The sequence below is a fragment of the Oceanisphaera avium genome, from assembly GCF_002157875.1.
Lineage (GTDB): Bacteria > Pseudomonadota > Gammaproteobacteria > Enterobacterales > Aeromonadaceae > Oceanimonas > Oceanimonas avium.
Genome location: NZ_CP021376.1, coordinates 1590172 through 1647560 on the forward strand (window position 1 = coordinate 1590172; position 57389 = coordinate 1647560).

Annotated in this window: 56 protein-coding genes, 1 tRNA gene and 1 pseudogene (1 of these 58 running past the window's edge); 28 read left to right on the plus strand and 30 right to left on the minus strand. The window is 46.6% G+C overall.

Translation table 11 applies throughout. The features are described from left to right. The 3 genes from CBP12_RS07335 to CBP12_RS07345 all read left to right on the plus strand — a co-directional run. A protein-coding gene (locus CBP12_RS07335; protein ID WP_086963849.1) for a 23S rRNA (adenine(2030)-N(6))-methyltransferase RlmJ crosses the window boundary here: on the plus strand, positions 1-815 show its 3' portion. The gene continues 91 nt to the left of window position 1, outside the view; only the last 815 of its 906 coding nucleotides appear in the window; the start codon falls outside the window, past its left edge; the stop codon is at positions 813-815. A 105-nt stretch (positions 816-920) separates the two neighbouring features. Beyond that, complete coding sequence (locus CBP12_RS07340; protein ID WP_198341767.1) at positions 921-1796, plus strand: class I SAM-dependent methyltransferase; 876 nt, start codon at positions 921-923, stop codon at positions 1794-1796. Between the two features lie 121 nt (positions 1797-1917). After that, a complete protein-coding gene (locus tag CBP12_RS07345) occupies positions 1918-3366 on the plus strand; it encodes a diguanylate cyclase (RefSeq protein WP_086963850.1) in 1449 nt (482 codons plus the stop codon). Between the two features lie 79 nt (positions 3367-3445). On the opposite strand, the gene CBP12_RS07350 is transcribed toward CBP12_RS07345, so the two are convergent. Beyond that, on the minus strand, positions 3446-4633 hold the full coding sequence (locus tag CBP12_RS07350; RefSeq protein ID WP_086963851.1) for a 1-acyl-sn-glycerol-3-phosphate acyltransferase: 1188 nt from the start codon (positions 4631-4633) through the stop codon (positions 3446-3448). A 258-nt stretch (positions 4634-4891) separates the two neighbouring features. Next, positions 4892-5302, minus strand: coding sequence for a LysE family translocator (locus CBP12_RS07355; RefSeq protein ID WP_232455034.1), 411 nt, complete (start codon positions 5300-5302; stop codon positions 4892-4894). A gap of 160 nt (positions 5303-5462) precedes the next feature. Between CBP12_RS07355 and CBP12_RS07360 the strand changes: the two are divergent. The 3 genes and pseudogenes from CBP12_RS07360 to CBP12_RS07370 all read left to right on the plus strand — a co-directional run bounded on the left by CBP12_RS07360 (position 5463) and on the right by CBP12_RS07370 (position 7589). After that, positions 5463-6442, plus strand: a pseudogene (locus tag CBP12_RS07360) (hydrolase). Continuing rightward, positions 6439-6663 (plus strand): YheU family protein, encoded by a 225-nt coding sequence (locus CBP12_RS07365; RefSeq protein WP_086963852.1) that lies wholly within the window; start codon positions 6439-6441, stop codon positions 6661-6663. Before CBP12_RS07360 ends, CBP12_RS07365 begins: the two are co-directional and overlap by 4 nt. 56 nt (positions 6664-6719) lie before the next feature. After that, a complete protein-coding gene (locus tag CBP12_RS07370; protein WP_086963853.1) occupies positions 6720-7589 on the plus strand; it encodes a phosphoribulokinase in 870 nt (289 codons plus the stop codon). A 79-nt stretch (positions 7590-7668) separates the two neighbouring features. On the opposite strand, the gene CBP12_RS07375 is transcribed toward CBP12_RS07370, so the two are convergent. Both CBP12_RS07375 and CBP12_RS07380 read right to left on the minus strand, forming a co-directional pair. Next, positions 7669-8640 carry a cytochrome-c peroxidase gene (locus tag CBP12_RS07375; protein ID WP_086965459.1) on the minus strand — a complete coding sequence of 324 codons (972 nt, stop codon included), beginning with the start codon at positions 8638-8640 and terminating at the stop codon, positions 7669-7671. Positions 8641-8796: 156 nt separating this feature from the next. Beyond that, positions 8797-9201, minus strand: a complete 405-nt coding sequence (locus CBP12_RS07380) for an OsmC family protein (protein WP_086963854.1) — start codon at positions 9199-9201, stop codon at positions 8797-8799. A 180-nt stretch (positions 9202-9381) separates the two neighbouring features. On the opposite strand from CBP12_RS07380, the gene crp reads away from it, so the two are divergent. After that, entirely contained in the window at positions 9382-10020 is a 639-nt protein-coding gene (crp, locus tag CBP12_RS07385; protein WP_086963855.1) for a cAMP-activated global transcriptional regulator CRP, read from the plus strand. A 66-nt stretch (positions 10021-10086) separates the two neighbouring features. On the opposite strand, the gene CBP12_RS07390 is transcribed toward crp, so the two are convergent. Together CBP12_RS07390 and CBP12_RS07395 are read right to left on the minus strand one after the other, a co-directional pair. Continuing rightward, the gene (locus CBP12_RS07390; RefSeq protein WP_086963856.1) at positions 10087-11190 is read right to left on the minus strand and encodes a phosphoribosylaminoimidazolesuccinocarboxamide synthase; all 1104 of its coding nucleotides are present in this window, start codon (positions 11188-11190) and stop codon (positions 10087-10089) included. Between the two features lie 109 nt (positions 11191-11299). Next, a complete protein-coding gene (locus CBP12_RS07395; protein ID WP_086963857.1) occupies positions 11300-11962 on the minus strand; it encodes a metal-dependent hydrolase in 663 nt (220 codons plus the stop codon). A gap of 187 nt (positions 11963-12149) precedes the next feature. On the opposite strand from CBP12_RS07395, the gene CBP12_RS07400 reads away from it, so the two are divergent. Together CBP12_RS07400 and CBP12_RS07405 are read left to right on the plus strand one after the other, a co-directional pair. Continuing rightward, positions 12150-12686, plus strand: coding sequence for a YaeQ family protein (locus CBP12_RS07400; RefSeq protein WP_086963858.1), 537 nt, complete (start codon positions 12150-12152; stop codon positions 12684-12686). Between the two features lie 102 nt (positions 12687-12788). Beyond that, a complete protein-coding gene (locus CBP12_RS07405) occupies positions 12789-13262 on the plus strand; it encodes a MarR family winged helix-turn-helix transcriptional regulator (RefSeq protein WP_086963859.1) in 474 nt (157 codons plus the stop codon). A 71-nt stretch (positions 13263-13333) separates the two neighbouring features. Here the strand turns inward: CBP12_RS07405 and CBP12_RS07410 are convergent, their stop codons facing one another. Continuing rightward, entirely contained in the window at positions 13334-13912 is a 579-nt protein-coding gene (locus CBP12_RS07410) for a YjaG family protein (RefSeq protein ID WP_086963860.1), read from the minus strand. A 154-nt stretch (positions 13913-14066) separates the two neighbouring features. Between CBP12_RS07410 and CBP12_RS07415 the strand changes: the two genes are divergently transcribed. Together CBP12_RS07415 and CBP12_RS07420 are read left to right on the plus strand one after the other, a co-directional pair. Beyond that, the gene (locus CBP12_RS07415; RefSeq protein ID WP_086963861.1) at positions 14067-15011 is read left to right on the plus strand and encodes a D-2-hydroxyacid dehydrogenase; all 945 of its coding nucleotides are present in this window, start codon (positions 14067-14069) and stop codon (positions 15009-15011) included. Positions 15012-15067: 56 nt separating this feature from the next. Further along, complete coding sequence (locus tag CBP12_RS07420) at positions 15068-15676, plus strand: uracil-DNA glycosylase family protein (protein ID WP_086963862.1); 609 nt, start codon at positions 15068-15070, stop codon at positions 15674-15676. A 153-nt stretch (positions 15677-15829) separates the two neighbouring features. Here the strand turns inward: CBP12_RS07420 and znuB are convergent, their stop codons facing one another. Continuing rightward, entirely contained in the window at positions 15830-16618 is a 789-nt protein-coding gene (znuB, locus tag CBP12_RS07425) for a zinc ABC transporter permease subunit ZnuB (protein ID WP_086963863.1), read from the minus strand. Further along, a complete protein-coding gene (gene znuC, locus CBP12_RS07430) occupies positions 16608-17345 on the minus strand; it encodes a zinc ABC transporter ATP-binding protein ZnuC (RefSeq protein WP_086963864.1) in 738 nt (245 codons plus the stop codon). The genes znuB and znuC overlap by 11 nt, the downstream gene beginning before the upstream one ends. Before the next feature lie 85 nt (positions 17346-17430). Here znuC and znuA point away from each other — a divergent pair, with 85 nt between their 5' ends. Both znuA and mepM read left to right on the plus strand, forming a co-directional pair. Further along, positions 17431-18333, plus strand: coding sequence for a zinc ABC transporter substrate-binding protein ZnuA (gene znuA / locus CBP12_RS07435; RefSeq protein ID WP_086963865.1), 903 nt, complete (start codon positions 17431-17433; stop codon positions 18331-18333). A 251-nt stretch (positions 18334-18584) separates the two neighbouring features. Further along, the gene (gene mepM, locus CBP12_RS07440; RefSeq protein ID WP_086963866.1) at positions 18585-19931 is read left to right on the plus strand and encodes a murein DD-endopeptidase MepM; all 1347 of its coding nucleotides are present in this window, start codon (positions 18585-18587) and stop codon (positions 19929-19931) included. A 189-nt stretch (positions 19932-20120) separates the two neighbouring features. Here mepM and hemE read toward each other — a convergent pair whose 3' ends face one another. Next, the gene (gene hemE / locus CBP12_RS07445; protein WP_086963867.1) at positions 20121-21188 is read right to left on the minus strand and encodes a uroporphyrinogen decarboxylase; all 1068 of its coding nucleotides are present in this window, start codon (positions 21186-21188) and stop codon (positions 20121-20123) included. 390 nt (positions 21189-21578) lie between these two features. Between hemE and rsd the strand changes: the two genes are divergently transcribed. Further along, the gene (gene rsd / locus CBP12_RS07450; protein WP_086963868.1) at positions 21579-22052 is read left to right on the plus strand and encodes a sigma D regulator; all 474 of its coding nucleotides are present in this window, start codon (positions 21579-21581) and stop codon (positions 22050-22052) included. A gap of 12 nt (positions 22053-22064) precedes the next feature. Continuing rightward, entirely contained in the window at positions 22065-22442 is a 378-nt protein-coding gene (locus tag CBP12_RS07455; protein ID WP_086963869.1) for a PilZ domain-containing protein, read from the plus strand. Between the two features lie 12 nt (positions 22443-22454). Here CBP12_RS07455 and radA read toward each other — a convergent pair whose 3' ends face one another. Beyond that, entirely contained in the window at positions 22455-23825 is a 1371-nt protein-coding gene (radA, locus tag CBP12_RS07460; protein WP_086963870.1) for a DNA repair protein RadA, read from the minus strand. A gap of 75 nt (positions 23826-23900) precedes the next feature. Here radA and CBP12_RS07465 point away from each other — a divergent pair, with 75 nt between their 5' ends. Then, complete coding sequence (locus tag CBP12_RS07465) at positions 23901-26126, plus strand: PilZ domain-containing protein (protein WP_086963871.1); 2226 nt, start codon at positions 23901-23903, stop codon at positions 26124-26126. Here CBP12_RS07465 and serB read toward each other — a convergent pair. Further along, complete coding sequence (serB, locus tag CBP12_RS07470; protein ID WP_086963872.1) at positions 26123-27106, minus strand: phosphoserine phosphatase SerB; 984 nt, start codon at positions 27104-27106, stop codon at positions 26123-26125. The two genes, CBP12_RS07465 and serB, sit on opposite strands and share 4 nt — an antisense overlap. 80 nt (positions 27107-27186) lie before the next feature. On the opposite strand from serB, the gene CBP12_RS07475 reads away from it, so the two are divergent. The 3 genes from CBP12_RS07475 to CBP12_RS07485 all read left to right on the plus strand — a co-directional run bounded on the left by CBP12_RS07475 (position 27187) and on the right by CBP12_RS07485 (position 29491). Then, on the plus strand, positions 27187-27843 hold the full coding sequence (locus CBP12_RS07475; RefSeq protein WP_157420073.1) for a hypothetical protein: 657 nt from the start codon (positions 27187-27189) through the stop codon (positions 27841-27843). 187 nt (positions 27844-28030) lie between these two features. Next, the gene (locus CBP12_RS07480; RefSeq protein WP_086963874.1) at positions 28031-28972 is read left to right on the plus strand and encodes a COG2958 family protein; all 942 of its coding nucleotides are present in this window, start codon (positions 28031-28033) and stop codon (positions 28970-28972) included. 120 nt (positions 28973-29092) lie between these two features. Further along, the gene (locus CBP12_RS07485; protein WP_086963875.1) at positions 29093-29491 is read left to right on the plus strand and encodes an ACT domain-containing protein; all 399 of its coding nucleotides are present in this window, start codon (positions 29093-29095) and stop codon (positions 29489-29491) included. 1 nt (position 29492) lies between these two features. Here the strand turns inward: CBP12_RS07485 and deoD are convergent, their stop codons facing one another. The 3 genes from deoD to deoC all read right to left on the minus strand — a co-directional run bounded on the left by deoD (position 29493) and on the right by deoC (position 32412). Next, positions 29493-30209, minus strand: a complete 717-nt coding sequence (gene deoD, locus CBP12_RS07490) for a purine-nucleoside phosphorylase (RefSeq protein WP_086963876.1) — start codon at positions 30207-30209, stop codon at positions 29493-29495. 111 nt (positions 30210-30320) lie between these two features. After that, the gene (locus CBP12_RS07495) at positions 30321-31550 is read right to left on the minus strand and encodes a phosphopentomutase (protein WP_086963877.1); all 1230 of its coding nucleotides are present in this window, start codon (positions 31548-31550) and stop codon (positions 30321-30323) included. Between the two features lie 82 nt (positions 31551-31632). Next, positions 31633-32412 carry a deoxyribose-phosphate aldolase gene (deoC, locus tag CBP12_RS07500; RefSeq protein ID WP_086963878.1) on the minus strand — a complete coding sequence of 260 codons (780 nt, stop codon included), beginning with the start codon at positions 32410-32412 and terminating at the stop codon, positions 31633-31635. Between the two features lie 151 nt (positions 32413-32563). Here deoC and CBP12_RS07505 point away from each other — a divergent pair, with 151 nt between their 5' ends. Then, complete coding sequence (locus CBP12_RS07505; RefSeq protein ID WP_086963879.1) at positions 32564-33016, plus strand: hypothetical protein; 453 nt, start codon at positions 32564-32566, stop codon at positions 33014-33016. Positions 33017-33127: 111 nt separating this feature from the next. Next, the gene (locus CBP12_RS07510; protein ID WP_086963880.1) at positions 33128-34174 is read left to right on the plus strand and encodes a methyl-accepting chemotaxis protein; all 1047 of its coding nucleotides are present in this window, start codon (positions 33128-33130) and stop codon (positions 34172-34174) included. 26 nt (positions 34175-34200) lie between these two features. Here CBP12_RS07510 and CBP12_RS07515 read toward each other — a convergent pair whose 3' ends face one another. Together CBP12_RS07515 and prfC are read right to left on the minus strand one after the other, a co-directional pair. Continuing rightward, entirely contained in the window at positions 34201-34986 is a 786-nt protein-coding gene (locus CBP12_RS07515) for a TatD family hydrolase (RefSeq protein WP_086963881.1), read from the minus strand. A 294-nt stretch (positions 34987-35280) separates the two neighbouring features. Further along, complete coding sequence (gene prfC, locus CBP12_RS07520; RefSeq protein WP_086963882.1) at positions 35281-36870, minus strand: peptide chain release factor 3; 1590 nt, start codon at positions 36868-36870, stop codon at positions 35281-35283. A 183-nt stretch (positions 36871-37053) separates the two neighbouring features. Here prfC and CBP12_RS07525 point away from each other — a divergent pair, with 183 nt between their 5' ends. The 4 genes from CBP12_RS07525 to CBP12_RS07540 all read left to right on the plus strand — a co-directional run bounded on the left by CBP12_RS07525 (position 37054) and on the right by CBP12_RS07540 (position 42923). Further along, positions 37054-37701: a tRNA-uridine aminocarboxypropyltransferase gene (locus CBP12_RS07525; RefSeq protein ID WP_232455035.1), complete on the plus strand. Its 648-nt coding sequence runs from the start codon at positions 37054-37056 to the stop codon at positions 37699-37701. A gap of 466 nt (positions 37702-38167) precedes the next feature. Next, positions 38168-39448 carry a urate hydroxylase PuuD gene (locus CBP12_RS07530; RefSeq protein WP_086963883.1) on the plus strand — a complete coding sequence of 427 codons (1281 nt, stop codon included), beginning with the start codon at positions 38168-38170 and terminating at the stop codon, positions 39446-39448. A 301-nt stretch (positions 39449-39749) separates the two neighbouring features. Continuing rightward, on the plus strand, positions 39750-40502 hold the full coding sequence (gene fabG / locus CBP12_RS07535; RefSeq protein WP_198341768.1) for a 3-oxoacyl-ACP reductase FabG: 753 nt from the start codon (positions 39750-39752) through the stop codon (positions 40500-40502). Positions 40503-40835: 333 nt separating this feature from the next. Further along, complete coding sequence (locus tag CBP12_RS07540; RefSeq protein WP_086963884.1) at positions 40836-42923, plus strand: catalase; 2088 nt, start codon at positions 40836-40838, stop codon at positions 42921-42923. 93 nt (positions 42924-43016) lie between these two features. Here CBP12_RS07540 and CBP12_RS07545 read toward each other — a convergent pair whose 3' ends face one another. The 4 genes from CBP12_RS07545 to CBP12_RS07560 all read right to left on the minus strand — a co-directional run bounded on the left by CBP12_RS07545 (position 43017) and on the right by CBP12_RS07560 (position 46219). Continuing rightward, the gene (locus CBP12_RS07545; protein WP_086963885.1) at positions 43017-43343 is read right to left on the minus strand and encodes a branched-chain amino acid transporter permease; all 327 of its coding nucleotides are present in this window, start codon (positions 43341-43343) and stop codon (positions 43017-43019) included. Then, the gene (locus CBP12_RS07550; protein ID WP_086963886.1) at positions 43340-44002 is read right to left on the minus strand and encodes an AzlC family ABC transporter permease; all 663 of its coding nucleotides are present in this window, start codon (positions 44000-44002) and stop codon (positions 43340-43342) included. Before CBP12_RS07550 ends, CBP12_RS07545 begins: the two co-directional genes overlap by 4 nt. 121 nt (positions 44003-44123) lie before the next feature. Next, the gene (locus tag CBP12_RS07555; RefSeq protein ID WP_232455036.1) at positions 44124-45509 is read right to left on the minus strand and encodes a heavy metal sensor histidine kinase; all 1386 of its coding nucleotides are present in this window, start codon (positions 45507-45509) and stop codon (positions 44124-44126) included. Between the two features lie 38 nt (positions 45510-45547). Next, positions 45548-46219 carry a heavy metal response regulator transcription factor gene (locus CBP12_RS07560; RefSeq protein WP_086963888.1) on the minus strand — a complete coding sequence of 224 codons (672 nt, stop codon included), beginning with the start codon at positions 46217-46219 and terminating at the stop codon, positions 45548-45550. A gap of 222 nt (positions 46220-46441) precedes the next feature. Here CBP12_RS07560 and uraH point away from each other — a divergent pair, with 222 nt between their 5' ends. Further along, entirely contained in the window at positions 46442-46852 is a 411-nt protein-coding gene (uraH, locus tag CBP12_RS07565; protein ID WP_086963889.1) for a hydroxyisourate hydrolase, read from the plus strand. Between the two features lie 123 nt (positions 46853-46975). Here uraH and htpX read toward each other — a convergent pair whose 3' ends face one another. The 9 genes from htpX to CBP12_RS07610 form a co-directional block, all read right to left on the minus strand. Continuing rightward, a complete protein-coding gene (htpX, locus tag CBP12_RS07570) occupies positions 46976-47926 on the minus strand; it encodes a zinc metalloprotease HtpX (RefSeq protein WP_086963890.1) in 951 nt (316 codons plus the stop codon). Positions 47927-47976: 50 nt separating this feature from the next. Beyond that, positions 47977-48546: a LemA family protein gene (locus tag CBP12_RS07575; RefSeq protein WP_198341769.1), complete on the minus strand. Its 570-nt coding sequence runs from the start codon at positions 48544-48546 to the stop codon at positions 47977-47979. 130 nt (positions 48547-48676) lie between these two features. Beyond that, positions 48677-50056 carry a Re/Si-specific NAD(P)(+) transhydrogenase subunit beta gene (pntB, locus tag CBP12_RS07580; RefSeq protein ID WP_086963892.1) on the minus strand — a complete coding sequence of 460 codons (1380 nt, stop codon included), beginning with the start codon at positions 50054-50056 and terminating at the stop codon, positions 48677-48679. Between the two features lie 4 nt (positions 50057-50060). Further along, a complete protein-coding gene (locus CBP12_RS07585; RefSeq protein WP_086963893.1) occupies positions 50061-51587 on the minus strand; it encodes a Re/Si-specific NAD(P)(+) transhydrogenase subunit alpha in 1527 nt (508 codons plus the stop codon). 296 nt (positions 51588-51883) lie between these two features. Beyond that, complete coding sequence (locus CBP12_RS07590; RefSeq protein ID WP_086963894.1) at positions 51884-53176, minus strand: Nramp family divalent metal transporter; 1293 nt, start codon at positions 53174-53176, stop codon at positions 51884-51886. Positions 53177-53313: 137 nt separating this feature from the next. Continuing rightward, positions 53314-54522 carry a M23 family metallopeptidase gene (locus tag CBP12_RS07595; RefSeq protein ID WP_232455037.1) on the minus strand — a complete coding sequence of 403 codons (1209 nt, stop codon included), beginning with the start codon at positions 54520-54522 and terminating at the stop codon, positions 53314-53316. 49 nt (positions 54523-54571) lie between these two features. Continuing rightward, positions 54572-55042 (minus strand): ribosomal protein S18-alanine N-acetyltransferase, encoded by a 471-nt coding sequence (gene rimI, locus CBP12_RS07600; protein ID WP_086963895.1) that lies wholly within the window; start codon positions 55040-55042, stop codon positions 54572-54574. Continuing rightward, positions 55003-55350 (minus strand): hypothetical protein, encoded by a 348-nt coding sequence (locus CBP12_RS07605; protein WP_157420075.1) that lies wholly within the window; start codon positions 55348-55350, stop codon positions 55003-55005. The genes rimI and CBP12_RS07605 overlap by 40 nt, the downstream gene beginning before the upstream one ends. A 98-nt stretch (positions 55351-55448) precedes the next feature. Then, positions 55449-55525 (minus strand) — tRNA-Trp (locus CBP12_RS07610). A gap of 316 nt (positions 55526-55841) precedes the next feature. On the opposite strand from CBP12_RS07610, the gene pyrB reads away from it, so the two are divergent. Both pyrB and pyrI read left to right on the plus strand, forming a co-directional pair. Next, positions 55842-56765 (plus strand): aspartate carbamoyltransferase, encoded by a 924-nt coding sequence (gene pyrB / locus CBP12_RS07615; protein WP_086963897.1) that lies wholly within the window; start codon positions 55842-55844, stop codon positions 56763-56765. Positions 56766-56770: 5 nt separating this feature from the next. Further along, positions 56771-57229, plus strand: a complete 459-nt coding sequence (pyrI, locus tag CBP12_RS07620) for an aspartate carbamoyltransferase regulatory subunit (RefSeq protein WP_086963898.1) — start codon at positions 56771-56773, stop codon at positions 57227-57229. Positions 57230-57389: the final 160 nt, after the last annotated feature.

Genomic DNA, 57389 nt, shown 5'->3' on the forward strand with positions numbered 1-57389 from the left:
TCAAAGATAAAGGCTTTAGTTATATCGATACCCATGCCGGTGCCGGTGGCTACGCATTGGCTCATGAATGGACACAAAAAAAATCTGAATATTTAACGGGCATCGCGCTCTTATGGCAACACCGCGAGCAATGGCCCGAGCTGGCCGGCTACTTTGGCGCTATCACCGCCATCAACGAGACCATGCAAGCGCCCGCCGATACTTTGGACTTTTATCCCGGTTCGCCCAAAGTCGCCGAGTATTTTAAGCGCCCTCAAGATAGCCTGACACTAATGGAGCTGCACAATAACGAAGTAGCACAATTACGCGAGAATATGGCTCCTCAAGGACGCCGCTTGGCCCAACACTACAGCAATCGCAGCAAAGGCCCCACTATTCACCATACCGACGGTTTTACCGGCTTAATTGGTCTTTTGCCACCCACGCCCAAGCGCGGCTTAGTATTAATAGACCCGCCCTATGAGCTAAAAGAAGATTACCAGACCCTAGCCGAGACTATGGCTCAAGCCTATAAGCGCTGGCCGATTGGCATTTATGCTATCTGGTATCCTTTATTAGCCAAAGACGTAGATCGCAGTGCCAGCCTTAAAGCGGCGCTGGCACAAACCGGCTTTGATAATATCTTGTGTGCCGAGTTAAGCGTCAGACAACAAGCTCAAGATTTTGGCATGCATGGCTCAGGCATGATGATTTTAAACCCGCCGTGGAAGCTAGATGAGCAACTTAAGTCATTGCTACCCCGCTTAGCCGAGACTCTAGGCCAAGACCCAAGTGCAACAGGACATCTCGCATGGCTTAAACAAAGTGATAAGTGAGGGTATTCATATCCAACTAACAATACGCTCGTCCTCTTATTCTATAAAGCCGCTGCTTTATAGAAATGACATATTTTTAGCTGATTAAATTATTAGGTGGTGCCTGTGTATAACCCTTCAGATTTTAATCTTGATGATGAAATGATCGATGAGCTTAGGGATTTGGGCTATGAGCTTAATGACTACTCATTATCTGACGCTGACTTTAGTGATCTCGACTTTGAAGGTTATGCCAGTGAAGACTCAGATATCATTTTAGATGTGCCCTATATTCCCTCGGATGAAAAAATAGTACAGGCACTGCTCGACTTTGCCGAGATTAATAACCAAGACACTTTATATGACTTAGGTTGTGGCGATGGCCGAATTTTAGTGGCCGCAGCTCTTGAGCGTAATGCCCGCGGCGTGGGTATAGACATGGATCCAAGGCGCATTATAGAAGCCATGGAATATGCTCAACACAGTGGTGTAGAACAACAAGTGCACTTTTTAAATGAAGACTTATTAGAAGCCGATTTTAGCGATGCCACGGTAGTGACCTTGTATTTACTGGATATTGTTAATATTAAACTGCGGCCGCGTTTATTAGATGAATTGCGCCCCGGTACTCGGGTGGTGTCTCATGCGTTTAATATGGGCGACTGGAAGCCAGATCATCAACGCCAATGTGGCAATGTTAAACTTTATAAATGGCTAATTCCGGCAAAAATTGCCGGCACCTGGCAATGGCAAAGTGAAAGTGGGGATCAGTATAAAATTACCCTTAAGCAAAAATACCAAGAGGTGACTGGCCACGCTTGGTTAAACGAGCAGGTCATCGCTATTAACAGTCTGTTATTAAGAGGCGACTTGTTAGAGGTCGTATTGCAAGTGCCTACGGCGCGTCCGTTACGACTATTAATGCGCTGCCAGCCTAAACAATGGATACTAGAAGAGGGAAGTCTAGTAATAAGCCCAGCGATAAAAATCGCGCATACTTAATAATCTCTGCTCATTAACGTGTGGTTTTGTTAACTAGCTTGCAAAACCAAACGTTAACATTTGAAATATAATCTCTTAACATCAAAATAGATTTATCCCCAGCAACTTGGCTTATATCGACATGTCATTCTTATTGCACTTTGGCGTCTTGCAGCGCTGGGTGATATCTCATCGCTTTTTGCCATTGTGGGTTGGGCTTGGCCTATTATTATTTTTAGGTGGCTCCATTAAATCACTGGCAAGCCCCGCCCAATTAACCGTCACTGAACGCGCTTATTTAAGCGTGCATCCTCAAGTATCGTTTTGCGTTAATCCCGACTGGCTACCGTTTGAAGGGTTAAATGCTAATCAAGAACATATCGGCATAGTGGCTGACTTAATGACGCTACTAGCCAACAAAACCGGCCTAAATATTGTGCTCTACCCCACCCATACCTGGGAAGAAAGTATTCAAGCGTCTAAAGACGGCCGCTGCCTTGCCATTAGCTCCCTTAATGCCACGCCTGAGCGCGAGAAATGGCTTATTTTTACTGAGCCCTTACTAGAAGATCCCAATGTATTAATTACTCGAGACGAGCACCCCTTTATCTCAGATGTTAGCTCTCTCAATAACACTTCGATTGCCTTATTAAATGGCAGCAATATGGCAGAGATGTTTGCCCAAGACTTCCCAAATCTTAAAATTGTTTATACCGAAAATGAAGATGAAGGCACGCAGTTAGTATCAGAAGGCAAAGTAGACTTAACGGTACGCTCCCTAATTGTGGCAGCCCGTACTTTAAAAAGTGCCGGCTGGTACAACCTTAAAGTCTCTGGCCAATTACCAGGTTATGAAAACCATCTGCGTATAGGTGTTATCAAGTCTGAAGAAACGCTACGTAATATTCTAAACCGAGGTATTGCCAGTATTAGCCCTCAAGAAACGCAAGCCATACTAGACCGCCATCTTAATTTGCAAGTGACTCAAGAGGTAATAACCGATTATAGCTTTGCTTATCTATTAGGCGCCTTGCTGCTGGCGGTAATTATTACGAGTAGCTATTGGATGCGTCGTTTAAATGCCCTCAATGAGCGGCTCAATCACATGGCGCATACCGATGCGCTTACTCAGCTGACTAATCGCAACGGACTAAATTTAAAAAATGAGGTAGAGCGTGCCCAGCGTTACCAGCATCCTTTATCCATTATTCTATTTGATATCGACCATTTTAAAAAAGTAAATGATAACTATGGGCATCTGGTGGGTGATCAGGTGTTAGTGGAGCTAAGTCAGCTGTTAAAAAATAACCTGCGCCAAGTGGATATTATTTGCCGCTGGGGCGGTGAAGAGTTTTTAGTTATCTGTTTTGAAACCAATTTAGAGCAAACCGTGCATTTGGCCGAGCTATTAATAGATAAAGTTCGTCATCATTACTTTAAGGAAGTGGGCGAAATCACCATCAGTGGCGGCGTGGCCCAAGTACAAAGTACAGATAGTGCAGAAAGCTTAACCAAGCGCGCCGACGACTGTTTATATGAAGCTAAGCGTGCTGGCAGAGACAGAGTGCATTTTACGCCCCCTACTGCCTAAAGCCCCAGTCATCTTGCTTATAAAAAAGCCCACTCAGTATGATGAGTGGGCGAGATTATGAGTGGGCGAGCCGCCAGCATTATTCAACTAACGGCAGCGACTCCACAGAGGAAAGCAGTGGCTCGGGTTCGCTTGGCGCATTGAGCGCACCGGCTTGATTAAGCACCGGCTTAGCATACATGGCTAAAACCCGCGCTTTTAGCTCGGGAGGAATATCTTGCATGTAGCGCTCAAACTCTTTTGCCGCATTAGCATCATTAGCAGTGAGCTCGCGGGCTAAAGGTTGGCCGGCGGCTAATATATTGCTGGGGAATAAATGATAGTTGGCATAAATTTGCTTATCAATTTCTTCAGCCAGTTGATCGGCTGTTTCAAAGTCCCCGACTAATGGCTGGCCAAAAGCCACATGCACGCGACCTTTTTGACCCACTATGCCCTGTACTATGCTTTCTACGTCTTCAAATTCGCGCTTTTCATAAGCGCCTAGCTCTTCTTTAGCCGCGAGCTCACGCGCCTTAGCTTGATCGCCGGGATCGTATTCATAAGAAATGGCTACCGGCACTAAATTAAGGGTTTTAATATAGTCGGCAAAGGGGATCTTTTGTCGCTTACCTTCCATATAAAACATCTTTAAAATAGCGGGATCGGTTTTATCATTGCCATCTTTAGCTCGCCCTTCCTTTTGCGCAATCCAAATAGACTGTTGCTCATCAATGGAATGGCGCAAATAAGCCGATAGCTCGCTAAAGGCCTTCATCATCTCGCGAGGCCCTTTGGCTGAGCGTTTAACGACAAAGCTTTTATTTAGCTTCATTAACTCGGCCGCACAGGGTTTGCGTAGTAAATTATCGCCAATAGCAATGCGCACCGTATCTAAGCCATGACTGTGTAAGCCCCAGTTTACAAACGCCGGATCCATGGCAATATCTCTGTGGTTAGAGATAAAGACGTAGCCTTGACTGGGATCGAGTTGATCTAAGCCAGAATAGGTGACGCCTTGCGTGGTGCTGGTGATCATTTTTTCCATGTAGCTGGCCACTTCCAGCTGAATTTGGCGCACACTTTTAAGCTTGCGCCAGCGCCAGCTTAAATAAAGACGAATTAAGGCTCTAATAATAGGGCCACCAATACCGGACAAAGTAGAAAAACGGTATTTAGCAATGGCGCCTACAAACTCATCGTCGTGGATCAAGCGCTGAATAGCGCCGGCGACTTCTTCGTCCCGATACGGGCGAATGTCTTTAAATAAATCAGTGTCTAAAACCATGACAACCTTTATGGTGTGAACGAAAACTTCGTGACTTTACCTGTTATTGAGTACAACTGTCACAAAAGAAGCTTAAAAATCTATTAAAACCAGATCATTAACACACTGGCGGCGGTTAATAATGCCATGCCTTGATTAAAACGTCGCCAATCATTAGCTTGGCACAAACCGCCACGCAGCTTTAATCCTAAAAAAGTCCATAAATGACCCGTAACGGCCTAGTATTAAAAAGACCGCCAGTATAAGCCAAGCTGAGGGTCAATACTGCTCGTCCGCTAAGGTAAAGCCACTCATTGCAAAGAGCGCCATTACCCAGGCCTTAGGGTTAATAAATTGAAATACCATCCCTTGGTGCCAATTCATACTCCCAACGTCATTACTAGCAGGACGCGTACGAGCAATTTGCCATGCTAACCACAGCAAATAGCCACTGCCAAGTATTTTTAAGCCCCTTGTATAAACGGCCAACGAAAAAAAAAGCTGGCTGAGCCCCAACGCCGACAGTAAGAGCAACAATTGCAAACCCAGCATGATCCCCAGTAATAATTTTAAGCTAGCTCCATAACCAGCGCGCGCAGCACTGTGGGTTAATAGCATATTATTAGGGCCGGGCGTGGCGCAGGAGGCAAAGGCAAAGCCCGCCACCGAGATCAAGAGTGCAAAATCCATAGGCAACTCGAAAAAAGAGCAGTAGAAAGGCGCTGTTTTACTCGATTTTGCCCGCCTCGCCCAGTACTTTATGGCTAAATAATGCTAATTTAATCGACAGTCAACGTCACACTTTCTTATTAATGCCATCGCCGCTCGGTTAGGAGTTATCACCCGCAATATGATACATACCAGTAAATTTCATGCTCCTTGGTGGGCGCGCAGTGCTCATCTGCAAACCATATTGGCTAAAGTGTTACACCCTAATGGTATTGGCTTTCGTAAAGAACGCCTTGAGCTGCCAGATGGCGACTTTGTCGATCTGGCATGGGGATTACCTGAACAAGGGGACCATAAGCCGCTGGTGGTGTTATTTCATGGCTTAGAGGGCAATATCGACTCTCATTATATTCAAGGCATGATGGCTGCTATCCAGCAACAGGGCTGGCAGTGTGTGTTGATGCACTTTAGAGGCTGTAGCGGCGAGCCCAATCGCTATTTACAAGCTTATCATTGCGGTGCAATTGAAGACCCGCATTATTTACTAACGCTATTGCGCCAACGCTACCCCGAGCGCGCCATTGCCGCCATTGGTTATTCGCTTGGGGGAATATGCTCGTTAACTACTTAGCTAAGCACCCTAATAATACGCTGTGTGCGGCGGTCATTATCTCGGCGCCATTGGCGCTTTCTGCCAGCGCCACCCGTATTAATAAAGGCTTATCTCGCGCCTATCAGCATTATTTATTAAAGCGCATGCTCTTTAATTGGCAGCAACGCCTTCGCCGCCACCCCCAACATCAGTCGGAAGTGAAACCGTATCAGATAAAAAGTTTACGCCAATTTGATGATCGCATTACCGCGCCCATTCATGGCTTTAAAGATGCTGAAGATTATTATCACCAATGCTCGGGCTTATCTTTATTAGATAAAATCAGCACGCCCACCTTAATGTTGCATGCCGCCGACGATCCTTTTATGAATGATGCAGCGATCCCCGATGCGAGCGATCTTTCTCCTGCTATTACTTATGAGCTAAGCCAACACGGTGGCCATGTGGGCTTTATTTACGGCACGCCCTGGGCCCCCCTTTATTGGCTAGAGCAAAAGGTTCCTCACTGGCTTGCCCAGCAATGGCCCCCTTATTTGGAGAACGCATGATTATTCCCTTTACTGACTTAAATTCCGACACACTAGATAACTTAATTGAACAATTTGTACTGCGCGAGGGCACCGAATACGGTAGGGAAGATATCTCCTTATCAGAAAAAGTTATTCAGGTTAAACAGCAACTTAAATCAGGAGAGGCGCTCATCGTCTACAGTGAATTACATGAAAGCGTTAACATAGTGCCGGCTAGCCATCTGCGTAACACGCCTTGACCTAGCCCTAGCCCTTTGCGTATAAACATTCACAGTTTACTCATTTAAGGTTCTTTATGTCTGCCAAGCACCCCATTATCGCGGTGACCGGTTCCTCGGGTGCCGGCACCTCGACCTCCACCGAGGTCTTTCAATCCATGTTTGCTCAGCTTGGCGTAAAAGCGGCCATGTTAGAGGGTGATAGTTTTCATCGCTATACTCGACCCGAGATGGATGTCGCTATTCGCCGTGCGCGCGAGCAAGGCAGACATATCAGTTATTTTGGCCCTGAAGCCAATGATTTTGAACTGCTAGAGCACTTTTTTAAAAAATACGGTGACACAGGTACCGGACAATTTCGCCGTTACTTACACACCTTTGACGAAGCTGTGCCTTTTAATCAAATGCCCGGCACCTTTACGCCTTCGCAGCAATTACCCAGCGACACTAATTTATTGTTTTATGAAGGCTTACACGGCGGTGTGGTCACCGATGAGCATAACGTGGCGCAACATGTGGATCTATTGATCGGCATGGTGCCTATCGTTAATTTAGAGTGGATCCAAAAATTGATCCGCGATACTGCCGAGCGCGGACATTCTAGAGAAGCAGTCACCGACTCTATCGTGCGCTCGATGGAAGACTACATTAATTTTATTACACCGCAGTTTTCACGAACTCATATTAATTTTCAGCGCATTCCTACTGTTGATACCTCTAATCCTTTTAGTGCCAAAGTTATCCCTAGCGCCGATGAGAGCATGATGGTGATCCGCTTTCGCGGTATTAAAAATGTCGACTATCCCTATTTGCTGGCCATGATCGACGGCTCTTTTATGTCACGACGCAATACCATAGTGGTGCCAGGCGGCAAGGTAGGTTTTGTGATGGAGCTAATTTTGCGCCCCATGTTAGAGCGCTTATTAGAAACAGGGAAAATACGCTAGATTAGGGATTAGGGAATCGAACAATGCAAAAGCCCAGCTTAATATGCTGGGCTTTTTATCATTTACGTATCGTGCTTAGCTAACCAAACGGGATTGGCTTAGGTGTTGCGTTGGTAGAGGGCGGCAAGATAGGTAATTCAAAGCGTGGCTGCTCGCCGGTTAATGACTTTAAGAACGCCACTATTTGGCCAATTTCTTGCTCTGAATACACGCGCCCTAATTGTAAGCGCCCCATAATATCGACCGCCTCTTCTAGCGTTGATGCTTCACCATCATGAAAGTAGGGATAGGTTAGCTCAACGTTGCGCAGGGTCGGGACTTTAAATAAAAAGCGATCCGCGTCTTTACCCGTCACCGCTGCTCGCCCTACTTCTGTAGACGCCGACTGATAAGGCTCAATCACGCCCATTTTTTGATAAGAAGTACCGCCGACATTTGGCCCGTTATGACAAGCAACACAGCCACTGTCTTTAAAAAGCTGATAACCGGCTAAAGCCTGGGCTGTTAAGGCGTTATCGTCGCCTTTTAGCCATAAGTCAAAATCAGAATTAGGCGTTACTAGTGTTTCTTCAAAGGCTGCAATAGCATCGGTGATCATATCGATATTAAGAGATTCCTTACCAAATACTTGGGCAAAGTCTGCCACATAGCCTGGGATAGACTGCAACACATCCACCGCTAACTCGTGGGTAAAGGCCATTTCACCCGGGTTGGCGATAGGTCCGCCCGCTTGCTCTTTTAAGCTTGCGGCTCGACCATCCCAAAACTGCGCTAAGTTAAGGCTTGAGTTTAATACCGTGGGCGAGTTAATGGGTCCTTGCTGCCAATTATGGCCAATGGAGGTTTTAATATTATCGGTCCCGCCCATGGATAAATTGTGGCAAGAGTTACAAGAAATAAAGCCTGACTTGGATAATCTGGGATCAAAAAATAGCTTTTTACCCAGTTCAACCATAGCGCCATTAGTAATGGTAGCTTGGGGAATAGGTTGTATTGGCTCATTACGCGGGCTAGCAAGGGCGGCTTGGCTCAAGCCTAGTGCCAATACCATACCTATACCCACTCGAGTAAATTGTTTATTCATAGGGCTTACCTCTGTTGCAAAAGGAGTGCACAACCACTTTATTGCTAACAATATAAACCCTAATAAAACAAAGGTTATTGATGTGGATCATAGGCCAACATTGTCACAGCGCGCTGCGACTAATTATGCTGGATGTATCTCATAAGACGAGGTGGCGCTAAGCGCTTTATCAAGCATCTTCATCACAGAGCAATACTTTTCCATAGATAAGCTAATGGCTCGCGCTACGTGTTTTTCAGACAGCTCAGTCCCCGTCACCACAAAATGCATATTAATATCCGTAAACACGCGGGGCGCTTGCTCAGCGCGAGTCGCACTTAGCTCTACTACACAACCGGTAATAGCTTGGCGACTTTTTTCTAGAATAGACACTACATCGATGGCACTGCAGCCTCCCGCGCCTAACAGTACTGCTTCCATAGGGCTGGCCCCTTGTCCTGGATTAGTGCCATCGAGCGTGATTTTATGACCCGACTCAGATAGCCCTTCAAAACGCATTCCTTCTAACCATGTCACTGTTGCTTTCATCATTACCTCAAGCAAAATGGCTATATTAGCCTATTGATTTAGCGCCGACGAGTAGGATAAAAGCTTAAGTCCTTGATGATATGAGTTAAGCCTTTTATGCTAGGTCGTCGAGAAGACTTAACTTAGACAGCTTGCTAGGCCAAAGCCCCGAGCTAATTAATGGAATTAAGAGGTAAAGAAATGGTTATTAGCAAGCCCCAAAGTGATCCAACCCTAGAATGGTTTCTATCTCATTGCCATATTCATAAATATCCCGCTAAAAGCTCTTTGATCCATGCGGGCGAAAAAGCAGAGACGCTGTACTACATAGTGAAAGGCTCGGTCTCTGTGCTGATTAAAGATGAAGACGGCAAAGAAATGATCCTGTCTTATTTAAATAAGGGAGACTTTATTGGTGAACTGGGGCTATTTGAAGACACAGACAACCCACTGCGCACCGCTTGGGTTCGTGCTAAATCCCCTTGTGAAGTGGCCGAAATCTCTTACAAGAAGTTTCGCCAACTCATTCAAGTAAACCCAGAAATTTTAATGCGTTTGTCAGCACAAATGGCCGAACGTTTGCAAACCACCAGCCAAAAAGTAGGCGACTTGGCTTTTTTAGATGTCACAGGTCGTATTGCTGAAACACTGCTGAGTTTAGCGCGCCAGCCCGATGCTATGACCCATCCGGATGGCATGCAAATTAAGATCACTCGCCAAGAAATCGGCCAAATTGTCGGTTGCTCTCGTGAAACCGTGGGCCGTATCTTGAAAATGTTAGAAGAGCAAAATCTTATTTCTGCTCATGGAAAAACCATAGTGGTATTTGGTACCCGCTAATTCTAACCAGAATGAATACTAAAAAAGCCCAGTAAACTGGGCTTTTTTATTGGTGAGTGGCACTTACTAAACGATTAAGTCATATTGCTCGCGTAAAATAGTAATAATATCGGCTTTAGGATTAGCGGATAATACTATTTTTTGACCGGTTATTTTCTCTGCTAGCTTAATATAAGTGTCAGATACGGCCATTAATGCACTCACGGGCAAAGCGTTATGTTTGGCGAGGGCTTCTCGCTCTGCCATACGCTCTTTATTTAGTAAAATATCGGGTTCTGGAAAATGATTAAGCAACATTTGGCGAAACTCTTCTTTTGAGTTTTCTACTATTTGTCCTGCTTGATAAGCCGCTTCATCCCAAATTCTTGAAGAATCTGGCGTTCCCACCTCATCCATATAAATCAGTTGTTCTTGGCCATTGGCATCAGTGACATAACCAAATTCAAATTTGGTATCCACAAAAATTTGACCGAGTTTAGCTAATTCCTGTTCAATAACCGCAAAACCCTCGGCTAATAAACGCTCATAGGCGTTAATGTCATCGGCTGTTTTAAAGTTAAAGGCACTAAAGTTGGCCTGAATATCTTGGCGGCTAATATTCACATCATCCGCTTCTGGCACTCCCGCAATGCCGGTTAATATGCCTTTAGTAGAGGGCGTAATCAGTAACTGGGGAAGTTTCTGATCTTTTTGTAAGCCATCAGGTAAGCGAAGGCCACAAAACTCTCGCTCCCCCTTGGCATAACTGCGCCACATTGAGCCAGTAATATATTGGCGAGCAATGGCTTCAATCTTAATGGGCGTGGCTTTTTGCACTATCCAGACAAAAGGATGGGGAATATCTAAAATATGGCTATCGGCTAAGCCTTGCTCTTTAAACAGCTTAAACCAATGATTAGAAATAGCATTTAACGCCGCCCCTTTACCGGGCACGCCTTTCATTCCACTCTCACCGTGCCAAATACAATCAAACGCAGAGATACGATCACTGATCACCATAATGGCCAGCGGCGCATCACTAGCTACTTGATACCCTTTTTCTTGGATTAAGCGCTGGCTATCTTCAGCGGTTAGCCAGTATACGGAGCGTACCTTACCGCTGTGTACCGCTTGCTGGGTACGGATCGGCAAGTCGTCGTTTACGGCCAATACCTGGTCTGCAAGGCTCATTTATTAAATCCTGTGTGTGATGTTAATCGGCACTGGATTTGGCTACTCATTATTAGCATGATTAGAAAAAGAGTGAGCCACCAGCCCTAATATCTTATCAGCTATCAGACTAGCGCAATAGTTGCCTTACCATCTGCCATAAAGGCAAAGGAGAAGGCGCTAACCACCCGCCACACCATAAACAGGCTAATAGCGCTAAGTTAGGTAAGTGTGCTGGCCATTGCATCACTTTAAGTGCTGTGCCAAAGGATTTTTTAAGCCGCCTGCCTTCTAAATCTATACTGTATATTTCATCGAGTACTAAATGGATCACAGCGCCAATAAACATAAACACGCCCATTAACCAAGACTGAATGACGCTTAAATGAAACAGATGGTAACTTACCAATACTGTCGCAATACCAAACACCCCATTGGCCAGCAATGAATGCAAACTGGCTCTGTGCACTGTGAGTTTGGCAAACGCCCAGCAACAAGGGTAGCGCATCAATAAATAGGCGCCGCCTGCTAATAATAAGGTATCAAGTAAAGGTAAATGATGGCGGCCATACAGCATCATTAGCGTGCTAGCGAGCGCACCAAAGAGGCGAAAGATAATCTCAATGGAGCGTGAGGTGTCGGCATCTATGTCTGGCATAATGCCGCCTAACGAGCCGCTTAACCATAAAAGACAGGCTTCTGGCAGGCTAATGAGCTCGGTCCATGCCAAACTGCTGGCCAATATGCCTGTCGCAATAGAGGCAACTTTTACATGGGTCTTAAAATCTGCCACAACAATCGCTCTTAGTAAAAAAATGCAAAGTGTAGCAGGCGCTACTGGATAAAAAAACAGGTAATGGTGTTAGCTTAGCCAGCGCTTGGCACAACCCCTTGCTTTGTGTAAAACAGTGACCTGATTAAGCGCATAGCGTTCGCGCACTCTTGTCGCTACCATAGCGCTTTTTCTAAGAGTAACCATTATGGCTTTACCTGCCGCTATCCATAAAGTGCAGCTTAATATTAGCGATCTCCATCGCCATTATTACCAAGAGCACAGCTTCACTCTCGCACAACACCCTTCAGAAACTAACATCCGACTTATGGTGCGGTTACTGGCATTTATCCGCCATGCTCACCCTAGTTTACGTTTTACTAAAGGACTGAGTAGCGACGATGAGCCAGAGCTTTGGCTTAACGCCGACGATGGCCGTATTTTAATGTGGATTGAATTAGGCGAGCCCAGCGTCAAGCGCATTAAGCAAGCCTTGTCTCGCGCCGAGCAAGTACTAGTATATAGCTATGGCGGGCGCAGCGCTGAGCTGTGGTGGGAAAAACATCACACTCAGTTAAGCTCACTGCCAAGATTGGCCATTTATCACTTAAGCGATCCTCAGCCGCAAAGACTAGCCAGTTTATGTCAGCGTAATATTGAGCTATTTGCCACGCTGCAAGAAAGTGAAGTGCAACTGACGGATGGCGAGCACAGCTTAGATTTAGCCCTGCAACAGTGGCGGTAATGAGGACTAAGTTTGGCGAGCAATTGTTACTGGTCTTTAAAAAAGGCAGCTTTTGCGCTATGGTGCTGGCAAGATTAGACAAGTATAGGCGGCGTTAACACCTTGGAAAAACATGAAGATATGCTAGTGGCGTTGCGCCAAATTATTCGCGCCATCGATCTGCACTCCAGACAGCTGAGTAAAGAGTCGGGCTTAACCGGCCCCCAGTTGCTGTTGCTGCAGGCCATTAGCGAGCACGGCGATATTACGATGCGTAAACTCGCTCAAGCCACTCATATGAGTCAAGCTACGGCCACCACTATTATCGATAGATTAGAGCAAAAATTACTAGTGCGTCGTGAGCGTAGCCAAACCGATAAGCGCAAAGTGTATGCCGTGCTAACCGATGAGGGCAAAGATAAGTTAAAAACCGCGCCGCGCCCGCTTCAAGAAAGCTTTATTCAGCGTTTTCAAGGCTTAGATGAATGGGAGCAAAATCTATTGCTCTCTTCAGTACAACGTATTTCATCCATGATGAATGCCAATGACTTAGATGTAGCGCCACTATTACAAGTGGGCAGCCTGCTGCACGAATAGCCCAAGCATTCTGTCTCTCATAAATAGGGCGAGTCTTATGCCCTATTTAGCAGACCATATTAAACCGTGAATTAGTCTAAGCTAATCCCAATATTAGAGACGCCCTCTTGAGCAGCAAAGTCTCGGATCGCTAGAATAGCCTCAGCATCGCGGGGCTGGTTAACTCGCTCTAGTAAAGCCACCTGAAACTCCATTTCTGCCATTAATAGCTCTTCTTCATAGAGCTCTTCTTCGCTTAACTCGCGCTCTGCGAGTAGCTCTACAAAACCGGCAACGGTACCTAAAGAGGCATGACTGGCTTCAATGGCTTCTTCACCAATACGACAAATCACCGAGTTAAAGGCACAACCCAGTGCCACACAGGCATCGAGTGCAGGATAGGCGCCATAGCTTTCAAATTGGCTAGGGTCGGGGATCATACTTTCAAACGACTCAAGCTCGGCGCCTAAGTCTACCCGCGAGCCTTTAACGGTGAGATAGGTCCACAAGATATTTAGTGTTTCGCGAAAACGCTCTCCACTACCAAAGTGACTGGTATCGCTAAATAACTGGTAATTGGGATACATGCGTTCGGCCAGCGCTAGCGCAAATACAGTTTGTTGCCACGGAGCTAGCTTGTTGATTTTTTTGTAAAATTTATCCCCGAACACAGATATTTCCTTGTGGTTATGTGATCATTTTTTTGCCATTATGGGTCTTTCACATCACGACTCACAGTTTAGGCGGCCCATGCTGGTATAAGTTTAGGCATGTGGCATTGTCTCATAAAATGCCCTGACAAGAAGCATAATAAGGAGAGAAGGTATGGCCAATCATACCCTGTTATTGCTCAGCCAAGATAACGCCGAGTATCAAGCATTATTAAAACAGGCCTACCTGCCAGGCTTAACGATTTTAGCGCCAAGCGATGAAGCGGGTATTCAAGCCGCACTCAGCCATGCTGATATTTTATTGGGTGAGCCACAAAAGCTGCGCGAGCGTTTGCCTCAAGCAAAAGCGCTGCGCTGGGCACAATCGACGTATGCCGGCGTGGACGCGCTACTGCATGCCGAGTGTCGCCAAGATTATTATCTCACTAATATCAAAGGCATTTTTGGCCCGTTAGTCAGTGAATATGTGTTTGGTCATTTATTATCGCTCACCCGCCACTTGCGCCATTATAAAGCGCAACAACGCTTACATAATTGGCAGCCTATTCCTTATGAAAGTCTCCAAGGAAAAACCATGCTGATCATGGGCACCGGCAGTATCGGCCAACATATTGCCCATACCGCGCAACATTTTGGCATGTCAGTGCTGGGTATTAGTCGCTCGGGCCGAGAAGCCGCCGGCTTTGATCATACTTATCAGCTGCCCGCTTTAAATAACGTATTAGCGCGCGCCGATGTAGTAGTCAGTGTATTGCCCTCTACGGCACAAACTCGCGGCTTATTTAATGCCGAGCGCATCAGTCATTTTAAACCCGGTACTATCTTTTTTAATATTGGCCGCGGCGATGCAGTAGATGAAGGGGCGCTGATCCAAGCATTGCGCCACGGTAATATTGGGGCAGCAGTACTGGATGTGTTTGCTACCGAGCCGTTACCCGTAGCCAGCCCACTGTGGGATATGCCAAATGTGGTGATTACGCCTCATAACTCGGGTTATAGTTTTCCTGAGCAAATCGTTACCCGCTTTAGTCGTAACTATTTAAAATACACCACAGGAAAAACGCTAGAGGGCTTAGTGGATTTTAATTTAGGCTATTAAAAAAGTGCGATCTTTAGTTAAGGCGCTAACGGCACCCTTTTAATAAGTGAGGCAATATGGGCAATAATCCGTCTGAGTTTGAACGAATATTAATGCAGGCGCGCGCGTGCACATTATGTGAAGCTCATTTGCCGTTAGGCCCTCGCCCCGTATTACAAATGGCTCCCGCTGCCCGCATTATGATTATTGGCCAAGCACCCGGTACTCGGGTCCATAAAACGGGCATTCCTTGGAACGATCCCAGTGGTGATACTCTTCGCCGCTGGTTAGACTTAACTCGTGAGCAATTTTATGACCCCGAAATAATGGCCATCATGCCTATGGGCTTTTGTTATCCGGGCAAAGGCAAAAGTGGCGACCTACCGCCGCGCCCTGAGTGCGCGCCGGCGTGGCATCAACAGCTGCTTAGCGTCTTACCTAATATTGAACTGACACTGCTTATTGGCCAGTATTCTCAGCGCTACTATTTAGGTAAGCGCTATAAAACGCTCACCGAAACGGTACGCCATTGGCAAGAGCTAGCCCCGACTATATTACCTTTGCCTCATCCTTCGCCTCGCAACCGGTATTGGCTCATGAATAACCCTTGGTTTGAAAGCGAAACGCTGCCTGCGCTGCGCCAACGGGTCCATGAAGTACTAGCAGCGCCCAGTTTTGAGCGATAGCAAGAGCGCTGTTTATAATTTATGCGCCATCCTGATGAAATTAGGGACTCGCTGCTAAGCCTCAGTACCTGACAGTACGAGACACTGAGGCAAGCTCAGTAAGACCTAGCTACACCAAGTAGGTGTAGCTAGGTATCTAGTTGGCGTCGTTCTTTAACCTCGTTTGGGCACTAAATGAGACAACAAAAATAACGCCGCCGCTATCACTACTACCGAAGGTCCAGCGGGCGTGTCATAACTGACCGACAGCTGCAAACCGCCGACCACGGCCACCATGCCCAGCCCCATGGCATACACGGCCATTTGCTCCGGTGAGCGACTAAAGCGACGCGCAGTAGCGGCAGGAATAATCAGTAAAGAAGTAATAATTAACGCGCCGACAAATTTCATCGCCACCGCAATTAAGACGCTGATCATTAGCAATAACAGGAGTTTTAACCGCTCAACTTTAATGCCCTCTACCCGCGCTAGTTCTTCACTCACGGTAATGGACAATAACTGGCTCCAAAAGTGGTGTAATATCGCCAGTAGTACTAAGCCACCGCCAAATATCCAATATAAGTCCACTAACTGAATGGCTAATAAATCGCCAAACAGATAGGCCATCAGATCCACACGTACATTATCCATAAAAGCCAAGGCCACTAAGCCAAGAGATAACGAGGTGTGCGCTAAAATACCTAATAAGGTGTCCGTTGCTAACCAACTGGCTCGCTGTAACGCAGCCAAAACAATACCTAAACAGACACAAGCCACCAGTACTGCCAGTGTTAAATCAATCTGGAGCATTAAGCCAAACGCTACACCTAATAATGAAGAGTGCGCTAAAGTATCGCCAAAATAAGCCATGCGCCGCCACACCACAAAGCTGCCTAAGGGGCCGGCTAAAATAGCAATACCTAACCCAGCTAACAGCGCATAGCCTAAAAAACTATCCCACATGACGGACATCTCCATGGTGTTCATCGTCACAGTCATGATGATGGGTATACACGGCTAACTGCGCTAATTCAGGTCGGCCAAACAAGCGGGCAAATTCAGGATGGCGCGCCACATCTTCAGGCTCACCATGACAACAAATATGTTGGTTTAAGCAAATCACACTATGAGTGCTGGCCATGACTAAATGCAGATCATGAGACACCATTAACACGCCACATTGCAGCTCATCCGCCAGCAGCTTAATTAAGGCATATAACTCCGTTTGGCCATGCACATCTACCCCTTGGGCAGGCTCATCAAGAATTAATAACTCCGGCTGCATCATCAAAGCCCGAGCCAGTAAAATGCGCTGCATTTCTCCACCTGATAACGCTTGCATACTGCGCTCGGCTAAGCGCTCAGCACCTACTTTGGCCAGCGCTTGGGTAACAGTGAGCTTTCTCCCATGAGATAAGCTCATAAAGCGCGCTACTGTTAATGGCAGTACTGAGTCTAAATGCAGCTTTTGCGGCACGTAACCCACGCGTAACCTTGGCTTCTGCCACAAGGTCCCTGTGTGCCCCGTTAATAGCCCTAATACCAATTTAATTAATGAGCTTTTACCCGCACCATTAGGGCCGACTATCGTTAGGATTTCACCGCGTTCTAGCGTTAATGACACTCGTTCTAGAATAACATTGCCGCCTAAGGTGAGTCCCACGTCCGTTAATTCCACCAGCCTCATCATGGATTTTATGCCTTTACTTCTCAATTTGTAATATTATAACATTGCTTAGTTAGCAAACTCTATCACTCATCTGGACTCCCCGCCCATGAAAGTCGTATTCACTTTGTGCCTGTGCTTGGTTTTAAGCAGCCAGGCTCGTGCCGTTGAAGTACTCACCTCTATTAAACCACTGCAATTAATCGCCAGCGCTATTACTGAAGGCACAGCTACACCTAAATTATTATTGCCCCCTGGCAGCTCGCCCCACGATTATGCGCTGCGCCCTTCTGATGTGCGAAAAATAAAAAATGCCGACCTCGTTATTTGGGTGGGACCCGAGCTAGAAGTTTTCTTAGCCCCACTGCTAGCAAGTCAGGAAAAAAGTGTGGCGCTACTTAGCCAGTTACCGGCTATTGAGCATGCTCACCATCACGATAAACATTCTTTAGTGATCGAAGATACAGAGCAAGATAGTCACCACCATCATCACGGCAGCCAAGATCCACACATCTGGCTAGATCCACACCAAGCCGAGGCTATCGCTGCACTGATTGCTAAAAAATTGAGCCAGATCGATCCGCAAAATTATGATCGATATCAAACTAATTTGGCTGTTTTTCAGGCAAAATTAGCAAAAGTTGACGCTAAGCTGGCCGCACAATTAGCGCCGTTACAAGGCATTGGCTACTTTGTATTTCACGATGCCTATGGGCATTGGGAACGCCATTATCAGCTGTCATCATTGGGGCACTTTACTGTTAACCCTGCCCGAGCACCTGGCGCTAAAACCGTCACTCGCATTCATCATGCCCTTAAACAATCTAAGGCCGTGTGTGTATTTGCCGAGCCACAGTTTAAGCCCGCGGTAGTGAGCGCTGTGTTGCGCAATACCCAAGCTCGCAGTGGTGTGCTAGACCCATTAGCAACCGATATCAGCCCAAGTGCTGAGGGCTATTTTAGGTTTATGGAGCAGTTGGCAGCGGCGATGACGAAGTGTTTACTCAACTAACGCTAAATATTTACCCTTTACTGCGTTAAAATAAGGAACTTTTTTACATAAATTAGCTCAAACCCATGATTCACGCCAATAGCACCAAGACGATAAGCTGTTTATTGCTGCTTACCAAACCGTGCTGAATTCAGCCTTTGAGCGTTTTTTGTATTAAAATCAACCGCTTTATTATCCGTTACCTGAGTCGGATAGCTAAAGCGGTTTTTGTTTTCATTATTTTAGCCACTTCATAGGCATAGGTACTTCGGATGAATTTTCTCCGCCCACTTCAAGTAAAACTGCAAGATGTTCCTAAGCAGCTACCCAAGCGACACCTTTATGGCATTGTCTTATTGAGTACGCTGACACTGACAACGGCAGTGATGCTCCCTTCTGCTCAACATTTACTTGAGCCACCCCGTACCCTTAGTTTACCCGAGACGTTAGCGCTGCCTGCGGGCGCCATTCAACCTCAGGTAGATAACACCGAATTTTTTACGCTTCCCGATGATGACTTAGGCCCCGTAGAGCCGGTGGATGCATTGGATGAACTGGCCGCCGTAGAGCCAGAGTGGCAGCAATACGGCGTACAAAACGGCGATACCTTAAGCAGCATATTTAATGGCTTAGGCTTACCGCTGGCCACTATGTACAAGTTACTAGAAGTAGATAAAGAGCGGGTGTTAGATGGCCTTAAGCCCGGCCAAACCCTTAGCTTGCTCATTGACTCAGATAACTTGTTGCTTGAATTTAAAATCAAACAAGACTTGCTCCATACTCGTACTTTTGTGCGCAATGGTGATGGCTACGATAGCAAGATAAAAACCGAAGCCAGTAATTGGGAAACCCGCGCCCTTAAAGGGGTGATCAAAGGCAGTTTTTACTTAAGCGCGCGTGATGCCGGTTTATCTGCCACGCAAATTCAGCGCGTGGCCAACTTGTTTCAATGGCAGCTTAACTTTGCTCGCGACTTACGCCAAGGCGATAGCTTTAAAGTATTAGTACAGCGCGAGTTTGTACAAGGAAAAAGCACGGGCAAGTCTGAATTACAAGCCGTAGAAATTAATAATAAAGGCCGTACTTATTACGCTTTTCGCCATGAAGATGGCAAATTTTATGACAGTAAAGGCGAAAGCTTAGAGCGCGGCTTTATTCGTATTCCGCTAGAAGTCACCCCGCGCATTAGCTCACGCTTTAATTTAAATCGTAAACACCCTATTACTGGGCGGGTACGCGCTCATAAAGGTACCGACTTTGCCGTGCCCGTGGGCACGCCTGTACTGGCGCCCGGCGATGGGGTAGTCGTAAAAGCGGTGCATCATCCGTTAGCGGGTAATTACATTGTTATTCGCCATGGTCGCCAATACACCACCCGGTTTTTGCACTTAAGTAAATTTTTAGTGAAACAAGGTGATAGCGTACGGCGCGGCCAACGCATTGGGCTTTCTGGTAATACCGGTCGCTCAACAGGACCGCACTTGCACTATGAATTTCATGTGAATAATCGTGCCGTCGATGCCATGCAAGTTAAACTCCCCATGGCGGAAGGCTTAAGCGGCCAAGAAAAACGCACTTTCTTAACCACGGTGAATAAATATCAAAAAGAGTTAGGTTAAGTTAGTGAAACGTGAGGGTAGCACTGAAGGGCAGTTGCTGCAGACTTAAAGTTTTGCCTCTCCTTTACTATTGCATCTTATACTCCTCATAAAAAAAGCGCCTTGCGGCGCTTTTTTTATTCTTCTAAAGAGTAACGATAATAACCGATTGCAGACTTGGTTTTACCCCCTCACTCCTTACCTTTCATATCACTTAGCATGATATGGGCGAGACAATTTCTGTACCGCACGAATAAAGGCGCCAGCATGCTCAGGATCTACATCTAAGTGAATACCGTGGCCAAGGTTAAACACATGGCCTGGGCCTTCGCCAAAGCTTTCTAAGATGGTTGACACTTCTTGTTCAATGCGTGGGATCGGAGCATACAACATAGAGGGATCCATATTGCCTTGTAGCGCCACTTTATCGCCTACACGACGCTTAGCATCGGCCATATCGATGGTCCAGTCTAAACCAATACCATCACAGCCGGTAGCCGCAATGGCTTCAAGCCACTGGCCGCCATTTTTAGTAAATAATGTTACCGGTACGCGACGACCGTCATTTTCACGGACTAAGCCATCCACGATTTTCGCCATGTACTGCAAAGAGAACTCTTTGTAGTCGCGCGTACTCAACACCCCACCCCAAGTATCAAAAATCATTAGCGACTGAGCACCGGCCGCAATTTGCGCGTTCAAATAGCTAGTGACACTGTCGGCTAGCTTATCAAGCAATAAGTGCATGGCGTTGGGGTCGGCAAACATCATTTTCTTGGTCTTAGTAAAGGCCTTAGAGCCGCCGCCTTCTACCATGTAAGTGGCCAAGGTCCAAGGGCTGCCAGAGAAACCAATCAGTGGCACTTCACCTTTTAGCTCACGACGAATAGTGCGCACCGCATTCATCACATACTGCAGCTCACCTTCAGGATCAGGAATACCTAATTTTTGTACGTCAGCCATACACGTAATAGGACGTTGAAACTTAGGACCTTCACCGGTTTCAAAATACAAGCCTAAACCCATGGCATCGGGGATAGTCAAAATATCAGAGAATAAAATCGCCGCATCCAAGGGAAAACGACGTAACGGCTGCAAGGTCACTTCACAGGCCAGCTCAGCGTTTTTACACAAGGCCATAAAGTCGCCTGCTTCGGCACGGGTGGCTTTATATTCAGGTAAATAACGCCCTGCTTGGCGCATCATCCAAACCGGTGTGTAATCAACGGGCTGGCGTAATAAAGCACGTAAGTAACGATCATTTTTCAAAGGTTGCATTCTATCGTCCCAAAACAGGTGGCAAATGCGGCTATTGTATCACTACCTTAGATAAAGCCCCAATTAGACGTCACATCGCGTCTAAATGCTGCTTTTTGCAGCACTATCGTGCTAAGGCTTAACCATAAGTAGCAACTGCGTAAAAGAGGTGGATGAATAAAGTTGCAAATATTCCAGTAAATTGTTGGCAACTACCAAATTCTGCGTTAATGATTACTAAGAAAAGCTCAAGTCAGCTTGTGTCTTAGGGACCCAAGGTTCGCGAGATAGCGCCCAAGTTAGAGGGATAGTGATTGACCCGACGGCTATTTTTCTTTAATGATGGATAGGTAACGTTTGTCTTTTATGAGCTATGCAGTTATGCGGCTCTAGCATCCCAAGGAGGGAATCATGCTCAGGAAAATGGCACATAGCAAAGCTAAGCTCACCGGTAAACACCAAGCGCTAGACGACTTTATGGAAGCTCGCCAAGCTTTATTAGTGGAATACATTCGTTTATCGACCGATAGAAAAGTATTGCCAGAGCCACAAGAGCTCAGCGACTTTTGTAGCCAGCTGGTGGATTACGTTAGTGCGGCGCATTTTGAAATATACGATTATGTGATGGCGGCTTATGAGTCAGCCCGCGGCAGTGGCCGGACTCTTGCCGAGCGTATTTACCTGCGCTTGAAAAAAAGCTCAGTGTTAGCGCTTAATTTTCACGATAAATATGCAAAAGTAGATAATGACGAAGTGTTATTGGAATTAGATAAGGATCTCAGTGTACTGGGTGAGATGCTAGAAGAGCGCTTTAGTTTAGAAGACCGCTTAGTATTTGCCGTGTCTTTACTTAATCACTTGAGCGCGAATGAAGAACCCGCGTGATCAGGAGCCCTTATGGCCGAGCGTCGAATATTTACTCGGGTTGAGTTTAGCTCTCCCGCTTGGATAATAACTTTAGATGGCGAGCAACACTCGGTATTGGTGCAAGATTTATCTATTCATGGCGCGCTGCTTAAGGTGACTGAACCGTGGCAAGCAGAGCTTAATGCCCCACTTGAACTGCGTTTATCTCTTGATGGCGAACATAAACAGATTATTATGCAAGCCCGCCAGCGTTTTCACCAGCATGAATGCATTGGTATAGAATGCGAATTGCTAGATATTGAAAGCGCGAGCCGGCTACGGCGCTTAATGGAGCTTAACCTTGGCGAAGAAGCCTTATTATTGCGCCAATTTGAAGAGCTATTAGACTCGCGCCCGTATGCTGAGTAAGTGTTAGTTAAGTTACAGCGCTTCTAGCGCCTCTTCTAATTTTTTAACGGCAATCACTTCCATGCCTGGCGGTGAGTGTTTAGGCCGATTTGCCCAAGGAATAATAGCGCGAGTAAAGCCATGCTTGGCCGCTTCCATCAGGCGCTCTTGCCCTGAGGGCACGGGGCGTATTTCACCCGATAACCCCACCTCACCAAACACCACCAACTCTTGCGGTAAGGCGTTATCACGAAAGCTCGAAACTAGCGCCAGTAGTAAAGCTAAATCGGCACTGGTGTCTTCCACTCGTACGCCACCCACTACGTTTACAAACACATCTTGGTCGGCCATTTGCAAACCACCGTGGCGGTGTAACACTGCTAATAACATCGAGAGGCGATTTTGCTCAAGCCCCACCGTCACCCGGCGCGGATTACCAAGTTGTGAATAATCCACCAGTGCTTGTAGCTCTACTAATAAGGGCCGCGTGCCTTCCCAAATAATCATGACGACTGAGCCAGTGGTTTGTTCTTCACCGCGACTTAAAAAGATAGCCGAGGGGTTGCTCACCTCTTTTAAGCCTGTTTCAGTCATGGCAAATACGCCTAACTCATTTACGGCACCAAAGCGGTTTTTATGACTACGCAGCATTCTAAAACGACTATCGTTAGCGCCATCTAGCATAATAGAGCAATCTATACAGTGCTCTAACACCTTAGGTCCTGCCAACGCCCCGTCTTTAGTGACGTGCCCTACCATTAATACCACCACGCCATGTTGCTTAGCATAACGAGTGAGCTGGGCCGCGGCTTCGCGCACTTGACTGACCGAGCCTGGTGATGACGTCACGCCCTCCACATGCATAACTTGAATGGAGTCAATTACGATCACTGCCGGTTTTTCTTCACGGGCAATGTGACAAATTTGCTCAACGCTGGTTTCAGATAACATGCGAAGCTTATCTCGGGGCAGACCTAAGCGCTGAGCGCGCATCGCCACTTGCTGTAGCGACTCCTCGCCAGTGATATATAAGGTTTTCATACGACTGGCTAAGCCACACATCACTTGTAGCAATAAAGTACTCTTACCCGCGCCTGGGTTACCGCCAATTAATATGGCAGAGCCTGGCACCATACCGCCGCCTAGTACTCGGTCAAGCTCGCTAAAGCCACTGCCAATGCGCGGCAATTCGGTAAGCGCGACTTGATCAAGGGTTTGTACTTTATTGTCTTGAGCGCCGGCATAGCCCACAAAACGACTATTGCGACTAGCGGAAGCGGCAGCAGGCGCCAAGCGAATTTCGGTGATGGTATTCCACTCTTTACACTCAGTACATTGCCCCTGCCAGCGTGGAAATTCACCCCCACATTCACCACATACAAACGCCGTTTTAGTCTTTGCCATGACACTCACTCATTCATTAACGAGCTGCTATACTGGCCTAACTTTTTAAGCCACTCAACCCCAAGCTAGGCCAAGATGGATCTCAGTGCATATAAGACCTTGATCAATAAGCTAGTCACTCTGAGCTACCAGTATGATCTCGAGCATTTAGTGGATGATCTCGTACCCGATGCTAACGAGGAGCTGCGTTTTCAGCTACAAGCTGAAGTGCGCCGCTTAACCACCCCTTGCTTACGCGTGCTGGACTTGCGAAGCCTATTTGGCGCTCAATGCCAGTTAGTGCGCCACCAAGGGCTAGACCATCAAATGCCGGCCAGCTTAGCGGCGCGTTTTCAGCGCTTATTGCAACACTTTAATGGAGAATATACTCGTGGCTTATATGAAGCGTTATTGGCAGAGCTGGCGGCATTAAGAAAACTACCCGCCCAGTTTAATACCTGCCCTTGGCAGCTACCGGCGCTGGGCTTACAGCGTAAAGAAAGTCGCTTGCGCTTTGTAACGCCTCTTTGCCTGCATTTACCAAACCAGCAAACGCTGGCAGGCAATAGCTTAGATATTTCGCCCACCGGTTTGCTCGTACAACTACAAGCTAACCTCTCCTTGCCCAGTGAGCTTGCAGTGAGTTTCCCTGACTTAAGTAAACAAGCCGGCTTAGCCTGTTTAGCGCAGCCTAAGCGCTATCGAGTCAGTCAAGCGCAGACAGAAAAGGGGCGAGTTAAGCTCCAAAGAATGGAAGAAGACAATGAGTGGCATCACGCCCTTAGTCAGTTTATTGAACAACAACGCCCTCGGTATGGCTTAGATGCCGAAGACTTATATAGCAGCGTAAAAGCCCAGTGCTGGAGCCAAACTATGCTAGAAACTAGCATTAGCTTGGCGCTGTTTTTTAACGACTGCGGCGAGTTACAGCACCTGCTAACCAACAGACGCAATGAAAAAATATTAGCGACCTGGCAACAGCAAACACCCGGCGACTTACTGTCTACCTTATTAAGTCCGGCGCGCATTTTAAGCATGGGCCAGCACCCTCAAACCCCTGGTGTGCTCTATAGCTTTCGCTTGCCTAATCAGTCGCAAATTTTTGTAGCTAGCCAAGAGCAACTGGACACAGACCACACCTTTAGCGCCTTTGTGCAAGCGGGTCTAGCCGCTAATAGTCTTACATGTTACTACCTTAGCCTGCGCTCGTTAACAGTAGCAGACCAAGATGTAGTACTCGATAATCAAGGGCTTCGTCAATTACAGCAGTTAGCTTGGCAACTGTGGCTCACGCCTATTCCAGCACCGCAATTAGCTCAAGGTGTCTCCTGTGAATTAAACCAACTTAGTCGCTATTTAGTGAGCTTAAGTAGCCATAAGGCGATAACGGCTCCCTTAGGCCGCCAAGGCTCTAAGCGCCAAGAGGCGCGTTTTAAACTGCGCAGCGCCATAGAGCTAACTATAGGCAACCAAGTCATTAGCGCAGTGACTGAAGATTTATCCGCTCATGGTATAAAAGCGGTGCTCAATCAGGCTATACGCTTAGATATTCCTTGTATGGCACAAGTGAGTTTAACCGAGCTAAATAAGCGCAGCCGCCAATGGAAACTAAAGGGGCTAGCTTATCGGGTAGTGAACCTAAGTGAGCATGGCACCATAGTGCACTTACAAATTGCAGGCTCAGAAGAGAGCCATAATGGTTTTCATTTTTTTAACGCTTTATTGGCGCAAAACCAAGATAAATTACGTGCTAAGCCAGAGACCTTCCATACTAGCTCTTGGGCAAACTGGTTAACCCAGCAAGCGCTGCAACAGCCACCCTCACCTAGCTTTTTATTAGCCCGCAACGATGGCGGCTTTTATGTACAAGGCGCCCTCGCCTGCTTAGAGCAGCCAGCACTGATGGCTTACTTATCGAATAACTATCAACAAGCGCATCTTAGTAAATTATTGTCTCGCCAACAGTGGCAAAGCATTTATAGCCAATTACTCAGACCTGATGGTCGCAGCCACCATAGCTATGAAATTTGGACGGCCAACGCGGCCGATAACCCACAGCAAAGTTGGCTATTACTTAATCCTGAGCCAAAGCGCCAAGCCTTTTTACTCGACGCTCGCCACAGCCAGCAATTAAGCGTGACTTTAGTGCTGATCCACCGCGTACAACTGCGCCAACTAGAGTGCTTTGTGCCGCAGTGGAATAGGTTAGCGCAAACCTCATTGCATAAAACTCAGCAACTTGAGCAACAACTTGCTGAGCTATGCGCCTTGAGTCAAGTATTTGATATTACCGATATTGCCCGCAGTCGGCAGCGCCATTAAGCACTTTGTATTAAGCCTAATACCGCTTCTAAGCTTAATAAGTTAATGCACACCGGCGCTTGCTCTTGCACCACAGGCTTGGCATGTAGTGCCACCCCTAAGCCGGCTTTAGCTAACATGACTAAGTCGTTAGCGCCATCCCCCACCGCCACGGTTTGGCTGAGCGGGATATGATAGTGCTCGGCCAGCTCGCCTAAAATACGTGCTTTAGCCTCGGCATCCACAATATCGCCCAACACTTCCCCGCTAAAGCGCCCTTCTATTATTTCTAGCGTGTTAGCAAAATGAGCATCTAATTGTAAGATGTCATGTAAATGGCCGGTAAAAGGCGTAAAGCCTCCAGAGGCCAGCGCCACTTTCCAGCCCATGGCTTTTAAGCCCTCTACCAGAGTAATTAGCCCAGGCATGAGTGGCATATTGGCAATCACTTGCTCAATAATGCTGGCATCTGCGCCCTCCAGCGCTTTAACACGCCGGCGTAAACTTTCAGAAAATGGCAACGCCCCTTCCATGGCTGCGCGAGTAACCGCAGCTACCTGCTCACCCACTCCCGCTAATAGCGCAATTTGGTCGATACACTCTATTTGAATGGCAGTGGAGTCCATGTCCATTAACACTAAGCCGGGCTGAGTGCCTAGCGGCAAGGCGGGGACACAGGCAATATCCCAGCTAGTGGCAATCGCTTGTAACTGCGCTTTTAGCTCAGGAGACCAGCTTGATAACCGTAAATTAACCAGCTCGCGCTGGGCAATATTTTTAATACTGACTAGCTCCACACCAATACCGGCGGTATCTAATACCTGTAGACTTTGCTGCAACGCTGACTTTGAGAGTTGCTCGGCCAATAGCACTAAGTGCGCTTGTGGCGCCTCTAACTGGCCCGCTATCCACTCTCCTTGTTGCCAAAGATAGGGTTTGCCAGTTAACAAGTTAGCCCAATTCCCTAACTGCTCGGGTAAAACATCCATTAACAGTGTCACTTAATTTTTCCTTACACATTAAGACTGGCGCTAGAGTAGCGTATTGCTTTTTAAGCAAGCAAGGGACAATATTGCCCGCTATGCGCAAAACTCCTTTTTACACTTATCTTTTTCGTCCTAAACTGCTGCTGTGGCTGCTGGTTTTATTACTCTTACTTGTCACTCTTTGGCAAGGGATAAGGCTGGCTCAATTAGGCCCAGCTTGGCAGTCTTTACCACAACGTATTCAAGCCACGCCGTTAGTAGACTACGCCGAGCAAGAAGCAGTGCGCGTACTACTTGCCGATGATAGCATGCAAGCACAACGCTTAGTCTCTGAGCTTGCCGCCACTAAATTGATTAGCTCAGCCCAGCTTTATGGCGAAGAAGGCCAATTAATTGCCAGCGCGGCTAAAAACGACCCTAAACTCAGCGGTCTTAGCGAAGCGCAAGAGCCAGATGAAGCGCTAGCCCTTAAAGACGAGCCCACTAGCCCCCCACAACTCAGCGAAGCACCGCTTAAGCTGGGCAAGAGTAACAGCTTGTCTTACGTACGCCCGCTTTACCAAGCCGAGCAACCCATTGGTTTTTTGCGACTGCAGCTCGCTCACAATCCTTTATCTCTTGCCCAACAAGGTATTTGGCGCCAAATGGAGCATCATCTAAGTTGGCTACTGCCCTTATGTTTATCACTCGGGTTATTATTAGGCATGAGCATTCAACATCTGCGCCAGCGCCATTTCTCTAGTAAAAAATAATGCGACTAAATCCCCATTTTAGACGCAGATCAAAACAAGCACTTTTATAGTCTTTTGTAATTGAACTACTTAAACGCAGCATTCAAGATGCCTTATTAAACCATTTAAAAATAATTGGCATGCTTAGTAAAAACTCTTGGCTTTCGCCGACAATTGAAGCTTAGGTGGCAATATAAAGAAATAATAAGTGTCTAGACTGTCACAATCTCAAAAAATCGTGGAGTTTCTCAAGAAAAATCCAAATCAAAAGTTTAATGCTCGCCAAATAGCAGAGCAAATCGTTGGCTCTTATCCAGAAGACTATAGAGACAAGAGGCAGAACCCTAGGTTTGGCGATGAAAAAGCCTTCCTATCTCAAGTTGTGGCAGAAATTGGTTCGCAAAAAGATCAAATAGTAAAAAATGATGCACACATATTTTGGCAAGATAAACCTCGCCCTAGAGTGTATTGGTATAATCCTGAAAAAATAGTTGGTCAAATAGAACCTGAAATAGATGAAACCGAAGATGAGAACATTGAGGCTTCACTGATATCGGAAACAATAATTTTCTCCGAGCACTGTCTATATCCGATACTTATTGATTACTTAAAAACAGAACTAAACTTGTATTGCCAGAGAATAAATGAAAAACGCTCAATAAATTCACATGGCAGTAGCGGGTATCAGTGGTTGCATCTAGATATTGTGGCTATGCAACCAGTAGATAAAGAATGGAATGATTTAATTCGAAGTTGCGTTAAGCAAGGAGCGGGACAAAGTGTCAGGTTATGGTCTTTTGAAGTCAAAAAAGAATTAACCGGATCAAATGTGAGAAAGAGTTTTTTCCAAGCTGTAAGTAATTCAAGCTGGGCTAATGAGGGCTATCTGGTAGCCACATCTATATCAGATAGCAATGTCGAACAAGAATTAAGGATGCTTTCTGCACTTCATGGTATTGGCGTTATTCTTCTTAATCCTGAAAACCCAAGTGAAAGCGAAATGATGCTCCCTGCAAAATCAAGAGCAGAGGTAGACTGGCAATCTGTTAATCGAATTCTAGTGGAAAATGCTGACTTCAAAGACTATATCGAACTCGTGTCTACTTATTATCAGACAGGGAGAGTGCGCGCTAGAGATTGGAATAAGTAGAGCTTCAACAACACGCAAGGTCATTAACTGATTTCCTAGCAGCTAGCTTAGTTGTATTACACATGCTTTTTAGCACACTATAACTCTTCTCTTATAGCAGCGTTTCCCACAGAGCACACTATGTCCGCCATTACTGAGCTAACAAAATTATTAACTTCATTAAAGCCACACTTACTCGAGCCTGAGTTTGTGTTTTGTACTGTGGCGGGCTCGCTAGCTGACTATGTGGCGTTAGAGCCAGTCGCGATGTTTGTGGAGGCAGAAGGCGTAACGCTGGTATTGAAAAAAGAGCGCGCGCAACAGGTGGGCTTAGCATTTGAGGGCTCATTTCGCCAAATTACCTTAACGGTACATTCAAGCCTTGAAGCGGTAGGTCTAACGGCGGCGGTGTCGAGCACACTTGCCGAACAGGGCATTAGTGCCAATGTCATTGCCGCTTATTATCACGACCATATTTTTGTGCCAGCCAATAAAGCGCAGCAGGCGTTGTTAGCCTTACAAGCGCTTAGCTGTGCCTAAATCAGACTGCTTGCAATAGCACTGACTCTAGTGCGATTTCTATCATGTCATTAAACGTACTTTGTCGCTGTACAGCGCTTAGCGCTTCTTGGCGCAAAATATGATCCGATACCGTGCAAATAGTAGCGGCGCGAGCACCAAATTCGGCAGCCACGCCATATAAACCGGCGGCTTCCATCTCTACTCCTAAGATAGCGTATTGCTTAAGCAGCTGGAAAGTTTGCGGTTGTGGGGAATAAAATAAATCTGTAGAAAACAAATTTCCAACCTTTACTGGTGCTTGACAGGCGCGAGCCGCCGCCACTAACTGACTCACTAATTCAAAGTCAGCCAAAGCGGCTAAGTCATGATCCATAAAGCGCAGCCGATTTACTTTAGAGTCAGTACTGGCTCCTAAGCCGATGACGACATCTCTTAGCTGTACATCGTCGCGCACTGCACCACATGAGCCCACTCTAATAATATTTTTTACACCAAACTCGGTGATTAACTCTTTGGCATAAATAGACACCGAAGGGATCCCCATGCCGTGACCCATCACCGACACAGTGCGCCCTTTATAACGGCCAGTAAAACCCAGCATGTTGCGCACAGCATTCACTTGGCGGGTATCTGTTAAAAAAGTCTCGGCTATATATTGAGCGCGCAGCGGATCACCGGGCATTAACACAGTGTCGGCAAAATCGCCCCGCTCGGCATTAATATGTGGTGTGGCCATGGTAGGCTCCTGTCGCAAGTAGCGCTACGCTTTACGTCATACGCTATAAGTCAAAAAAGAGCGCGTTAGTTTTTAACGTAACGCGTGAACCGTATCGCGTACGGCTGCCTTTCACAAAAACGAGATGCCGTAATCCATGGCGCTAGTGCCAAAGTATTGAGCCAAGCTTTGACCAATATCGGCAAAGCTATCGCGCTGACCAAGTGAACCGGCGCTTAACCCCGCACCCAGCGCTAATACCGGCACCCGCTCGCGAGTATGATCGGTACCTGGCCAACTAGGATCACAGCCGTGATCCGCGCTTAGGATCAACAGATCGTTAGGTTGTAAGGCGCTTAATAGCTCTGGCAGCATGCGATCAAAGGCCTCTAACTCAGCGGCATAGCCGGCAATATCGCGTCTATGGCCAAAACTCGAGTCAAAATCCACAAAGTTGGTCATGATTAAGGTGTTATCGCCCGCCTGCTTAAGCTCCGCTAAGGTAGCATTAAATAACGCCTCGGTGCCGGTGGCTTTTACTTTTTTAGTAATACCAAAGTCGGCGTAAATATCGGCAATTTTACCTATAGACACCACTTGCCCTTGGCGCTCGGTCACCAGCTTTTGCAACACAGTGGGTGCCGGCGGCGCTATGCTGTAATCACGCCGATTACCCGTGCGGGCATAATTCTCTGGGCTATCGCCAATAAAAGGGCGCGCTATAACTCGCGCTATGTTGTAGGGCATAAGTAACTTGCGCGCCACTTCACACACTTCATAAAGGCGCGCTAAGCCAAAGTGTTGCTCGTGAGCGGCAATTTGAAAGACCGAGTCTACTGAGCTGTAGCAAATCGGCTTGCCGCTACTAATATGTTCATCCCCTAGCGCTTGCAAAATAGTGGTGCCGGGTGCATGACAGTTACCTAAAATGCCGGGCAGCTTAGCTTGGGTTACTAAATCATTAATTAACGACTCAGGAAAGCTGTGTTCTTTATCTAAAAAATATCCCCACTCAAATAACACCGGTACCCCTGCCAGCTCCCAATGACCCGAGGGCGTATCTTTACCGGAGGAAATCTCTTGAGCATGGCCGTAACTGCCAAGCACAGTGTTAGGGAGCACCACCCCCGCTGCTGGCTGGCCCGTACTTTCTACATGGGCATGAAATAAACCAAGGCTTGCTAAGTGAGGTAAATACAGCGGGCCGCTACGTGGACGAGGGCTGATAGCTGCTGCGCGTCCTTGGGCACAGGCTTTAGCGATACTGCCTAAGGTATCGGCACCTAAGTCACCAAACTCGGCAGCATCGGGTGCCCCGCCAATACCAAAAGAGTCGAGAACTAATACGATCGCGCGTTTCATAAGCTTCCTTTATTGAGAGGCTCACTGCTCGGCTGCAACTAAGCCTAAGCCAAGCCCCTGTACTACTAATTATTGACCGCCATTAAGCCTTATTTTCAAGAGTATGTAATAACTCATTTAATAAACTGGAAGCGCCAAATCGAAGGTGGCTAGGTGTTAACCAGTGCTCACCCATTATGCTGGCCGCTAAGGCAAGGTATTGGCGTGCTTGTGCAGTCGTGCGCACCCCTCCCGAGATTTTAATGCCAATAGGTTGGCCGCTATCTTTAATAGCGCTAAGTATAAGCTCAGCCGCCTCAAGGGTGGCATTAATTGGCACTTTTCCGCTAGAGGTTTTAATAAAATTCGCGCCACCAGCAATGGCTATTTGGCACGCTTTGGTAATGAGGGCCGGGCTTTTTAGCTCACCACTTTCAATGATCACTTTCAACAATATGGGTAAAGCAGCTTTTGCGCACACATTATGAGCGGCTTGGACCATGGCCAACGGCGTTTGCTCATCCCCTTTAATTAATGAACGATAAGGCAGTACTAGATCGATTTCTTGGGCGCCCGCTGCCAGTGCTAACTCTATGTCTTGCTCTACTCGGCTTATGCGCTCTTGCCCTTTTGGAAAGTTAACCACAGTAGCAATGGCGACTTGGTCGCTTAAATTAAGCTCAGCCAAGCCAGCCACTAAGGTACTAATAAAGCGCGGGTAAACACAAATAGCCGCCACAGTGCCAAAAGGCGTGCGCGCTTGCTGGCATAAATGACTAATACTTTGTGCTGTATCAATGTCATTTAAGCGTGTTAAGTCCAGCATAGTCAGCGTTTTTTTAGCGGCTAAACAATCTGTTAACGCGCCTTGGCAAGTGCTCATGTATTTACCCTCACGGTAGCTATTTAGCTTATTTTTAAACAAATAGTTTGACGTTAAATTAGCGGGCCTCGCTTGAATAATTTTGACATTATCCGCTGCTTATTCTGCCGACTTTCTAGCCGGTTATTAAACCACTTTATAGGTATAACCGATGCTTATTTCTTTACGCTCCAAACTCTTGGCCATAGTGCTATTAATGAATGCAATCGCTGTAATTAGCTATACCACTTATACCTATCAATCGCGAAAATCGGATCTCTATCAGCAAATAGATACCCAGCTAAGCTTTGCCGCGCAAACCGCTGCCCACTTAATTAAACACAGTGTGTATGACGATGTGGCTAACAATAGCTTTACTAAGGCGCAGTCTAATGACATACATCGCCAAGCCTATGAGCTTATTTCCAACACTGAAGTGGCTTATATTTACACTTTAGTGCGCATAGATAATAAAATTTTGTTTGTTATGGATACGCCAAAGCCACAACAGTATGACAACAACGACTTATCTGCGCCGCTTGCCCACTATACCGATGCCAGTGAGGGCTTAGTTAAGGCATTTAACTCAACAACGCCAGTGTTTGATGAATATTCAGATGAATAGGGGACTTTTCGTTCGGTATTTATTCCCTACCAAACGGCCAGCGGCCAGCATTTTATTGCCGCGGCAGATATTGCGATTAGTAATATTCATGCAGCCCTAGTAGAAACCTTAATGGTGGCCAGCTCCTTGGGAGCAGCGCTGTTTATTTTCGGTTCTTTGATCACCTATTTATTAGTTAACTCAGTATTAAAGCCGGTGTTACGTGCCCAAGTCACTTTGCGAGAAATTGCCTCTAGTCGTAATCTTTCGCTGCGCGCTGTAGGGGGTAAAGATGAAGTGGGCTTATTGTTAAATGACTTTAACCAACTGATGAATGAGCTACAAGAAGCCATAGAAACCACTACTGACAATGCAGGAGAAACCGCAGCTATTCAAAGTAGTAGCCGAGAAATGCAACAACGAGCTCACAGCGTAAGCCAAGCAGTAGATCAAGTTCGCCAACAAGCAGAAATGACCGCCGAGCTGATTAACGACTCAGACCAACAGCTAGATTTAGCAATGAACACGGTGGCTGACTCGGCACAACGCTTAAATATGGGCCAAGGAGCAATGGCTAAAACTAATGACACTATTACGCTGATTACTGAAGAACAAACCCGACTCTCGGATGAGCTTAATACCTTGTCTAAAGAAGCAGAAAACGTTAATCAAGTATTATCTGTGATAAGCGCCATTGCCGATCAAACTAATTTATTAGCACTGAATGCCGCCATAGAGGCGGCTCGCGCAGGAGAGCATGGCCGAGGTTTTGCGGTAGTCGCTGATGAAGTACGCCAACTCGCTACGCGCACGCAGGATAGTTTGAGTCAAACCAGCAATATCATTAACACCATTGTTAACTCCATTATTGACACTGCCCAGCACATGCAGCACAGCGCCAGTCAGTTTGATCTTTTATTAGTTGACTCCAATGCCGCCCTAGAGCATGTACTTACTAGCGCTCAGAGTATGGATAGCACACAAACCAATATGCGCAACACCGTAGAACAACTTAAAACAGTGCTGATGCGCAATCAAGAAGTGGTGCACCAAATCAGCCATGTGGAAAGTCAAACCCAAGATAATAATATGAGCACCGAGGAAATTTTAGCGGCGGCCGAGCGGCTACAGCAGTCTGCAGGACAATTAACTGACCAGCTCGCTAAATTTAGTGCTTAAGACTCATTGCGCTTATTAGGCATCTCTTAGGACCAGCCAAATAGCCGATTTACGTTTTGCTCTAGCTGGGCGGCAAGGCGAAGCTCGTCTAGTTGGCACAGTTCGCTTAAGGCGCTAAGCACTAAAGGTAATTGGCGGGGATGATTAGCTTGGCCCTGAAAACCACACAGTGGCATATCGGGAGCATCGGTTTCTAACACCAAGGCTTCAATGGGCATAGCGGCAATAGCGCGACGTGTCTTGCTGGCTCTGGCATAGGTAATAGTCCCGCCCACCCCAAGGTGAATACCTAATTGCCAAAACGCTTGAGCTTGTTGTAAAGAGCCAGAAAAAGCATGTACCACGCCGCCACTAACAGGGTATTGGCGTAACCATTTAAGTACTCGGTCATGGGTGCCATGGCTGTGGATGATCACCGGTAACTCATACTGCTGCGCCATTTTAAGTTGGGTTATTAATGCGCGCTCTTGCTCAACTAACGCCACCTTTATATGTTTATCTAGCCCTATCTCGCCTAATGCCACACAGCGCTCATCCCTTGCTGCTTGTTGCAAGGCGAGCGCTAACTGCTCGGCCCAATCGTCAGTCGCTTGTTCTAACCACCAAGGATGAAGTCCTAGTCCATAATAAAAACCACTATATTGGGCACATAACGCCGGCAAGCTGGCCCATTGGCTCTCATTAATGCCTGGGATCACCAAGCGATGGACGCCCACGGCTGTGGCTTGTCGCCAATGCTCGGCGCGTTCTATACCTGACTCGGGGCCAAAGACGGCAAAATCAAAGTGACAATGACTATCGGTGAGCAGCATTCCGCCTCCTGATAAACAGCGTTATTAACGATTAAAGACTTTTTGCCACACAATACCCGCAAGAGCACAAAAAAAGTGACGAAGAGAAAAGGTAGGTGACGGGTTAGGACCTTACAATAAATATGCCCTGTGATTCTTATTTTGCTGCTCTTGGTTTGTAGTTTCCAAGTATTGCGTGGCAAAAAAATAGCTAGCTTGTGCGCACCACTCTTTACTCTTCGCCCTTTAGGTATATAACAGAAATAACAACGCCGGCGAGTGGCCGGCGTTAAAGATTCAGTTAGCAACACAAGCTTAGTGCTCGCGAGTTTTACTAAACTCAATGTCAGGGTAGCGCTCTTGGGTGAGGTTCAAATTCACCATAGTGGGGGCGATATAAGTCAGATTATCTCCGCCATCCAGCGCCAAGTTCAATGACACTTTACGCTGAAAATCATCCAGCTTCTTAGCGTCTTCTGAGTAGACCCAGCGCGCAGTAGAGACGTTGACCGATTCATAAATGGCATCTACGTTATATTCTGATTTTAAACGCGCGACCACCACATCAAACTGCAACACACCCACAGCGCCGACAATTAAGTCGTTATTTTCAAGCGGGCGAAATAATTGCACAGCGCCCTCTTCCGATAACTGGACTAGCCCTTTTAGTAATTGCTTTTGTTTTAGCGGATCACGCAGGCGAATACGGCGGAATAACTCTGGCGCAAAGTTAGGAATGCCCGAGAACTTTAAATCTTCACCTTGGGTAAAAGTGTCGCCAATTTGAATGGTGCCATGGTTATGCAAACCAATAATATCGCCTGCTACCGCTTCTTCGGCACGCTCACGGTCACCGGCCATAAAGGTGACCGCATCGGAGATACTAATGGTTTTACCAATGCGCACGTGCTTCATCTTCATGCCTTGGCTGTAGGTGCCCGACACAATGCGCATAAAGGCGATACGGTCACGATGGCGAGGATCCATATTGGCTTGAATTTTAAAAACAAAGCCCGAAAATTTCTCGTCACTGGCTACCACTTCTCGCTCATGGGTAGTGCGCGGCTGGGGCGCGGGCGCCCACTGACTAAAGCCATCTAATACATGATCTACCCCAAAGTTACCCAGCGCAGTACCAAAATAGACAGGCGTTAACTCACCGGCTAAAAATAACTCTTGATCAAACTCATTAGAAGCTCCCATTACCAGTTCTAGCTCATCTCGCAGATCAGCGAGTTCTTTCTCATCTAAAATCTCGGCAAGCTCAGGGTTATCTAAGCCTTTAATAGTGCGCACTTCTTGAATGGTATGGCCAAGGCCGGGTTGATACAGGGTAATTTCATCATTTTTTAAGTGATATACCCCCTTAAACCATTTGCCGCTCCCAATCGGCCAAGTAATAGGCGCGCACATAATATTGAGCTCGTCTTCTACTTCATCCAGTAGCTCCATGGGGTCGCGAATATCACGGTCTAACTTGTTGATAAAGGTAATAATAGGCGTGGTACGAAGACGAGTAACTTCCATCAATTTGCGCGTTCTATCCTCAACCCCTTTACCGCCATCAATCACCATAAGACAAGAGTCCACGGCGGTGAGCGTGCGATAGGTATCTTCCGAGAAGTCCTCGTGACCTGGGGTATCAAGGAGGTTAATTAAGCAGTCGTGATAAGGAAATTGCATAACGGAAGTAGTGACCGAAATGCCACGCTCTTTTTCCATTTCCATCCAGTCAGACTTAGCATGCTGATTTGAGCCACGGCCTTTAACGGTACCAGCACTTTGAATCGCATGGCCATGCAACAACACCTTTTCGGTGATAGTGGTCTTACCCGCATCGGGGTGAGAGATAATAGCAAAGGTGCGGCGCTTGGCGACTTCCTGCAAGAATGAAGATGCTGACATGGTTGAATTTCTTCTACTTTGATAAGGAGTCACACGCCGATGGCGAGGTAACTCAAGGGCGACAAATAAAACGGCGGCTATTGTCGCTGATTTACGGCCATTCCTCAATCAAGAGTTAACAATCACTGATTAGCGCTTGCCTAAATGCACGACAAAATTTCGCGCTATAGCAAAGGTCGGCTTATGATGGGCGCTGGCTTTAACAGAGTAGTCACTATGTCTCGCGCTTATTGTTGTGCTTGCCAACTGCCGCAAGTGGCCTGTTTATGTGCGCATGTTTATCCGCAACCCTGCCCATTACCGGTGCTCATTATTCAACATCCGCTAGAGGCAAAACATGCTAAAAGCACGGTTCCCTTACTGCGCTTAGCCCTGCCTGACCTCGACATTGTGGTCGCCGAGCAACTTTCTGCTCCCAAAATACTGGCAACCGGTCAGTGGTGGCTACTTTACCCCGATGCTCATGCCCTCGACTTAGACACACTGGCTCAAGATGCTAAGGCATGGCAACACACGCGTGCCACTATTGGCGGATTAATTATATTAGATGGCACTTGGCGAAAAACTCGCCTCTTATTGCATCTTAATCCGTGGTTACGACACTTACCGACTCTGTCATTTAGCCAAGCTCCTAGCAGTGGTTATGCCATTCGCAAAGGGCCAGGCGGGCAAGCTTTATCCACGTTAGAAAGTGTGGCTCATGTTTTACAACACTTAGCTCCTGGATTTTGTGCCGCCCCTTTACACGACTTATTAGCGGCCAGAGTGGCGCAATTTAAAACAAGAGCACCTTCAAGTGCTTGTTCCGACCAACCACGTCGCAAAAGCTAACCAACTGATATACTTAACATTATTTTAATTAAAAATTGATTTAGAGCAATGATTTAGCATTCAAGATACATTTTTTAGAAAATAGGTGCTGATTTGTTCACAAGATCCGCTATGATGTTGCCGCTGAATGTTAGGCGATTGTTTTTTTATCTCGTTAGTTAGGAATAAACTGACTAACAAGACAAGAACGTAAGTCACTGATAAACAGTGATATTGCGTAGCAATTTTAAGTCATTTTCAATTTTGCAACCTTTTTTGTAAAATATAATCGATAAATGACGTTGACATTCACCACGTAATTGAAAAAAATCTACACACAAATTGTCAACATTTTGAATTTCAAAAGTACACAATTTGCATAATAAGAAGGCAGCGCATGTGGTCTCAGCCCTCAGCTTTCCAGCTGGGCACCTGTTTCGATGCGCTAGGGTCCTAACTAATAATATGAAACAGAGAAGGTAAGACCATGGAAGCGTATCTGCTGGATTTTGGTAACTTATTAATCAGATGGCTGCACGTCATCGCGGCCATTGCTTGGCTAGGTGAGTCAATCTACTTCGTAATGCTGGATAACGGCCTTAAGCCACCTAAAGGTGAAGCTTGTAAGAAAAAAGGCGTATTCGGTGAAATGTGGGCCGTACACGGTGGTGGTTTCTACCACAACCAAAAGTACGCAACTAGCCCAGAAGATCTGCCAGAAGACCTGCACTGGTCATTCTGGAAGGCTTACACCACCTGGCTGTCAGGCTTTGGTTTATTCGTACTCTTGTACCTGACCAAGCCCAGCATTTATCTGGTTAACCGTAACAGCCCGTGGGAATGGGCAGCCAACATGACCGGCACCCAGGCCAATATTGCTGCCTTGCTGTTTTTATTGTTCGGTTGGATTATTTATAACGAATTATGTAAGCGCATTAGCCCTAACATGACCCGTGACGGCATCCTAAGTGTTGCTGTAGGTGTGATGATGATAGCGGTAGCTTATTTGAGCACCCATATCTTTGCAGGCCGTGCTTCTTTCTTGTTAACTGCTGCCGTAATGGGCACCGCGATGTCTGCTAACGTATTCTTCTGGATTATTCCTGGTCAGCGTCGCATGGTTAACGCCATGAAAGCGGGTCAAGCGCCAAATCCAATTGATGGTTTACGTGGCCGCCAGCGTTCAGTACACAACACTTACTTCACCTTACCGGTAGTATTGTTGATGCTGAGCAACCACTACTCGTTCACCTTTAGCCACCACTTGTCTTGGGTGCTGATGGTATTGTTCATCTTCGCCGGTGCCCTGATTCGTCAGTACTTTGTATTGATGCACCGCGGTCAAATTCGCCCAGGCTACCCCATTGCCGGTGTGATCTTGATTATTATCGCTGCTTGGGTAGGTTACTTACCTGCTCCTAAAGTAGAGCGAGTGAGCACTCCAGCCCAAGTTGAAGCGCCTGTAGCTAACGCTGGCGACGCAGTTGAAGGCGATGATGCCGCTGCTGCTAACGACGGCGAAGTAACTTTGGCCCAAGTTGAAGCTGTGATGGAAGAGCGTTGTGTCCAGTGCCACGCTGAAAACCCAGATAAAAGCTTTGGTTTTTCTGCTGCCCCACTGGGTATCAAGCTAGACTCAGAAGCTGAAATCTTAGTACACGCAGCCGATATTAGAAAAGTAGTTGCTAATAACTACATGCCTTTGGGCAACATTACTCATATCACTGATGAAGAGCGTGACCTCATTGCAGCTTGGAGCGGCAAATAAGTTAACCTCTCAATAAAAAAAGCCCGCCTTGTGCGGGCTTTTTTTTATCCGTTTTTTCTGTTCTCTCACCCTTGCTCAAAACGAGCTCACTTCTCGCTTTATCTTTTATTAACTAAAATTCTTGGCTCACTTAATTAATGCACAGCACAAATCTCATGCCTAATTTAATGGATTAAATGCTAATAATGAGAGCTAAGTTAAGACTATTTAAGAATATGGTAACAATGCAATGCACAACTAGGGTTACAATCGCATCTGGTGCGGTCGTCATAGGCCGTCTCTTCCCGCCTTTAGGATGATAATGATGACGACTTATTATGATATGCAAGAAAAAGTATGTGTAGTCACCGGTGCTGCGCGCGGCTTAGGTAGAACCATTAGCGAGACATTAGCCAAGGCCGGAGCCCGCCGCATTTATGCCTGCGATATTAATATGGCTCCTGCCGATAGCTGGATTGGTGATTACCCTAACATTACCGCTATTACGCTAGATGTGTGTAATAGCGCAGCACTCGCCACGTTACGCCAGCGTATCCAAGACGAACACGGTCATGTGGATGTGTTAGTTAATAATGCCGGTATTACGCGCGATGCCTTGCTGGGTAAGATGACAGAAGAACAATGGGATCAGGTATTAACTGTTAATTTGAAGGGGGTATTTTTAACGACCCAATCTCTCTTGCCACTGCTAAAAGAAAAAGGAAAAAGCAGTATAGTCAGTATCTCCTCTGTAGTAGGAACGGACGGCAACATTGGCCAAAGTAATTATGCAGCCAGTAAAGGCGGCATTATTGCCATGACGAAGGGCTGGGCTAAAGAACTAGTGCACGGTGGCTTACAAGTACGCGCCAACTGCATAGCGCCGGGCTTTATTAATACCGAAATGACCCAAGCCGTACCCGAGGCGGTGCTGCAAAAAATGGCGGCACGTATTCCATTAGGTGCACTGGGCGAGCCCCAAGACATTGCCGATGGCGTGTTATTTCTAGCCAGTGAGCGCGCCCGCTACATTACCGGCCAAGTACTAAAAATTGATGGCGGTTTAGTCCTGTAAAATGAAGCTGTGGTAAGCGGGTCGTTAAGGCTACCACGACTTAATTAACGCCAGAATTGAAAAGCTAAGAGCTGTCGATAACTCGCCAGCTCTTTTTTGTCTAAAAAATAGCCCTTGAACTGGCTGCGATAACTGCTAGCCTCATTAAGTCTGCATAGGGACTCAAAGATGTCTTAAAATTAGCTGAGAAGTAAAGTGTCGCAGCCTAGGCGCTGGCATACAACAAGTGAGCGTTCTTCTACTAGGCTCAGTAACGGGTACTTAAACTGCGTTCAACGTTAAGTCATCGATTTATATCTCATTACTCAAGTCTACTTTCCCTAAGGATGGATTATGAAAAAAAAGATTGATCACACTGACCCCGCGAACAAGATGAATACTACTCAAGGCAATGGCGGAGAAACTCATCAAGATGCCGGCCAAGAGGTGCCAACCCTGACTACTCAACAAGGGGTCGCTATCGCCGATAATCAAAACTCGTTAACTGTCGGAAGTCGTGGCCCTACCCTGCTTGAAGATTTTGTTTTAAGAGAAAAAATTAACCACTTTGATCATGAACGTATTCCAGAGCGGATTGTACATGCGCGCGGCAGTGCCGCTCACGGCTACTTTGAGTTAAGCGAGTCTTTGGCTGAATATACCACGGCCAATATTTTGACTGAGGTCGGTAAACAAACGCCTCTCTTTACCCGCATCTCTACGGTGGCGGGCAGTAAAGGCTCTAAAGATACGCCCCGCGACGTGCGCGGTTTTGCCGTGAAATTTTACACCGATCAAGGCAACTGGGATCTGGTGGGCAATAATATGCCGATTTTCTTTATTCAAGATGCGATGAAGTTTCCCGATCTGGTTCATGCCGTAAAACCCGAGCCAGACCGCGGTTATCCCCAAGCCGCCTCAGCTCATGATACTTTCTGGGATTTTGTATCACTTAGCCCAGAGACCATGCATAACGTAATTTGGCTAATGAGTGATAGAGCATTACCTAGAAGCCTGCGCATGATTGAAGGCTTTGGTATTCACAGTTATCGTTTAATTAATAAAGAAGGCAAAAGCACCTTTGTGCGCTTTCACTGGAAACCCGTATTAGGGGTGCAATCTACTACTTGGGATGAAGCCGTTAAGATCTCCGGCGCCGATCCCGATTATCATAGACGCGATCTTTTTGAGTCCATTAATCGTGGTGATTTCCCAGAGTGGGAATTAGGCGTACAGTTATTTAGCGAACAAGAAGCGGCGCAATTTCCCTTTGATCACCTCGATGCCACTAAGCTTATTCCTGAAGAGTTAGTACCGGTAAAAATTGTGGGTAAAATGGTGCTGAACCGTTATCCCGATAACTTTTTTGCTGAAACCGAACAGGTGGCGTTTTGTCCCTCCCACCTGCCACCGGGCATAGATTTTAGTAATGATCCGCTATTACAAGGGCGACTATTTAGTTATTTAGATACTCAGCTGTCTCGGTTAGGCTCTCCTAATTTTGCGCAAATTCCCATTAATGCGCCAAAATGTCCGTTTGCTAATATGCAGCGCGATGGTCATATGCAAATGCAGGTCCCTAAAAGCCGCGTGGCTTACGAGCCGCAAAGTTTAGATCCGAGTATGCCAAGAGAAAGCGAAAAGCGCGGCTTTCATTCCTATTCAGAATCGCTCGATGATGGCGTAAAAGGACGGGTACGTGCCGACAAATTTGCTGATCACTACTCACAGCCACGCATGTTTTACCAAAGCCAAACGGCACCTGAGCAAGCACACATTGCCTCAGCTTATGCTTTTGAATTAGGTAAGGTAGACACCGCCCATGTGCGCACCCGCATGCTGGGCCATTTGCGCCACATTGACGAAGACCTAGCCGCTCGTGTGGCCGATGCTCTGGGCATGGAGCTCCCCGAGCCACCCACTGCCGCCGCACCGATACAAGAGATGCCCACCTCTGATGCACTGCAAACCATCGGCCGCACACCGCATACACTCAAGGGCCGCCAAATTGCCATTTTAGTGGCGCCTGGCTCTAAGCGCAGTGAGATAGAAAAATACCAACAGGCCGCTAAAGACCAAGGTGCGAGCGTGAAGATTATTGCTCCTGGGCGCGAAGCGGTATTAGATGATGGCACTCGTATTCAGTCTGATGAGCGGGTAGCAGGCGCGCCTTCTGCAATGTTTGATGCAGTGGTAAGCATTATTATGCCCGAGCAGGCTAAGAAGCTGGCCAAAGATAGCTCAACGCTTGATTGGTTTACTGATGCTTATGGCCACTGTAAGGCCATTGCCTATTGTGGAGCGACCGACCAATATATTTTAAGTAAGCTACCCATTGAAAAAGATGCCTTTATTACGCCGCTAACTGAGCTCGATAACTTTATTAAAAATGCTAAAACTCGGTTATGGCAACGCGAACCCAAGGTGCGGGATTTGGCTTAATGCCTTTAAAGCTTAAACTTAACACCCCAGTTTAAGCCTAAAGAACGAATAAAAAAGCTCAGCTTAAGCTGAGCTTTTTAGTCAGTACTTACCTCATACAAACCAGCCATTCATTAACGCCATATAAACTAAAGTACCACTTAAAATACTCAACAACGCTTGGCCTCGCCATAACTGCAAACTAGCGACTACCGCCACCGCAATGAGTTGTGCGTAACCTGCACTAAGCTGCTGCCAATGCTGCACATTCATGGCATATAAAGTAAGTAGCACCATCATGGCCACCGGCAAGCGCCGCCCTAGAATTTGAATACGTTTATGGTGGGCAATGAGGCTGCGCGCCACAAAGGGAAAGGCGCGCAGGCCAAAGGTAACTGCCGCCATAATTAAGGCGGCAATGGCATAATCTAGATGGCTCATGCCGCCTCCGCACTGGGCCACGCCAGTAGTACGATCACGAGCATGAGCGAGGCAGACAATAAGAAGTACTCACTGAGCCACCAACCGGCAATGGCGGCTACCAGCAAGCCAAGAGCGAGGGCACCCCAGTCTTTTTTAGCTCGCATCTGCTCTACGGCCAAAACCGTAAATAAAGCTGTAAGTGCAAAGTCTAAGCCTTGTAAACCAGGAGGTAGCCCTTGTGCTAAAAGCATGCCCAGTAAGGTGCCTATAATCCAATAACTTTGATTAAAGGCCACCACCTGCAGCGCTGTTTTTGAGTCATTCACTTGGCCAGAGGCACTTAATAGCGAGTAGGTTTCATCGGTAATCCCAAAGATAAAATAAGGCCGCCCCACAGGACCGTTTGGCAATAAATGATATAAAGATAAGCCATAAAAAAGATGGCGAAAATTGACTAATAAAGAAGCCACCGCCAAATCAATCCAGCCAATGCCGGCGGCCAACATGCCCACCGCTAAATATTGCAACGCGCCGGCATAGACCAAGATACTCATCAAGGGCGCCCAATACCAAGTGAGCTGGGCATCTATCCATAGCACGCCAAACACGGCGCCCAAGGGTAAATAGCCCATCATCACCGGCAAGGTCAGCGAAAACGCAGTACGCCAGCTAGTCATGTAAGACCTTAAAAAGGGAAATAAACAAAGCCCCAAAATCTAAGCCAAGCCTTCGGTTTAAGCAAGGATGGTCCTTAAAAAGCCGTGCTTAATCTCAAATTTTTCATAAAAACTGAGTGGATCACTCAGCTTTACTTGGAAATTCCAGCATAAAACGAGTGCCGCTATCGTCACTGGTGACACATACTTGGCCATGATGCAGCTGCATAATAGAACGCACTATCGATAAGCCCAGCCCCCCGGTTTGACTGCTATGGCTGCGGGCTGGATCGCCACGGTAAAAGCGCTCAAACAGCAGTGCTAAAGAGTCAGCTTTAATAATAGGGCCTCGATTACCGACCTCAATTATCCAAGACGACGGCGACTGTGGCTGCTGTTGATTCTCTTGCTCATAACAACGCAGCACTATGGGTTGACCTTTGGCTCCGTAGCAAAGCGCATTACTTAATAAGTTGGCCAAGGCGCGGCGTAATAAGTCTTGATCGGCCCATACTAAAGTAAGTGCTCGCTCAGCTTGTGGCGCCTGCTCGTTAAGCCCTACTTCATTAATTAGCGCCATATCGGCTTCTTCTGCCATGCCCTCAAAATATTCAAATAATTGCTCAGTGAGCTCAAACACATTCACCCAACTTTGCTTAAGGGAGGCTTGGGGTTGCTCGGTGCGTGCTAAAAACAACATGCTATTAACCATGCGCGATAAGCGCTCATACTCTTCTTGGTGAGAAGCTAGCAAGGTTTCATAGTCTTCTAACGGGCGTGCTTTACGCAAAGTATGTTCGGTTTGCCCCATTAAGTTACTTAAGGGAGTACGTATTTCATGGGCTAAGTCTTCTGAAAAACGCGATAGCTGGCCAAACCCTACTTCTAAACGGCCCAGCATTTGATTAAGACTATAAGCCAGCCCGCGCAATTCGGTAGGTAACTCGGCATCGGCCAAGCGCAAATGTAAGCGCCTTGCATCAATAGACTCAACTTGGCGAGCGAGTCGGCGCACCGGTTGTAGCCCCTGTCGACTCACCCAGGCTCCCAGCAAAAAAGCCAATAGACTACCGATAACTAAGATAACGAATAACTTTAGCCGATAAGCGGCCAACATTTGCTCTCGTGGTGCCAGCAATTTACCGGCAATCAGCATTAACCCTTGCTCATTATGTTCTACATAGCGCCACGCTAAACGCGCTTGTTGTTGCTCATCAAAGCCCAGTTGTGCTGTTTGGCTGTGACTTAAGGTCGGTAGCGGTAACTGGCTGGGGTTTACGCTAATTAAGGTCTGCCCTTGATCATTTAACACCCATAACAGGCTGTCTTGATTGCCTAACATATTGGCATAAAGCTGAGGACGGTTTTGCAACTCGATAACACTTTGGCTTTCATCTAATAACGCTTGGATATGTTCAAGACGACCCAATAAACTTTGATCGTCCCGCCACGCTATCTCTCTTTGCAGTGAGTAATTTAAATAAAAACCGATACCGCCCAGTAAGCAAGTGCTCACTAAAGCAAACATGAAAGCCAGGCGAAAGCTTAAAGAATTGAGGCGCCCATTCATGAGCGCAGCTCACACACATAGCCCATACCGCGCATGGTGTGAATTAATTTAACGGGGAAGTCTTCATCGATTTTGGCGCGCAGGCGTCGTATTGCTACATCCACCACATTGGTATCACTATCAAAGTTCATATGCCACACCTGAGATGCAATATAGGTCCGCGTCATTACTTCACCTTGGTGGCTAATCAATAATTGCAACAGCGTAAACTCTTTATTGGTCAGCTCAATACGCTGTCCAGCGCGAGTGACTCGTCGGCTTAGGGGCTCTAGCTGCAGATCTGCTAGTTGATAGAGAGTAATCTCTCGCAGTGGTGCGCGCTGTAATAATTTACGTGAACGCGCCAGCAGCTCGGCAAAAGAAAAAGGCTTCGCTAAATAATCATCGGCGCCCTGCTCTAGCCCCCGCACTTTATCTTCTACCGCATCGCGGGCGGTAAGAAAAATCACCGGCGTACTCGAAGTACGCCGAATAATTTCTAATAATTGCCAGCCATTGAGCCCAGGTAACATGATATCCAAGATGATTAAATCGAATTGACCTTCATTAATCAGGTACTCACCCTCGCGGCCATCTAGCGCCACTTCCACTGAATAACCCGACTCACTAAAGCCTTTTTTCAAATAATCGGCAATTTTAGCTTCATCTTCGACAATTAAAATTTTCATGACTTACCTTGAATTTTGAGCAGCTTAATGTGGGCGAGTTAGACCACTTTACCACTGTTATTCTTTACTTCGTAAGCTCACAGAGTGAGATGACAGCTTTGTAATCTAAGCGTAATGGGTTTGTTCGCCACCCACAGGCATGATGAGAACAGACAGTAAGCCCGACTCTTTATCGCTCACTACTGAACTTTGTTTTAAACATCACATCTTTGAGGACTAACAATGAAAAAATTAGCATATTTAATGGTCGGTACCCTCTTAGCCAGCAGCGCGGGTTTAGCCCTCGCCGCCGATAATCCATTAAGCGTACACGTACTGAATTTAGAAAATGGCTTACCCTCATCCGGTGTAGAAGTGATGTTAGAGCAACAAGCAGGTGATAGCTGGACTAAGCTCAATAGCGGCATCACCAATGAGCAAGGCCGTATCCCGGCTTTATATCCAGAAGGTAAAAAATTAGAGGAAGGTGTCTATCGCGTCACCTTTGAAACAGGCGACTGGTTTAAAAAGCATGATACCACCACTTTCTTCCCTGAAGTACCGGTGATCTTTACCGCCGACGCCAGCGTTGAGCATTACCATATTCCGCTGTTACTGAGCCCTTATGGTTTCTCTACTTATCGCGGTAACTAACATTAACGCTGTGCTCCCTACATTTAGCCGTTTTGCTAGCTTCGCTTAAGATCCATAAATGAACGGCCGGTGACACACCCTTTAGCGTGTCACCTTTTTTTACGTGCCATTAATGGATTAGCTTTATTCGCCGCGTAATTTTTTTAAGCGATTTTCAATGGAGGGATGGGTAGAAAAAAGCGAGTCGCCTTTACTAAAAATATAGGCGGCGGCGCGATATTTCTCAGTAAAAGACTCATACTCTTCTTCTTGCTCTGGCTGTTGTGCGTAATCACCTGAGATTTTTTGCAAAGCAGAAATCATCGCCTGATTATCGCCGGTTAATTGTACCGCCGCCGCATCGGCCATGTATTCTCGGGTGCGCGATAAATATAAATACAGTACTTGCGTGATCACCGGCAACACAAAATTCAACACTAATAAAATCAGTTTGGCTTTATTGGCATTATTATTTCTACTGCGAGAAAAGAAAAATAGCCGCCCTAAAATATTGGTAATGGTTAGAATAACGTTCGCTAAAATACCCACATATAAGGTGAGCTTAGAGTCACCATGTAAAATATGACCAATTTCATGGGCGATCACTGCCTGCACTTCACTGCGCGTTAGCTTGGCTTGTAAGCCTGAAGTCACCGCGACTAAAGCGTTATTCGCATTCCAGCCCGCAGCAAAGGCATTCATCTGGGCGCTTTGCATAATATAGACCTTTGGCACATAGCCTAAATTAGCACTAATAGCCATTTCCTCAACCATATTAAGCACTTGGCGATCGTTATCGCTTAAGTCCGAGTCAGGCGTTAATAAACGATAATGCGAGCCAGATAGCATCATCTTATGGCCAAATTTACTGATAATAATAATACCGACTAAGGTGCAGGTCATAATACCTAGCGTAATATAAGGAATAGCCGCCAACGTTAGATACAGCTGCATATCATAAAGAAGACCATTATTTGATAAGGGGCGAAAGGCGATATCCGATAATAGCCCCACCACCAACATAATGGCGATATAACTCAGCACTACTAGCTTGGTTTTTCGATTGTTAATCTTAATTGCTTGTCTAAAGTCCATAAGCGCTACCACAAAAATGATTTAAAAAAGCCCCTTCTCGGGGCTGTTATTTAAAACTGTACGCGGCGGGCCTCTTCACTTTTAATAGTGGCTTCATCTAAAGACCAATACTCAAAGTTATGATTAAGGTTACTAAAGAGACTAGGAATAATCAGGCTTGGAAAACTACCCTTAGCCACATTGTAGCGTTCTATGGCATTATTAAAGGCTTTCTTTGCAAAGGATAATTTATTTTCTGTGGACACAATTTCTTCTTGCAGCTGTCTCATATTACGATCGGACTTTAGCTCAGGATAACTTTCTACGGCGACGTTAATAGAGCCACTGCTCACCATTTTCGATAAGTCATCTTGCGCTTGTTTCACCGCATGCGGTGACGCGCTAGGGTCCAGCGTTTTAGCCCGCAGTGCCGTCACTTGCGTAAATACCTCACTTTCATGCTCAAGGTAGCGGTTAACGGTCGCAATTAAACTATCAAACACTTTACCTCGTCTATCTAATTGCACTGAGATTTCTTTCTCTGAGTTATGTACCGCCTCAATAAGCTTAACAAAATTATTATAGGCGGCGATAAACCACACTATGATGGCAATAACGACGATAATTAAAATGATTTCCATAAGACCTCGATAGATAAAAGGCGAACACTCGCCTTGGCAAGTCATTGTGCATGTTAGTATAGGTAATAAGTGCCTGTAAGAAAAAGAGCAGCTAAGCTGCTCTTTCATCTATCTTAATTAAGTCTCTTTATTACCAAGATTTTAAAATTTTATCGACGCTATCTTTGGCATCACCAAAGAGCATAACGCTGTTATCACGATAAAATAGCGGATTTTGCACGCCTGCATAGCCAGTGCTCATGGAGCGTTTAAATACCACTACCTGCTGCGCTTTCCAAACCTCCAGTACTGGCATGCCAGCAATCGGGCTACTGGGATCTTCTGCCGCAGACGGATTAACGGTGTCATTCGCACCAATCACTAATACAGTATCAGTGCTTGCAAAGTCGTCGTTAATTTCCTCCATTTCCAGCACTATGTCATAAGACACTTTCGCTTCTGCTAGCAGTACGTTCATGTGTCCTGGCAAACGCCCCGCCACCGGATGAATGCCAAAGCGTACCTTTATTCCCGCCGCTTGTAACTTAGCAACCAGCTCGGCTACAGGATACTGAGCTTGAGCCACCGCCATGCCATAGCCTGGAGTAATGATCACCGAGTCGGAGTTTTTTAATATCTCAGTGACGTCTTGCGCGCTCACTTCTTTGCACTCGCCTTGCTCATCTTGTTCATTATCTGTGGTAACGATATCGGCGCCAAAACCACCGGCAATGACAGAAACAAAAGAGCGATTCATGGCTTGGCACATAATATAAGAGAGAATGGCACCACTTGAACCCACTAAAGCACCGGTGACAATCAGCAAGTCATTAGACAACATAAAACCTGCCGCCGCCGCTGCCCAACCTGAATAAGAGTTAAGCATGGAGATCACCACTGGCATATCGGCACCGCCAATACTGGCCACCAAATGCCAACCAAAGGCGAGTGCAATCGCTGTCATCACAAACAGTGGGAAGGTCGAGCCCTCTGCCTGTACAAACCAGATTAATAATAGGGCAGATAAAATCAGCGCCAATAAATTAAGCTTATGGCGGTGCGGCAATTGCAACGGCTTAGAAGAAATTGAGCCGCGTAATTTACCAAAGGCAACAAGGGAGCCAGTAAAGGTAACAGCACCAATAAAGACGCCTAAAAATATCTCAATATTATGAATATTGAGCATGGCGCCCACCATGGGCTGATATTCCATATAGGTGTTAAAGCCCACAAACATGGCCGCAAGTCCGACAAAGCTGTGCAAAATAGCAATCAGCTCGGGCATTTGCGTCATTTCAACTTTTAGCGCTAAGCGAATACCAATAGCAGCCCCAATAATCATGGCCAGCAAGACCCAGCCAATTCCGGTGACGGCAGGATTAAAGATAGTCGCCACTAAAGCGATAGCCATACCGGCAATACCGTACCAATTACCCGACTTAGCCGACTCTTGTTTAGATAACCCAGCCAAGCTCATAATAAACAGCACGGCGGCCACTATATAGGCGGCAGTTACAACTCCATGTGACATATGATTAGCCCTTCCTAAACATTTTTAGCATCCGGTGCGTAACGGTAAAGCCGCCAAACACGTTAATAGAAGCAATTAAGATGGCAATGAACGCCAATACACTAATAAAGCCGCCGCTGCCCATTTGTGTTAATGCACCCACCACAATAATGCCCGAAATCGCATTCGTTACCGACATTAACGGCGTGTGCAGCGAGTGAGAAACGTTCCACACCACGTAGTAGCCCACAATGCAGGCTAAGATAAACACCGTAAAGTGGGATAAAAATTCCGCCGGTGCCACCGCGGCTAACCAGGCAAATAATAAGGCGCCGATGCCGGCGGCATAATATTTAGCATTATTGGCAGGCTTGGCGGGGCGCTCTGTAGGCGCAATTGGCATCGCTTTCGCTTTTGGCGTCGCAGAGACGCTAATACTCGGAGGAGGAAAGGTAACTTCGCCAGCTTTAAGCACTGTCATATTGCGCAGCACCACATCATCAAAGTTAACGTCAATTTGGCCATCTTTAGTTTTACAAAGTAGCTTGGCAAGATTGACCAGGTTGGTGGCATATAAGGTAGAAGACTGAGTAGGTAAGCGGCCATTAAGATCCGTATAACCAATTATTTTAACGCCATGCTCAGTAACAAAGAGTTTATCAGGCTGAGTAAGCGCACAGTTACCTCCATTTTGCGCGGCAAGGTCGACAATCACCGAGCCTGGCTTCATTTGCGCAACCATCTCAGCGGTAATTAGCGTGGGTGCCGGTCGGCCAGGAATAAGCGCAGTAGTGATAATAATATCGACTTCTTTCGCTTGTTGCATAAAGAGCGCCATTTCGGCATCAATAAAGGCTTGGCTCATTTCTTTGGCATAGCCATCGCTAGAATTGGCGTCTTCTTGGTAGTCCAACTCCAAAAACTCACCGCCCATGGAGTTGATTTGTTCTTTTACTTCAGGACGGGTATCAAAGGCGCGCACCACAGCGCCTAATGAGCCTGCAGCCCCGATGGCGGCCAAGCCGGCAACACCGGCGCCTATCACCAGCACTTTAGCCGGTGGTACCTTGCCAGCGGCGGTAATTTGGCCCGTAAAAAACCGTCCAAATTCATGTGCCGCTTCAATCACTGCCCGATAACCGGCAATATTTGCCATTGACGATAGCGCATCTAGCGATTGTGCGCGCGAGATCCGCGGCACCATATCCATCGCTAATACAGTCACGCCTTTAGCTTGTAATTGTTCTATTAATTGTGGATTTTGTGCCGGCCAAATAAAGCTCACTAAGGTGGTGCCCGCTTGTAGCTGTTCAATTTCCGCCGGGCTTGGCGCATTTACTTTATAGATAATCTCAGCTTGCCAAACTTTTTCGGCACTCACTAATTCTGCGCCCGCCGCTTGATAGGCGCTATCTTCAAAACTGGCTTTAAGACCGGCGCCTTGTTCAATGCTTACCTCAAAGCCCAGTTGGCGCAGTTGCTCAACCGACTTAGGGGAAGCCGCAACACGCGTTTCCCCGATCAGGGTTTCCTTTGGAATTGCGATTAACATAATAAATCCCTATTTAATGTCGATATCACGGTTTAGCGAGTGGCTATTAGCAGCATTGATAATAGCCAACCTACCGTTACCCCATATCTTGCATCCTTAAGCTATGCACTTAGCTAAGTTAGCATTCTTCCTTTAATAATGGAGGAAGGATTTAGTGGCTGAGATCACAAAAAGCACAGACTAGCTCTTCTCTTTTCATCGGCGCGAGAAGTAAAAAGCCCAAGACTGACAATAAGTTAGTCTTGGGCTTTTTGACTAAAAGTAACAAAGTGAAAGCAGGCTGTTAGGTAAGATTATTACTTTACCAACAAATACCAATAGCCAAATAATAAATTGAAACCGGCAAAGAACAAAATACCCAGCCAACTTAATACGCGCATTCCTAAGCCTAAACGATGGCGCTCGGGCACTACAGATAAATGCATTAATCGATAATTTAGCCAAGCAAAAACCAAAGCACTAATAAAGGCCGAAATCATGGCAAACTCGAGCATGGCTAATAAGGCGCCTTTAAAAAACATAATAATAAAAGCGCTAATAATGCCCATGGCAATCATTAAGGGATAAGTAAAGCGACTCCCTGTACCGGTGGGGCCACTGCCTTGCGGTTGGCTAAATTGCACAAAGCATTCACTAATAGCACGGCTATAGCCGTCTAATACGGTGACTGTGGTAGAAAACATACATAAAAAAGCGATAGAAGCGATCAGCCAGCGGCTCCACTCGCCCATGACGCTGGCATACACATCCACTAGTTGATGAGCAAAACCAATGCCTGAGCTGGCCAGACTAATACCACTGCCATGTAACACCAGCGCGCCGAGCGCCACAAAAGCCAGCGCTAATAAGGTGGAGGTAAAATAACCCACGTTAAAATCCACCAGCGCATCTTGGTAGTCTAGGTTCTTATTTAGCGCTTTTTTCTGGCGCAACCACACACTGTTCCACGTTGATAACTCGATGGGCGCCGGCATCCAGCCCATTAGCGCGACTAAAAAACCTACCGAAGCTAAATTCCACGGGCTAGGAGAGATAAAATCAGCAGGCGCTACGCCACCTTTATTTAGCGCTAGGCACACTGCCGCTATCGTAGCGATGGCTAAGCCCACTATAATCCACTTAGTGACTTTATCGAGTGTTTTATAATGACCCGTAAGCAAAAATATTAAGGAGCCGGTCAGTACTATCATGCTGAGCTGGGTGACCGTTAAGCTATCGCCAATAAATAAGCCCAAAATACTGCCACATAACATGGCCACCCCAGCAGTACTAATCACCGAAGCCACTACATTAAGCACACTAAATAAATAGAGGTAGCCTCGGCCTATGCGATCATAACCTTGAATAAGCGTTTCATCGGCAGCCATGGTGTAGCGAGCACCAATTTGAAAGAAAGGATACTTAAGCACATTCACTAATAAAATTAAGCCCACTAATTGCCAGCCATAAATAGCACCCGCTTGGGTAGAGGCCACTAGATGAGAGCCACCAATGGCTGCTGCCGCGCCTAAAATACCGGGGCCTAAGACTTGCATATAATGACCGAGACTGCGCGAGCCGGCTTTAGTTTCACTGATTGCCTGTGCCATCTGACTATCCTGTAATGAGCTTAAATTAATGCGTTTAAAGTAGGAGGGCAGTGATATTATCAGTTTTAATCGCCCTACTCTGTATTTGGCGAACAGTTTGCTTAAGTAATAAAACCTGTCAGCTTATGGGTTCACAACTATTGTGCGCCCCATGCATTACCGGTTAACCATACACCCGCTATGGGTTGGCTGCCTTGTAAGGTAAAAGGAATGGACTCCATCACGCCTGACTTATTCACCTGTAGAGCCAAATGCAAATGCGCTCCTGAGGTATAACCTGTATTGCCTGAGGCGGCAATGGCTTGGCCTAGTCGTACTTGCTCGCCCTTAGCGACGCGTATTGAGCCTGTTTTAAGATGAGCATAAAGCGCCACTGTGCCATCACTATGACGAATCCGCAGATGGTTGGCTTTGCCTCTAAACTTTTCATCTAACCCTCCCCCTTGGTGGTGATCAACGGCCGCTACCACTACGCCAGCACGGCTAGCATACAAAGGTGTGCCCACAGGTAATGCCAAATCCAGCGCATAACGAGTGGCGGGTTTATTATGGCTAAAATCACCATTAAAGCCTTGAGCGATAAGGTAGGAGCCAATAACAGGCGCAGCTAAATCGTGAGCGCTTTTATAATAAACATGACGCTGTTGAGTAGCCCGATAGCTTAAATTTAAACTGGAGTTTTGTAAGCTAGGCGCCTGAGAAGGAGGAAAATAGGCCGCCGTTTTTTCAATAACACTCGGCTCATGAACGTTAGGCACAGTGGCCTGTATATTTTGTGCAGGCTGGTCACCGTATAAATAAGAAAAGCCATATTGATAATGCCAATCACCCGCCTGCTTTGGCGCTAGCTTACCAATTAAGGTTTCCGCACTGGCGGGTAACAAGAGCGCTTGCTGCAGCGCCACCGGAATCGCCACATTATGCTGCTGAGTAAATTGAGGGACGAGAGTGATGGCGACATTTAACCGATTAAGCATCCAGATATAATGGCCGTCTGCGCGCTCTTCAATGCGCATTAACACACCATTACGATTATGAGCGTGCTCTTCACCACTTTCGGGCAAAGGCTTTATTTTAAAGGTGTGGTTATCAAGATAATGCACCATACGATTCGCATCATGATAACGATAGCGCTCAGCTTGTGCAGGTTGTACTACTATTAGCAGCCCCCATAAACAAACAATGACTGCGCGCTTTATGACTAATTGCGCTGTTAATAATGGCGCTAACTTAATAACTAAAGAAGAGAATACAGCCTTAGGTAATAATGCGATAAGCGAAGTAATCATTATCTTATATAAACGCAGCGGCTTATTTATTTGAATAACATCCCTGAACACGCCCATATTTTCATCCTTTGAAAGGTGTGCAAGCTTTGATTATAACGACAAGCCGCTAGTCGTACACCTTAAACGCCATTAACACTGCATCTTCCCAGCCCTTTGCCGTGGGATAATAATCATGGCGCACACTATATTCTTGATAATCCATGGCGGCATATAAGGCTTGGGCACCGATATTAGATGCGCGTACCTCTAACCAGTGTTGAGTAATATCGCGCTCGCGACACAAGCGTAAATAATGAGTCATTAATTGACGACCTAGCCCTTGGCGCTGGGCGCTGGGAGCCACACAGATATTCATTAAGGTACTTTCATCTAGTACTTTGTCAGCTACAAAATAGCCCTGTAGGGTGCCTTTTGGCTCGAGCGAGGTCGCGGCTGTCCATAGCGAGCCAGTAAAGTAGCGTGCACCAAAGCTACTGGCTAGCGTTTGGCGAGTCCAAGGGTGAGTATGAGCTTGATTTTCTAGCGCCTGCATCGCCGCTAAGTCTTCGGGGGTAAGTGCTCTAAATAGCAATGACATAAGCAATTCCATAACGCACGTTTTTGTGCAACTGAGAGCGGCCAATGCTCAGCATGCCAATGAAAATCAGCCAACCCTTTATCAATCTGAATACCTAATAACACCGGCGCGCTGGGCTTATTAGCAGCCAGCCAGTGACTTAGCTTCACCCAAGTGAGCTGTGCAGCAGGCAAAGCTAATGCCGCACCCATATCTTGTAAAAACAGCGAAGACAGTGGGATATTATCGCCTACCACTATCAGCACTTCCCCTTTTGGAATTAAGGGAGCCGGCGCCAGCGGCAGGCGCTCGGGTGCGTGCATTGCCAAAGTGGTAAGTCTAAAAACTGCCAAAGTTGCGAATGGTTCAACGTCATCACTCCTTTGAAATGCAAAAAGCCAGCACTAGGCTGGCTTTTTACAAAATGTGGCAGGGGTGGAGGGACTCGAACCCCCAGCCGTCGGTTTTGGAGACCGCCGTTCTACCAATTGGAACTACACCCCTGCAATACGAAGCGAATTATAGAGCAGCCTAGCTAAAGGTAAAGGCCTATTTAGCATAAAGTCGTTTGTTCGCTTAATCTTTCACCGAATTCATCAGATCTTTTGCTTCTGGCTGACATTTATCTATAATCTGACCGATTAGCAAGCGCTTGGAGTGCAGTACCAATGCTGATAGCATTATCTAGCTCACAATCTCATTTGGAACTCGCTCAGCCTGTGTACCGCGAGCGCACAGGCGTTTGTAATCATCTAGCTCTAATAGCCCCACGCTGGGGCTTTTTTGTGGCCTTCACCTTACACCTGCAAGAGCGTCGCTGATGGCAAATCCTTTATATCAAAAGCACATTATCTCAATTTCTGACTTCTCTCGCTCCGAGCTTGAGTTGATCATAGACACCGCTGTAAAACTTAAAACTCAACCTTATCCTGAGCTATTAAAAGGCCAAGTAGTGGCGAGCTGTTTTTTTGAAGCCTCTACCCGCACTCGGCTTTCTTTTGAAACCGCCATTCAGCGCTTAGGTGGCTCTGTGATTGGTTTTTCTGATAGCACCAGCACCTCCTTAGCTAAAAAAGGCGAAACACTGGCTGACTCCGTAAAAGTGATCAGTTCTTATGGCGACGCCTTTGTTATGCGCCACCCCCAAGAAGGCGCGGCACGACTCGCCTCTGAGTTTTCTTCAGTGCCGGTGATTAATGCAGGAGATGGCTCAAACCAACATCCCACCCAAACGCTGCTCGACTTATTTACCATTTATGAAACCCAAGGCACGCTGCAAGGCTTAACCATCGCGTTTGTGGGTGACCTTAAATACGGACGCACCGTGCACTCGCTTACCCAAGCTTTAAGCTTATTTGGCTGTAAGTTCTATTTTATTGCGCCACAAGCCTTATCGATGCCAGATTACTTATGTGATGAGCTGAGCGATAAAGGCATTAACTTCGAAATTTGCGACAGCATGGAAGAAGTCATGGATGAAATTGATATTTTATATATGACGCGGGTGCAAAAAGAGCGCTTTGATGAAACAGAATACGTGCATGTGGCTTCTAAATATGTGCTGACGCCTGAAGTATTAGAGGGCGCAAAAGATAGCTTAAAAATATTACACCCGCTGCCGCGCATCGATGAAATAGCGATAGAAGTGGATGACACGCCTTATGCTTATTATTTTGAGCAAGCAGAAAATGGCGTCTATGCGCGCCAAGCACTGCTGGCGTTGGTGTTGAACGAAAATATATGAGAGACATGATGCACAAAAGCCAATTGCAAGTGGAAGCCATTCATAATGGCACCGTCATCGATCATATCCCAGCAGGCCAAGGCATAAAAATTTTACGGCTGTTTGGGTTATTACACACCAAAGCCAAAATTACCGTGGGCTTAAACTTACCCTCGGTAGCACTGGGCAGCAAAGACATTATAAAAGTGGAGAATGTTCGCTTAACTTCTTCCCAGGCCAACCAATTGGCGCTGTTTGCTCCAGATGCCACTGTAAATTTAATTGAAGACTTTGGCGTGGTGGAAAAGCTGCAGCTGCAATTACCCGAGCGCATTGAGGGCATTTTTTCTTGTCCTAACTCTAACTGCATCAGCCATAACGAGCCGGTTTCGAGTAAATTTAAAGTGCGCGCCATTAAGGGCCAAGTGCGCTTTCGCTGCAGCTACTGCGAAAAATCCTTCCATCAAGACTTTATGACGTTTTAATGTGTGCGTGAGGAGTGAAGGAGGAATGAGGTGAAGTGAGGCTTTATGCCTCCCGTTTACGCCTTTGCGCAATAAAGTTACCCGCTAAAGACAACACCAAAGCCGAGTTCCTAATTTAAGTTAGGAGTTTGGCTTTTTTTGTTTACCGCCAAGGCAGCTC

What these genes read in the sequence shown, in the direction of transcription:
- znuC (WP_086963864.1), bottom strand. Translation starts at nt 17,345, where the DNA reads ATGATGAGGCTGGTGGAATTAACGGACGTGGGACTCACCTTAGGCGGC.
- rimI (WP_086963895.1), bottom strand. Translation starts at nt 55,042, where the DNA reads ATGTCATTGCTATTTAGAGCACTTACCCCCGAAGACTTAGCGGCGATG.
- CBP12_RS07415 (WP_086963861.1), top strand. Translation starts at nt 14,067, where the DNA reads ATGGCCAATCATACCCTGTTATTGCTCAGCCAAGATAACGCCGAGTAT.
- radA (WP_086963870.1), bottom strand. Translation starts at nt 23,825, where the DNA reads ATGGCAAAGACTAAAACGGCGTTTGTATGTGGTGAATGTGGGGGTGAA.
- znuA (WP_086963865.1), top strand. Translation starts at nt 17,431, where the DNA reads ATGAAAGTCGTATTCACTTTGTGCCTGTGCTTGGTTTTAAGCAGCCAG.
- CBP12_RS07475 (WP_157420073.1), top strand. Translation starts at nt 27,187, where the DNA reads ATGCGCAAAACTCCTTTTTACACTTATCTTTTTCGTCCTAAACTGCTG.
- CBP12_RS07530 (WP_086963883.1), top strand. Translation starts at nt 38,168, where the DNA reads ATGGAAGCGTATCTGCTGGATTTTGGTAACTTATTAATCAGATGGCTG.
- CBP12_RS07525 (WP_232455035.1), top strand. Translation starts at nt 37,054, where the DNA reads ATGATGGGCGCTGGCTTTAACAGAGTAGTCACTATGTCTCGCGCTTAT.
- CBP12_RS07350 (WP_086963851.1), bottom strand. Translation starts at nt 4,633, where the DNA reads ATGGTTTTAGACACTGATTTATTTAAAGACATTCGCCCGTATCGGGAC.
- CBP12_RS07515 (WP_086963881.1), bottom strand. Translation starts at nt 34,986, where the DNA reads ATGCTGCTCACCGATAGTCATTGTCACTTTGATTTTGCCGTCTTTGGC.
- pntB (WP_086963892.1), bottom strand. Translation starts at nt 50,056, where the DNA reads ATGTCACATGGAGTTGTAACTGCCGCCTATATAGTGGCCGCCGTGCTG.
- CBP12_RS07550 (WP_086963886.1), bottom strand. Translation starts at nt 44,002, where the DNA reads ATGACTAGCTGGCGTACTGCGTTTTCGCTGACCTTGCCGGTGATGATG.
- CBP12_RS07585 (WP_086963893.1), bottom strand. Translation starts at nt 51,587, where the DNA reads ATGTTAATCGCAATTCCAAAGGAAACCCTGATCGGGGAAACGCGTGTT.
- deoD (WP_086963876.1), bottom strand. Translation starts at nt 30,209, where the DNA reads ATGGCCACACCACATATTAATGCCGAGCGGGGCGATTTTGCCGACACT.
- crp (WP_086963855.1), top strand. Translation starts at nt 9,382, where the DNA reads ATGGTTATTAGCAAGCCCCAAAGTGATCCAACCCTAGAATGGTTTCTA.
- CBP12_RS07560 (WP_086963888.1), bottom strand. Translation starts at nt 46,219, where the DNA reads ATGAAAATTTTAATTGTCGAAGATGAAGCTAAAATTGCCGATTATTTG.
- CBP12_RS07555 (WP_232455036.1), bottom strand. Translation starts at nt 45,509, where the DNA reads ATGTTTGCTTTAGTGAGCACTTGCTTACTGGGCGGTATCGGTTTTTAT.
- CBP12_RS07355 (WP_232455034.1), bottom strand. Translation starts at nt 5,302, where the DNA reads ATGGATTTTGCACTCTTGATCTCGGTGGCGGGCTTTGCCTTTGCCTCC.
- CBP12_RS07455 (WP_086963869.1), top strand. Translation starts at nt 22,065, where the DNA reads ATGGCCGAGCGTCGAATATTTACTCGGGTTGAGTTTAGCTCTCCCGCT.
- pyrB (WP_086963897.1), top strand. Translation starts at nt 55,842, where the DNA reads ATGGCAAATCCTTTATATCAAAAGCACATTATCTCAATTTCTGACTTC.
- mepM (WP_086963866.1), top strand. Translation starts at nt 18,585, where the DNA reads ATGAATTTTCTCCGCCCACTTCAAGTAAAACTGCAAGATGTTCCTAAG.
- prfC (WP_086963882.1), bottom strand. Translation starts at nt 36,870, where the DNA reads ATGTCAGCATCTTCATTCTTGCAGGAAGTCGCCAAGCGCCGCACCTTT.
- pyrI (WP_086963898.1), top strand. Translation starts at nt 56,771, where the DNA reads ATGATGCACAAAAGCCAATTGCAAGTGGAAGCCATTCATAATGGCACC.
- CBP12_RS07420 (WP_086963862.1), top strand. Translation starts at nt 15,068, where the DNA reads ATGGGCAATAATCCGTCTGAGTTTGAACGAATATTAATGCAGGCGCGC.
- CBP12_RS07345 (WP_086963850.1), top strand. Translation starts at nt 1,918, where the DNA reads ATGTCATTCTTATTGCACTTTGGCGTCTTGCAGCGCTGGGTGATATCT.
- CBP12_RS07545 (WP_086963885.1), bottom strand. Translation starts at nt 43,343, where the DNA reads ATGAGCCATCTAGATTATGCCATTGCCGCCTTAATTATGGCGGCAGTT.
- CBP12_RS07400 (WP_086963858.1), top strand. Translation starts at nt 12,150, where the DNA reads ATGGCTTTACCTGCCGCTATCCATAAAGTGCAGCTTAATATTAGCGAT.
- htpX (WP_086963890.1), bottom strand. Translation starts at nt 47,926, where the DNA reads ATGGACTTTAGACAAGCAATTAAGATTAACAATCGAAAAACCAAGCTA.
- CBP12_RS07540 (WP_086963884.1), top strand. Translation starts at nt 40,836, where the DNA reads ATGAAAAAAAAGATTGATCACACTGACCCCGCGAACAAGATGAATACT.
- uraH (WP_086963889.1), top strand. Translation starts at nt 46,442, where the DNA reads ATGAAAAAATTAGCATATTTAATGGTCGGTACCCTCTTAGCCAGCAGC.
- fabG (WP_198341768.1), top strand. Translation starts at nt 39,750, where the DNA reads ATGATGACGACTTATTATGATATGCAAGAAAAAGTATGTGTAGTCACC.
- rsd (WP_086963868.1), top strand. Translation starts at nt 21,579, where the DNA reads ATGCTCAGGAAAATGGCACATAGCAAAGCTAAGCTCACCGGTAAACAC.
- znuB (WP_086963863.1), bottom strand. Translation starts at nt 16,618, where the DNA reads ATGTGGGATAGTTTTTTAGGCTATGCGCTGTTAGCTGGGTTAGGTATT.
- CBP12_RS07510 (WP_086963880.1), top strand. Translation starts at nt 33,128, where the DNA reads ATGGTGGCCAGCTCCTTGGGAGCAGCGCTGTTTATTTTCGGTTCTTTG.
- CBP12_RS07505 (WP_086963879.1), top strand. Translation starts at nt 32,564, where the DNA reads ATGCTTATTTCTTTACGCTCCAAACTCTTGGCCATAGTGCTATTAATG.
- CBP12_RS07370 (WP_086963853.1), top strand. Translation starts at nt 6,720, where the DNA reads ATGTCTGCCAAGCACCCCATTATCGCGGTGACCGGTTCCTCGGGTGCC.
- CBP12_RS07495 (WP_086963877.1), bottom strand. Translation starts at nt 31,550, where the DNA reads ATGAAACGCGCGATCGTATTAGTTCTCGACTCTTTTGGTATTGGCGGG.
- CBP12_RS07485 (WP_086963875.1), top strand. Translation starts at nt 29,093, where the DNA reads ATGTCCGCCATTACTGAGCTAACAAAATTATTAACTTCATTAAAGCCA.
- CBP12_RS07390 (WP_086963856.1), bottom strand. Translation starts at nt 11,190, where the DNA reads ATGAGCCTTGCAGACCAGGTATTGGCCGTAAACGACGACTTGCCGATC.
- CBP12_RS07375 (WP_086965459.1), bottom strand. Translation starts at nt 8,640, where the DNA reads ATGGTATTGGCACTAGGCTTGAGCCAAGCCGCCCTTGCTAGCCCGCGT.
- deoC (WP_086963878.1), bottom strand. Translation starts at nt 32,412, where the DNA reads ATGAGCACTTGCCAAGGCGCGTTAACAGATTGTTTAGCCGCTAAAAAA.
- CBP12_RS07465 (WP_086963871.1), top strand. Translation starts at nt 23,901, where the DNA reads ATGGATCTCAGTGCATATAAGACCTTGATCAATAAGCTAGTCACTCTG.
- hemE (WP_086963867.1), bottom strand. Translation starts at nt 21,188, where the DNA reads ATGCAACCTTTGAAAAATGATCGTTACTTACGTGCTTTATTACGCCAG.
- CBP12_RS07380 (WP_086963854.1), bottom strand. Translation starts at nt 9,201, where the DNA reads ATGAAAGCAACAGTGACATGGTTAGAAGGAATGCGTTTTGAAGGGCTA.
- CBP12_RS07575 (WP_198341769.1), bottom strand. Translation starts at nt 48,546, where the DNA reads ATGGAAATCATTTTAATTATCGTCGTTATTGCCATCATAGTGTGGTTT.
- CBP12_RS07595 (WP_232455037.1), bottom strand. Translation starts at nt 54,522, where the DNA reads ATGGGCGTGTTCAGGGATGTTATTCAAATAAATAAGCCGCTGCGTTTA.
- CBP12_RS07590 (WP_086963894.1), bottom strand. Translation starts at nt 53,176, where the DNA reads ATGGCACAGGCAATCAGTGAAACTAAAGCCGGCTCGCGCAGTCTCGGT.
- CBP12_RS07365 (WP_086963852.1), top strand. Translation starts at nt 6,439, where the DNA reads ATGATTATTCCCTTTACTGACTTAAATTCCGACACACTAGATAACTTA.